The organism is Hyphomonas sp., from assembly GCF_022844445.1.
Lineage (GTDB): Bacteria > Pseudomonadota > Alphaproteobacteria > Caulobacterales > Hyphomonadaceae > Hyphomonas.
On record NZ_JALHLS010000015.1, the window covers coordinates 1 to 57,671 of the forward strand.

Sequence of the window (57,671 nt, forward strand, 5' to 3'; positions counted from 1 at the left end):
GCCGCCACAGATCCTGCACCTGCCAGGACGATGCCCGCCGCCGCCGCCGCGGCGGTGCCGGCGGCAGAGCCGGCGCCGAGCTGCGGCGCGCCGGTCACGAGACCGGAGGCGATCCCGGGGCCGAACACACCCATCCAGAGGAAGACCGTGGCGGCGAGGACCGTACCCATCACGTCCGCGAGCGTGATGTCCTCATCGCCCGTGAAGGCGTCCGTGACGGCCGAGAACAGGGTCGATCCGATGCCGATGATGATGGCCAGCACCATGAGCTTTATGCCGGACGTGATGACATTGCCGAGCACGCGCTCTGCCAGGAACGCCGTCCTGTTCCAGAGCGCGAAGGGCACCAGCACAAAGCCGGCCAGCGTCGTCAGCTTGAACTCGAGGATGGCGATGAAGAGCTGGACAGCGAGGATGAAAAAGGCGGCGAGAATGATGGCCCAGGCGACCAGCAGGACCGCGATCAGGATGAAGTTGTGAAAGAAGGCGACGGGGCCGAGCAGTCCGCCGGCCTCGTCGAGGAGGGGGAGCGCGGCCTCGAACCCGACGCCGGCAATGTAGCCCGGCCGCATCAGGTCGTCCGGCGTCAGGGTCCCGGAGCCGGCCTTGATCCCGAGCGCCGCGAAACTCTCGAACAGGATGGCGGACAGGAGCTGGAAATTGCCGATGAGCCAGGCGAAGAAGCCGACATAGAGTACCTTGCGGATGAGGCCGGCGATGACATCGCTGTTTTCTGAAAGGGCCCAGAAGAGCCCGGCGAGCGTGATGTCGATGGCGATCAGCGTGGTCGTGAGGTAGGCGACATCGCCTGCGAGGAGGCCGAAGCCGGAATCGATATAGGCGATGAAGGTTTCGAGGAACCGGTCGATGACATCCATCTCTTCCATGACATTCAGTCCCTGAGAAAAGCGTCCAGGCGGGCCCGCCCGCGCTCGGCTTCGGAGAGTTCACGCGCCCGCTCGATGGCTTCGGCGCGGGCAGCGGCGCCAAGCAGCGCCTCAACCTGCATCAGCTGCTGGGTGGTCAGGGCGCTGATCTGGTTGCCGGCCTGCAGGGCCTGGAGGTTTCCGGCCGCGCCCTGGCTCTCGGTGATGATACCGGCCAGCGCGTCGGCGTCGGCGCTGTTGCCAGCGCGCGCCTCAGCCGCAATCAGGAGGACATGCTTGTGGGCCGCGCGGGAAGCCTCCCATCTCGCCCGCGCGTCCGCCAGGAGGGTTGCGGCGCCGGGCGGCGTTTCGCCATAGGCGTGCGGGAAGGCGGCTTCGAAAGCCGCGTCCTCGGCGTCAACGCTGACGCCGATACCTTCGGCGTCCCGGATGATCGCCTCGATACGGGTGATCCGGTCACGGATGACCGCGTGTGCGACATTGACGGGGAGCGCCTCGAGATCGCGGGCCATCTTTTCGATCATGTCGATCTCGTGGGTCAGCTGGCGGACCTGGTTGTCGAGTTCCTGCAGCGCGCGGACCGCTTGCAGGATGTTCTGCGCGTGGTTGGCCGGGTCATAGACAGAGACCTGCGCCGCGGCCGGCGGCGGGAACGCGAGCTGCGGCGCCGAGACGAGGAGTGGAGAAAAGAGGATCGTCAGGCAGGTTTCAAGGCGCTTCATCGACTGTCTCCATCCGGCAGGTGTCCTGGCTTGCCGCTTCCGCGCCCGGCCAGGCCGGCAGCAGGTCTGCGGCCCAGCTGAGGTCCTGTAACCGCAGCCAGGCATCGGCAAAGCCGCCGGGGCCTTCTGCCTCGGCAGCCTGCGTGATCCGGGCCTGGTCTTCGGGCGTGGAGGCTGCGCAGAAGGCGCGTGCGACAGGGCCGAGCCCGAGTTCGAACAGGCGGTTGCCAAGCGGCGAGGTAAAATAATAGTCGCGCTTGGGTACCGCTTCCGAGATCAGGTCCACCTGGCGTGCATTCAGCCCGAACCGGCGATAGGTGGCGGCCTGCACGGGCTCGCGCGCGCGCTCACTCGGAAGGAAGATACGCACCGGGCAGGCATCGATGACGGCCGGCGCGATCGCGGCGCGCTCGATATCGGCGAGGGACTGGGTTGCAAAAACCACGGCGACATTCCGTTTACGGAGCGTCTTCAGCCAGTCACGGATCTGGGGCGCGAACACCGGATGATCGAGGTAGAGCCAGGCTTCGTCGAGCAGGAGGAGGGTCGGCCGCCCGTCGAACCGGTCGGCCAGCCTGTGAAAGAGGTAGGTGAGCACCGGTCCCGCGGCGGCGGGATACTGCATCAGGGCTTCCAGTTCGAAACAGGCTAGCCGGCTGAACGCGAGCTCGTCCGCGTCGCCGTCCAGCAGGCGGCCGTAAGGGCCTTCGAGGGTGAACGGAGCGAGCGCCGATTTCAGCTCGGGCAACTGGACGAGGAGGCTGAGGCCGGTGAGCGTCCGCTCGGCTTCGGGCGCGCCGGCAAGCGCCATGACCGCTTCCCAGATCGCCGACTTTTGGCGCGGCTCGAGGTCGAGGCCTTCGGCGCGGCAGAGGCCGGCGAGCCAGTCGGCGGCAAAGGCCGCGCCGCGCGGCGTGTTGACGTCGCGGAGGGGCTGAAGGGCGGCGCGCCCGCCGGCTGCGAGCGCCATCCAGGTTCCGCCCATCGCCAGCATGGCCGCTTTGGCAGAGCCGCCCTTGTCAAACATGAACACCTGGGCGCCGCGGTAACGTGTCCATTGCAGGGCAAGGAGCGACAGAAGCACGGACTTGCCGGCCCCGGTCGGCCCCACAATGAGCGTATGGCCGACATCACCGGCATGCAGGTTGAGCCGGAACGGCGTCGTGCCGTCCGTACGTGCCTCGATGAGGGCCGGCGCGCACAGGTGCGCGTTGCGCGCCTCGCCGGCCCAGACCGCAGACAGGGGAACAAGGTGGGCAAGGTTCAGTGTACTGATCACCGGGCGGCGGACATTGGCATAGGCGTGGCCGGGCAGGCTGCCAAGCCAGGCTTCGGCCGCATTGAGCGTTTCGCGGATGACGGTGAACCCGCGCGTGTTGAGAACCCGCTCGGCGGCGCGCAGGCTTGCGGCCGCGCGCGCCGGATCCGGGTCGGCGACGGTGAGGGTCGTCGTGACATAGCCGTAGGCCACAAAATCGCTGCCGAGTTCCTGGAGAGCGGCGTCGGCGTCGGCGGCCTTGTTGGCGGCGTCATTGTCGACGAGGACGGTTTCTTCATGGAAGAGCGTCTCGCGCACCAGCGCGCTGACGGACTTGCGCTTGGCAAACCAGTGCCGGCGTTTGCGCGTCAGGAGCTTCAGCGCGTCGGTTTTGTCGAGGGCGATGAAGCGCGTCACCCACCGGTAGGCAAAGCCCTGGCGGTTCAGTTCGTCGAGCAGGCCCGGGAGCGTCGTACCGGGGAATCCGAGAACGCTGAGCGTGCGCAGGTGCGCCTCGCCGATCGCCGGCTCGAGGCCGCCCGTGAACGGCTCGTCGGCGAGGAGCGCGTCCAGGAAGACCGGGAGTTCGGGCGTCGCCACGCTGTGCGGGCGCGATGACACGGTCGTGTGGAGGTAGGTGAGCGTCTCGTCGTCGCTGAGCGGCGTGATCTCGGCCAGCGTTCCGTCAAGCAGGTCAAGCACCTGGCCGGCACGGGTCTCGAACTGTTCGAGCGCCTGGCGCCAGCCTGCGCCTTCCGGGCGCGGCGGGCGTTCGACCAGCATCTGCTCGGCCCGGCCTTCGGCATCCGGCGGGGGCAGCCAGAGGAGGGTCAGGTAATACTCGCTCTCGAACCGGGCCCCCGCTTCGTCAGCCGCTGCAGCGCGTTCCTGGTCGACGAGCCAGGCGGCAGCGTTTGCGAACCTGTCCTCGCCATAGCGCCCGGCGCTGCGCCGGACCGCTTCGAAGAACAGCGCCCAGCCCGAGCCGAACCGGCGCAATACATTGTTGACGCGCGCGGAGACAGCGACGAGCTCTTCCTCGGTGGAGCTTTCCAGGTCCGGGCCACGGTACCGGAAGCTTGTCTGGAAGCTCCCGTCCTTGTTGAGCACGATGCCCGGCGCGACAAGGCAGGCCCAGGGCAGGTAGTCGGCAAGCAGGCGCGGCTTGCGGGCGTACTCGGCAAGGTTCAGCATGCAAGATGCTCCCTGTGGCGGGCCGCTCTCAGCGCAACGGACAGGAATTCCGGATCGATCCTGGCGAGGAAGACGGCCGCCGAATGCAGGAGTACCCAGGTCACAAGGCCCGGGATCCAGAGGCGCAGCCCGAGCGCCAGCACGGCGGCGAGCGTGCCGATCGTGATTGCGGCCGCGCGCGGCGCGCCGGCGATCAGGATCGGCTCGGCAAGCGAGCGGTGGAGGGGGATCTCATAGCCCTCGGTCATGGCAGCAGCGCGCCGCCGCCGAAGGCGAAGAAGGTCAGGAAGAAGGATGTCGCCGCGAAGGCGATCGAGAGGCCGAACACGATCTGGATCAGTTTGCGGAAGCCTCCCGAGGTCTCGCCGAAAGCAAGCGTCAGGCCCGTCAGTGTAATGATGATCACGGCGACGATCCGGGCGACCGGGCCTTCGATGGACTGCAGGATCTGGTCAAGCGGGCCTTCCCAGGGCATGCCGGAACCGGCGGCGTGGGCGGCGGGCGGCAGGGCGGCTACGCAGGTGAGGATGAGGGCGCACTGGAGGCTTCGGTTCAGGGCGTCAGCGGTACGGTAGAGCATGGGACCTGCCTTTCAGTGGATAAGCGCCAGGTCCGGCGCAGCGAGTGGCTCGGTGCGGTAACCCGTTTCGTCGAAGCCAGTGACCCGGAGCGCCTCTTCGACGCGGCGCACGCCGCCGGCCCGCGACAGGAAAACGATGACATCGATCGCCTCGCCGATGAGGCCAATCGGCAGGCTGGTCGTCACTTCGGCAACGAGCTGCTCGAGGCGCGAGAAGACGCCTTGCGCGGAATTGGCGTGCAGCGTGGCAAGCCCGCCGGGGTGCCCGGTATTCCAGGCCTTGAGGAGGTCGAGCGCTTCGCCGCCGCGCACTTCGCCGACGATGATGCGGTCCGGGCGAAGGCGGAGCGTCGAGCGCACGAGGTCGCGCAGGGAAACGCTGCCGGGCTGCGCGCGCAGCTGGGTGACGTCCGGCGCCGTGCAGGCGAGTTCGCGCGTGTCCTCGAGGATAACGATCCGGTTTGCAGCGAGCGCCGGCTCGGTGAGGAGCGCGTTCGCAAAGGTTGTCTTGCCCGACGAGGTGCCGCCCGCGATCAGGATGTTCAGGCGGTCGGTGAGCGCCTTGCGCAGGGCGAGCGAGACCGCCGGTGCCAGGACGCCGGACTGGACATAGTCATCAAGGCTGAACGGCGCGGGCGCGGGTTTGCGGATGGCGAAACAGGGCGCTTCAGAGATGGGCGGTAGGATGCCTTCGAAGCGTTCTCCCGTGCCCGGAAGCTCGGCAGAGACGATCGGGCGCAGCCGGTCGCAGGGCGCGCCCGCGGCGGAGGCCACAAGGCGGATGATGCGTTCGCGCTCCGGCGCGCCGAGGCGGCCGGCGGCCTGTACCAGGCCGCTACCGGCGCGCTCGATCCAGACCGATCCGTCCGGGTTGGCGATGATCTCCTGGGTGTCGGCCGCCTCCAGCGCCTCGCGGACGGGGCCTTCGAAGGCTGTGCGCAGCATTGCCTGCTGGCGGGCGCCGGTCTCGGGTGATCTCGAATGCGCCAGCATCTCCAGCGGCCTCCCTGTTGGCAGGGAGTGTCAGGCAGGCAGCCTGCGCCCGGAAGCCGGAGCCCAGGGATGGCGGGGGCAGCCGAGGGAAAGACTGGGAAGCCAGGGGCAGGGGCGCGTGGCACAGGAGCGGGCCGTCAGTCCCCGGATGAATACGGGGCCGGCTATCGCCAGCCCGACCGGTGCGTGTGCGCGCCCGGTCCTGGCGCCCTCATTTGCGTTCCAGCCAGTCGTGTTCGAGGAGGCGGAGGCGGGAATTGACACCGAGCAGGAACGTCGTCGACCAGGCGAACAGGATGACGCCGTTGGCGGCCTCGATGGCGCTCAGCAGTCGCCAGCGCGGGGAGAGGACAATGTCGCCGAAACCGAGGGAGGCGAAGGTAACGGTCGAGAAATAGAGGGCTTCCTCGAGAAGGTGCATCTCCCCAAGGACGAGGTAGAGCGAGGCATAAAGCCAGATCTCCACAGTGTGGAGCCCGAAGATGCCGAACACGACGAGCAGGATCAGGGCCGCCTGGCCCATCCGGTTCTCATGCGGCCTCAGGCGCTTGCCGCTGCGCTGCATGAGATAGGTCAGGAGGATGAACCCCCAGAAATGGACGAGCACGGTAACCGCGACCATGCCGCTGGCGACGAGGAGGTTTTCGGCGAGGTGGATCAGTTCCTGAGACATCACATTCCGGGTACACCGGATCGTTGGGCTTCGAAAGCGGCCGCCGGCGAAGAATTGCAGAAGAGCCGGCTCGGCGGCACGGGGTATCTGCCGGAGCACGCAGATAAGGCAGCCTCAGTCGAGACAAGAAATGTCCCTCGCCGTGACCTTCGGCCGTTTCAGTCCGCACAATATCCCGCGGCTCAGTGTCTTGAATCACACTGGTCGAGGCGGCGACGTCGTGTGCATCACGGGTAACGCAGATTTCGCCTGGTCACTGGGGCAGCAACTTGCCCATGCCTCAAGCCCAGTGCACGCCAAGCGCCTGCGCTGCGCGTTCAAGCGCCCAGTAGGTTCCGGCAATCCCGACGGTATAGGCTCCGGCATGTCGCAGCAAAGAAAGCTGGCCTGGCCGAACCTGTTTCACCAGCCAGCCTGTCAGGAGCAGAACGCCGATCACGGCGATCTGGCCCAGTTCGACGCCGAGATTGAAGAGCACAAGTGCGAGGACCTCAGTGCCTTTCGGGAGTCCGATTTCGGCGAGGGCGCCCGCAAAGCCGAAGCCGTGAATGAGACCGAAGCCGAAGGCAATCGCCCAGGGAAAGCGGGCACTCAGCCCTTCATCCCCGCGCATGCGGCGGATCGATTCAAGTCCGATCAGCGCAATCGACAGGGCAATCACGATCTCGACCGGTGTTCCGGGCAGCTGGACGCCCGCGAGCGCCGCCAGCGACAGCGTTACCGAGTGCGCAAGCGTAAACGCGGTTGCCGTCGCAATCAGTTGGCGCTGCTGTACGAGCAGGACAAGTCCGGCAACGAACAAGAGGTGGTCCCATCCGAAGAGAATATGTTCGACACCAATCTGCAGATAGGCAAGCACGCCGGGATTGCGTTCGCTGGCAATCGCGACTGACGCCGATCCAGGACGCAGCACCGCCGAGAATGTCTTTCCGTCCGTGGTCTGGAGACGGAGGAAGACGTCGGTCATCGTGCGTTCCAGGCCCGCAATCTCGATCAGCCTGTTCTCAAGTGAGCACGACACCGTGAAGCGGCGCACCAGAGCGCCGCCGACATTTTCGGCTGCCTCTGCGCTGCGTACGCAGTCCTCGGGAAAAACCGGCTCGAGTCTCAGGATCCGCTCGCCCAGGATTGGCTGCTTCCAGATCACGGCGTAAACCTGATCACTCGTTTGTGCGATGTCGAGATAGGCCGGCCTGACCTCATGTGCCCGTGCTGCCCCGGCCGCCAGGCAGCCCGCCAGCAGCAGAATGACGATCCGCAAGCAGGCGATCACGGTGCGGCGCCCTCAAGCTCGACCTTGTAGCGGGCGACAATGTCCGACACCGCTTTGGCGTTTGCGCGAAGGCGCGCCTCGGCCCGCCACTGTTCAAGAACGTCGTCGCGCACCGCTTCGAAATCCGGAGACTCTGCCGGAGAGACTTTTGTCACGCGGACAAGATGTGTGCCGAGCGCCGAGTTCAACGGTCCATGCCAGGCGGTGCCGGGCGGCAGTGTGGCCAATGCCTCAGCAAACTCAGTCCCGAAAAGTCGGGCGACTTCCCGGACCGGGAGTGCGCCGTACTGGCGTTGCAGCATGAAGGCATCGCCCTGGCCAAGCCAGTCGGTCGATGGCCTGGTTTCAAGCGTGGTCAGCGCCTGCGCGGCGCGCGGATCAGAGGCCTGGCGAAAGTAGACATGGTCAAAGCTGAACGTCGCGGGCAGGTCAAAACGTGCATGATTTTCGTCGAACCAGCGCCGCAGCTCGGCCGGGCCGGGGTCGGCCGGGTTCGCCAGATCATCCACCATGAAACGCATCTTCTGCGCCAGGCGTCGCTCGACGACGACGTCGCCGTCTTCAAGGCCGAGACGCCTGGCTTCGCGCGCCAGAGCCAGTGTTTCGACCTGGTCGATAACCAGCGCCCGCAGGTCGTCCGGGCCCGGCGGTGCGCCGGTTTCCGCGGCATAAAGAGAAGCGAGCCGTTCGATATCGGCCCGGCTGAGCCGGATGGTGTCCTCGCCGCCATTGGACGGAATGACGAACGGGGCGGCGCCGAAAACCAGCAACGCTGCTCCAACGAAGTGAACGAGCGGATCGCGAAGGAGTTTCTGAAACACGGATCAGTTCGCCGGGATATACCAGATGGGCGACGTATAGGCCCGCTCCTGGATTGTGGCTGCGACATCCGGCCTTGGCGGCGTGCCGTTGCGCATCGCTTCCCAGGTTGACCATCGACATGTCGGATTTTCCAGTACACGGACATAATAAGCCGCGTGTTCCGATGCCTTGAATTCAGGGTCGCGCCAGAGCGTCCGCAGGTCAGCCGCCCCTTCACCGGTCGGCGTACACGTCGTCAATTCAACGCCCGCGCCATTGTCGGCGCAGCGATGGGTCGATGCATCAGGCGCGCCCGACGCACAGGCGACATCGAAGACCGTCTCTGTCTGGCGCGTGACCTTCACGATCTGAACACGCTGCAGCGGCGCGGACCCGGGGTCGCGTTGCGCCCAGACCAGGAATTCGGGTGAAGCTTTCGACTGTCCCATCAGGTCGCTGCCCATGGACACGCCGGCCTTGTAGGCACGCGCGACAAGGTCGGGCGCTTTCAGGATATCCTTGCCAAACGCATCAGCTGCGAAGAACCGGATCTTGATTCTGGGGCCGGTGGTGCTGAAGGTTTCCTTGCGCCGAAAGGCATCGAAGATTGAATCCCGCGTATTCTCTTCCGCCCAGACACCGGTCAGGCCAGACGCGCTCCAGCGGGAAAACCATTCCCGGGCATTGTTCACCTGAAGGGAATCGGGCTGGTCCGACCAGTCGGGGGCGCCGCTGGCAGGAATAGAGCCGCGCGTGACAGGCGTCCCGTCGACAATCCCGATCTTCGACCAATAGTCGCTTTCGGCAAATGAACCGCCTGCGACGTGGGAGTCCGATGCTCCGACAAGGCCGAAATGGAAGGGATTGAAGCCTCTTTCCTCAGCCAGTTCCAGGCCGCGCTGATAGGCCTGCCGGACGTAACTGCCCTCTGTGCGCGAGACCGTGTAGACGCCGAGCAGCCGGTCATAGATCTCGAAATCCGCCCATTCATCGTTTGGGGAAAGTTCCGGATGGGTTTCGGATGTTCCTTTGACCTGCGTCACTTCCACGAGCGGTTCGTTGCGCATGCGCTGGGCAGCATAGTCTGCAGACAGCGGTGCGCCGTCGAACGTCTCGAGACGGAACATCTGTCCGTCCGATACGTTCGAGTTATGCGGGATCGCGATCGATTCGATTCCCGCCTTGCGCAGGCCGTCCATCCAGTCCCAAAGATCTTCCGGGTTCGTCGAATCCAGGGTCGAGAAGACCCGCACTGGCGCCTCGCCCCGGAAAAAGACGTTGCGATGCAGGTTTGCCCCTCCAAACGTTCCGTCGTCGGCAAGCGTTCCGACAGATGTGAACTCGAACGCGGCAAAGGTCGTGAACTTCCCTGGTTCGTTATGCTGGTTGGCGGCTGCGACCGTGTCCGCCCAGACCGAGTTGATCAGTGACTCGTCGTATATGTCTTCGATGCGTTCGCCGGTGCGCACGGATGTGCCCACGCCCTGGAACGCCGCCTGGATCTTCTCGGGCTCGCTTGAGAACATGTCCTTGGCGCGCGCCACCTCGGACAAGGGGTTACCAGGTGTATTCATCGCGGGCAGGACACCGAGGTATTCGGCGTGGTCGGTCACGGTATAGAAATCGAGCGGGCCGCCCGCGATCGTCATGTCGAACTCGGCCGGATGCCGGATGGTTTCGCCCTTGGCAAACCTGTAGGCGTCGTCGGGTGTCCGGCGCACATTGAAGATGTAGGCGTCAAAGCTGTTTCGGGTATGGATGTGCATATCGCCGAAATAGGCGTTCCGGTCGCTGTTGTAGCCGGGCGTTTGAGCCGGCGCGATGGAATTGTCCGCGCTGGCCGTTGGGTTCAATCCAGCCTCGTCGATTTGCGGCGCGGTGCACCCCGTCAATCCAAGCGCAATCGCCAGAGCGAGTAGTCTTCGCATTTTGTATCCTCCCCAGGATCTGGACTTTCGTCTCTTTGCGCGCACCGTAAGGCCGGACCGCCCGGCCCGGCAACGAAAAGCTTTGCTCCCTGAGCGATTGGGCTAAAGTGGGCAAAACAAGGCGTACGCGGGGAGCGAAAAAAGCCATGAAAATCAGAGCAGCTTCATTGACTCTGGCGGCGTTGCTCGCCGCTTGCGCTGCGCCGGATGATACGCGGACCGATATTGCACAGGACCCCGTCGCAAACGCCGCCTCACCAGACGTTGCCTTCAGTGCAACCCGCAATGCCTATTTCGGCGACCTGCACGTCCACACATCGAACTCTTTCGACGCCTATGTCTTTGGCGTTCGCAGTTCACCGGACGACGCCTACAGGTTTGCCAAGGGCGAGAAAATCCGCGCGGATGCAGGATATGACATCCAGCTTCAGGGACCGCCGCTCGACTTTCTCGCGGTGACCGATCACGGAGAATACCTCGGCATCGTCCCGGCGATGAATACCGAAGGCAATCCGCTGTCCCAGACCGAGACGGCAAAGATTGCCTTTGGCAAGAACGCGCAGGACGCCGCAAGGGTCTTTCAGCAGATCGGCATTTCGTTCGTACTCGGACAGCCGATCGAGGAGATCAACGACCAGGGCGAGATGGACTCGGTCTGGGCCAAGACAGTGGACGCGGCCGAGCGTTTCAACGATCCGGGAAAGTTCACCACTTTTGCCGGGTATGAGTTCACCGCGATGAAGGTGATCAGCGCCGATGCCGGCGCCGCCGGGAACCTGCACCGCAATGTCATCTTCAAGGGATCCGCGCCCGCCCAGATCTTTTCGACACTGCAGTCCACCAATCCCGAAGACCTCTGGGCCTGGATGCAGCAGCAGCGCGATGCAGGCCACGATGCCTTGGCGATCCCGCACAATTCCAATGCCTCCAATGGCGGCATGTTCGCGCTTGAAACCTATGCCGGCCAACCGGTTGACGAGACCTGGGCGCGAACACGGCTTGCCAACGAACCGCTCGTCGAAATCACCCAGATCAAGGGCACGTCCGAGACGCATCCGGACTACTCTCCGAATGACGAATGGGCCAACTTTGAGCTCTACGACCAGTTTATCGGGAGCGAGATGCGGGCGACGGTCAATGAAGGCGACTATGTCCGCCGCGCGCTGTCCAGGGGGATCTCCCTGGAAGCCGAAATTGGCTTCAACCCCTACGCTGTCGGGTTCATCGGCTCGAGCGATACACACATCGCCGCAGGAAATTTTTCAGAGGAAGTCTATTGGGGCAAGTTCCCTCAGGACGGCGCCGGCCCCGTCGCGCGCCAGTCGGTCCTTTCTGAAGCCTATGCCAGCTGGGCCGATGTGCCGGCAGCAGACTCGCGGCGCCTCCTGGCCGCACCCAAGTACAGCGCGAGCGGCCTGGCCGGCGTCTGGGCAGAGTCGAACACACGCGATTCCCTGTTCGACGCCATGCGCCGCCGGGAAACCTTCGGCACCAGTGGGCCAAGGATCAGTGTCCGCCTGTTTGCGGGCGATTATGATGCGGATCTGCTGAATGCGCCGGACCTTCTCGAGCAGGCCTATGCCCGCGGTGTCCCGATCGGAGGCAACCTGACGCGCGGTCCGGGCGATGCGGCGCCCGCCTTCATTGCCTGGGCCATGCGCGATCCGCTGTCCGCGCCGCTTCAGAGGCTTCAGATCGTGAAAGTCTGGGAAGAGGGCGGGGCTGCCCGCGAAGCGATCTACGACGTCGCCTGCTCCGGCGGCGCCGAACCTGATGGCCGCACACACCGCTGTCCCGACAATGGTTCCGCTGTCGATGTCACGACGTGCAAGACCAAGCCGGGCAGCGGCGCCAATGACCTCAAGGCGCATTGGCGCGACCCGGATTGGGTGAAGGGTAAGCAGGTGGCCTACTACGTCCGCGTTCTCGAAAACCCGACCTGCCGCTGGAGCACGTGGGACGCCGTGCGGGCAGGCACGCCGCCAAATCCGGCACTTCCGGAAACCTTGCAGGAGCGGGCCTGGACATCGCCGATCTGGGTCGACTGAATTCCTGGTTCAAACAGGTGCCGCCGATCCGGGACAACAGCGCGTTGCGCGGGGTCTCTGGCGGCTCCGGCTGATAAGGGTTTGCCTGAAGGGTCGGATGTCAACTCAAGCCGGTCGCTGGAAAGGCCCGGATCCTGCGCGGCGGCCGATCCCGAACGTTTCAAGCACTGGAACGACGCTGTGAGGCTGGATGCGATTGTTGTTGCCGGCCGGTGGCCGTCGCACTTCAGTTCAGCCGCCGGCTTGCCAGACCCGATCCCGTCGAGAGTTCGCCGAAGACCGCCGCCAAGGCATCAAACTCAATCCGGCGCATAGGCTAGCCCGCGCTCGCTGCCGCAATCTGGCGCTCCAGGGCCTGGATATCTCGTTTCAGGAAGGGGAGGTCGCGCGCAGCGGCCTGGAGGTTCGCCAAGGCTGCGGCCTCATTGCCTGAGGCAAGCAGGGCGCGCGCCAGTGCGTACTTGAAATCTGCCGCAAACGGGTAGGCCTCGACCAGTGAACCCGCTTCTGCAACAGCGTGCGCCGCAAGCTGCTCGTCATGGTCATGACGCAGGACCAGATCGGCCACGACCCGAACACGCAGCGCCCGGGCGAGAACAAATGAAGGGTGCTTGCCGACCAATATGTCGAGGCGGCGCTTCGCCACCAGCAGATCCTGTTCGCCTGCGCCGCGCGTCAATCCAAGGATCAATTCGTACTCTTCCCGGGCAGCGCGCGGTTGCGGGTCCTGGCCGTTTCGCCCGAGCCTCAGGCTAAGCGTGTTGGCATTGGTATGCACATTGCTGGCGAAGTGAGCCAGCGAGCGTTCGTAGTCCAGCGGATTAAACGGGTAGTCCTCGGCCCACAGGATCAGGTCGCTATGCGCATCGATCAGCCGCAGCGACAGGCGAGACTCCGGACTTTGTCCAGTTATGGCCAGATCCACGATCAGGTCGCTTGCCCGCCCGGCCGGTGACGCGCCTGCCAGCACATCAACGCCTTCCAGGCCCGCAAGATAGCTCGAAAGATCCCGGGCCACATGGCCCGTTGCTGCGGCGTCAACGCCGCGCGTTGGCGGCGCCTCGACAACCGCGACCTGCAGCGTGCCGGCTGGCTCCTGCCACAGGATGCCGGTCGCCGCAGTCGCAAGGGCGAACGCTGCCAGCAGCACCCCCACAGCGGCGAACGACCGCACGCGGCCGAACCGCCCGCCGGCCGTCTTTTGGAGGGACGCGCTGTAGGCCCCGACCGGGACAGTCAGGCGGTATCCGACAGAGCGCGCAGAGGCGATCACCTCCTCCGGCACGCCCAGTCCGACCAGGGCTTCGCGCAGCAGTTTTGCCCGCTGCTTGATGGTCTCGCGTGTGACCTGCGCGCCCCAGACAGCCCGTTCGATCTGCTCGAAGCTGACGTCCTCGGGCGCCTGCTCGCCGAGCACCTGAAGCAGGCGGAACGAAAGGTCAGGCAATCTTGCTTCGCGGCCGGCGAAGCGAACACTCCGGGTGCGGACACAAAGGTCGAGGCGTCCGTGCGCGGGGCTGTCACTCGAAGTCATTGATAAATCTCACCCTTTTCCGAGCTTCACCAAGATTTTCTTGCAGGCGCAAGTCTCAGGGCCCCACCTTCCGGTGTCAAACCGGCGCCGTCACCGCCGCCCTTACAGGAGAAAACATATGCCTGCCTACCTGCACTGGAAGATCGTTCTCGGCGCCGCCAGCGCTTTCGCTCTGCACAACAGCGCCGTTGCAGAAACCGGTGGGGAGAGCGACGCTGCCCGAATTTCAGATACGATCCTTGAGGCGCTTGTGGAAGCCAACGGGGTTCCGGGCATGTCAGCGGCGCTTGTTCGCGAGGGCGAGGTTGTCTGGATCGGATCTGCCGGACTGCGCGATGTCGAACGCGCCTTGCCTGTCGATGCCGATACGACCTTCCGTCTGGCCAGCGTCTCAAAGCTGATCACTGCCACTGCGGCTGCGCGGCTGGCCGAAGACGGCGACCTTGACCTGGATGCGCCCGTGCAATCCATCGTGCGCTATCTGCCGGGTGCCTGGCCGCCCATCAGTTCCCGCCAGCTGGCGGCTCACACGTCCGGGATTCCGCACTACCAGGACGTGGATGCAGGGCGCGGCGGCGTGCACTTTGACACAACTGAAGATGCAGTTGGCGTTTTCTCGGGCCGGACCCTGCTCGCCAGACCCGGCCTTGCCTACCACTACAGCTCTTACGGCTACACCCTGCTCAGCGCGGTCGTGGAAGAAAGCGCCGGCGAACCGTTTCTCCGATATGTTTCGCGCGTCCTCCTCTATGGCCTCGACATCCGACCTGAACTGGGCAGCGGCCCAAACACGGCGACCGGATACAAATTCGGTGCGACCGGCAGCCTGGCGCCCATTGCGCCGCACGATTTCAGTTACTCCTGGGGCGGCGCCGGATTTCTTGGCTCATCGCGCGATCTGGCACTGTTTGGTGCCCGCGTTTTATCAGGGCCAGTCATTTCGCCGGCAACGCGCGACATGATGTGGACGCCGGTGATGCTGGATGACGGATCGGTCGTAAGCCACAGCCAGGATGCCGAGGTGGGCTTTGGTTGGCGGATCAGCCGGGATCAGGACAACGCTGCCTTCACGCATCATGCGGGCGTTACCGACGGCGCGCGCAGCGCACTTATCCTCTATCCGGGGAGCGGCGACAGCGTGAGCATCCTGTCCAACGCGAGCTGGACCTCCTCGATCGAGCAGACAGCCCTGATGCTGGTCGCACCCTTCCGCGCCGCGGCCAATCCAGAACCGGGCGTGCCCTGTCCGCTCGCTGCGACGGGATTTGAAGGCAGCTTCAAAGGCGAAGCGTTCAAGGGTAGGGCAAGGTTCGAGCTGGACCGAGGGGTTTGCCGCGGCCGGATTTCCGCGACCAACGCTTTTGGCGTCTGGCTCAATTCGTTCCCGCAGCAGGATGCAGACGAGCTGCAAGTCATCGCGGTTTCATCGGATAGTTCCCTCGACCGCGCCGCTTTGGTCACGCCGGCGGGCGTCTATGATCTGCGCGCAAAAGGCAACAATGCCTTTGAGGCCCGCATCGGATCCAACAGCGAAATCAGTATCTGGTTCAACTGAGCTGCATGGTCATCGCGCCAGCCGGGACAAAAACTGACCGACGGCCTGAAACTCTTCAAGCTCCCGCCGGCTTCGCCAGCGGTTTCACGGTTCAGCGCCCCGAAGCCTGTCGAACTCGTCCCGGCACGTCCTGCCGAACCGGAGGCGGCTGCGATCCAATCAAGCGGGTCGTCAAACGCGACATGGGCGTCGCTCGGTCACGAAGCCCCCCGAACAGACACTATGTTCGCCAGATCCAGCGTGTATAAGGCGCACCATTGCCTCGATGACAACGCGGTGGTCTAAGCCCTGTCGCGGCGTTTGGCAGCAAGGCATTCGCACGATCCGTATCTCAGGTGGTCAGTCATGCAATCAAAATTGCAATCAGGTTCATCGAAGCTTGGCAGTGCCAGCGCCCCAAACCGTCTCGTCATACGCCGACCTGACGATTGGCACGTACATCTGCGCGATGGGGCCATGCTTGCCGCTGTTGCCGATTTTACCGCGCGGCAGTTTGCGCGGGCGATTGTCATGCCCAATCTGGATCCGCCGATCACAACGGTCGCGGCGGCTGAAGCCTACAGGTCGCGCATCATTGCGGCGGTCAGGCCGGAACATTCCTTTACACCGCTGATGACCTGCTATCTGACCGATGACATAGATCCGGCCGAGGTCAGGACTGGCTTCGCCAAGGGCGTGTTCACGGCGTGCAAGCTTTATCCGGCGCATGCCACAACCAATTCCCGCCATGGGGTGACGGATATTCGCAATATCTACCCCGTGCTGGAGGTCATGCAGACCATTGGCATGCCGCTATTGCTGCATGGAGAGGTGACGGACCGGCATATCGATATCTTCGACCGGGAAGCCGTGTTCATTGAGCGGATACTGTCGCGAGTGATCCAGGACTTTCCGGCGTTGAAGATCGTCTTTGAGCACATTACCACGCAGGAAGCAGCGCACTTTGTCGCGGAGGGGCCGGCGACTCTGGCGGCGACCATCACGCCCCACCACCTCGACTTCAATCGCAACGCCATGTTTGACGGCGGCATTCGTCCGCACTTCTATTGTTTGCCCGTCGCCAAACGCGAACATCATCGCCTGGCGCTGCGCAAGGCAGCAACGTCGGGATCCTCAAAGTTCTTCCTGGGCACCGATTCTGCCCCGCACGCGGTTCATGACAAAGAGTCAGCCTGCGGCTGCGCAGGAATTTTTAGCGCGGCTCATGCGCTCGAAAGCTATGCTCAGGTATTCGAGGAGGAAGGGGCCCTGGATCGCCTTGAAAGCTTTGCCTCTGAAAACGGTCCCCGATTCTATGGGCTTCCGCTCAACCAGGATCAAATAGTTCTGGAGCGCGCCGCCCAGTCGGTCCCAAGCCGCCTGAGTTTGGCCGCAACTGAAATTGTCCCGTTTCATGCGGGCTCTACTCTGGCTTGGCGTTTCTCCGGGTAAGAGGCGTATGCGCCAAAGTCCGGCTTAGCTGCGGCTCCGGCATTGACCACGAAGAGCCGGAACTTGCGCGCCGCGGTGAGCGCTCACCTTCGTCAGCGACAGGCAGGGTCAATCCGGCCGTCTCATCCGGTTGCCTGGACGCGGCAGATATCGGCGGCAAGAAACTAAGGGTTACAGTACGGGCAATGGGCCGGATCTGCTTCAGACAATCCGTCTGAGCGCAGCTCCGGCCGCTCGTTATCGCAGACGAAACAGCCCATGACTTCATTCAGTACCCATTCTGTCGGAGCGCCACACCAGCTGCAGGGCAATCCTCGCTCGGTTCGCTTCACACCCCAGCCGGGTGCTTCGCAAGACGGACAGGCCCGACTGAGGCGGTCTGCAAACTTCCTGGCCAGCGACTCGATGGACTTCATTCGTCTGGGATTGAAATGCGCGCGCATGTCGGTCTGAACGAGGGCCAACCCGTCGCTGGAGGCAAGCGCCGCTTGCGCGATCGACGCCTCCAGGTGCTCAAAGTCTTGGATGCCCTTTTGGACCCGGGCCGGCGAGCCGGCGTTTGGCCGCACGATCATCGCCTGCCGCGGAAAGCCGGCAGCATGAACCCGGTCTGCGATATCGCTCAGGGATCTGGCCTCCCAGCTGGCATAGCAGGGCGACATATCGAGACTGTGCTCAATCGCGACAAGGCCCGCTTTCGCGTCAATCAGTACCAGTTTCTCGAGGCCGGCCGGAATGAACGGCATTTGCGGGTGCGGCCCGAAACTCCCTTCGCTCGCAACTGCAAGATCGAGACCGGAGATTTTCAGGCCATGCCTGGCTTTGGCGACAAGCGCTTCATCCATTGTCCCTGGTCGCTCGACCTCACCTGAGAAAGTTCCGAACTGATCTGTGTCAAGATCACCAAGAACTTCGATATCGACGCCCAGAATCTCTTTGAACACCGGACCGATCGCGCGTTCTTTTCCGTGCATGCTAGCCAGGATCGCGCGACGACCAGCCAGGGGGGATTTACGGCTTTCCATCAGAAATATTCCTCGCGCGGTTGATGCTCGAGGCCGCCTGCGTGTCACTCGGCGAGGGGGCTGCCCTCCGAACGGCAAGCTACCCGATTGATTTCGCCAGAGCCAGAGGGGCGAGCTGCTGACGCAGGTTCAGATTCTATTTCTCGCGCAGGTGTCCGCCCTCAGCGCTGGGCGCCTGTTCAGGGCCGGTGAGGCGCCGATCATCCGGCTCAGCGCCCGGCAGGGTGACTTCGGTCCGTCGGTCCCTTAACGCGCCGGTCAGGACAGTTTCCGCTTGTCAGTCATCTGTAGGCGCACCACCGCGCAACAGCCCGGCGCCGGGATGTCCGTGCCCACGGACCAGGTATCGCGACACTTTCGCCGGGTCCTTCGCAAGGCCCTTGCAGCAATGCCCAACGGTATCCAAGTGCTGCTGCAGACCAAAAACAAATGACCCATCAAGCCTCGTCACGGCGTCCGGCTGATCAGGGTCTTTGACAAGCACAGAAAGCGAAAGGGAAAACATGATACGTACTGTTCTGGTTGCCGGGCTTGCACTGGTACTTTCGGCCTGCGGTGATGCGGCAGACCTGCAGAACGTGAAGCAGGGCGCGCTCGATCTCGGCGGGCAGGCTCTCGAAGCGGCAAGCGGCGCCGTGGATACCAAGACGGCCTGCGTGCTGGCCGGGCAATCCGAGGTGTTCTGCGGCTGCGTGAGCGACAGTCTGGGGGCTGAGCTCACCGGTGAACATCTCGAGACGCTGAAGAATGTCGTCAGCGAAAGCCTGAACGGCCAGGGCCTGCAGTCGGCCGTGGAGACAGCCGGCGGAGTTGACGCGGAGACCCGCGACGCACTCGTGCAATGTGCAACAAAAGCCGCTGTTCAGGGCGCGATCAGCGAGGCTGGGAACTAGCTCGCCTCTTACGCTGCCGGGCCGACTGGACAACAGTCAGCCTGCAGCTGCCCGGAGCAGGCGCTGGCATTGAGCGCCCTGAGGCCTGCTGCCCATGTCTTGCGCGATGTTTTCTGAGGCAGGCCCGTGCCTCCCAACTCTGCAAAGTTGAGTTGGAAGGCACGGCGCACACAGCCGAAGGCAGGCAGTATCGTCCACCCTGTCGCAAGGCGGCAGGCGCCGCCTGGTTCTGAGCCCGTCTGCAGGCGGGTGCCGGAACCAAGGCTTCAGCGAAAGGCAGACAGCGCAGGCCCGGCAAAAAGGCAGTGACGGGACCTGCGGGCCAGATGCCGCAAAATCGCGATGTTCCCTGAACGGAGGGTTCACCGCAGTGCGATCGGTGGATTGCTTGGAAGGCGCCCGGCGGAAAACGCCGGAGGTCGTCATGCGCTGCCCTTCAGGCGTTCAGACCCCGGCCATGGCGAACACCTGCCTCAATCAGCTGCGGCCAAACTCCTTCCGGTACCGGGGAATAAAAAGGTCTTTGCCTTTGATGGCTGAAGTTAAGCCGTCACCGACGACCAGGCCTTGCCCGACCGGAAGTACACTGGCCCCTTTCTTCGGTCCTAGCGGAAGCAGGATCGGTGCTGTCTTCCACGGCGCGTAGGCAGGAAGCGATTCAATGTCTTTGCCGCCTGCCATCTTGCGAAGCGTTTTTGCCAGCCAGGGCGTCTGACGCAGGGTGGCGACCACGGTCATGCCTTCACCGGTGGCGGCCAGATCGCCAATGGCGAAGACATTGGGCAGGCTCGATGGACGCAGCCAGCGATCAACGCCAATCTGTCCATTGGGCTTTCGGTCGATGTGCGGCAAGTCGTGCGCCGGACTGTCGGCGATCCGTGCGCCAATTGCCGGAATGATCAGACCGGCGAGCCGGGTTCCATCAGCCAGCGTTGTCTCGCCGACATGCGGCATGTCTGTTCGGGCAAGTCCGCTCGCCTTCTGGCCGAGGTGAAGGGCGACTTTGAGGGCCGACAGGCGCTTCAGCAGCTTGGCGTGGAGATTTGCGGGATACATTGGAAACAACCGCGCCTGCTCGGACACAAGCGCGACCGACTTGTCCGGATACTTCGCCTTGATCTCGCCTGCCAGCTCGACGCCAACCGCCCCGGCACCCACAATGATGATCTGACTGGCCGCCGCAACTTGCCGGGCAGTATCGCGCAAGGTCTGGGCCTGTTCGATGGCATTGTCGCCTTGCGGTTTGAAAGGCGCCGCATACCGAGACCCGGTTGCGATGATCATTTCGTCTGCCTCGATCCCGGACCCATCCGCCAGATTGACACGATCGCGATCGATCGACACCGCGCGGCCACGGATCACACGGCCTCGCTTCAGCAGCTGATCATAGGGAATGACGATTTTTTCCAGCAGTCCGGGTTCAACAATCGCCCGGATCGCGGCGACGTTGTGCACGAACGCCTCGCGCGCCTCGATCAGCGTCACATCGACATGTGGGTCCAGGAGATGCGCCAGATTAAATCCGGCATAGCCTCCTCCAATGATGGCAACTTTCATTCAGCCCTCCGGTTCTGTTGACGGTGCGCCGCACCGAAAAATGAGTGATCCTCTGCCGCGGTGGCCACGATCCAGGCGCCCATCTGGCTCTTGTCATCAACTTATCTGCCGCCAGGACTGTGCGAGATCGCCCTGTCCCAGGCCTGCACCAAAGTCTCAGGACGTCCGGTTCCAAACACATAGTGGTCTGGACGGACCAGGACGGCTTCTGCTCCGGCCTTGTCGAACCAAACGGCGAGTTGGGCAGCGAAGGGCGCGATGCTTTCCTCGGCCAGATCGGCGCGTGACACAAGCCAATGGCCGCGGCCTGTACATGCGTCGAGGCGCGCGCCGTCAGCTGCGATTGCCTGCGGGAAATAGCTTCCCGCACCGGCGCTACCCAAGGCGATCAGCCCTTCGGAGATCGGCGGATAGTCTGGCGGCGAGGCGGGCAACTTGCCGAGCAGGCGCCCGAATTTGAACTTCAGGTCGCGCAGAAAGGCGGACCATTTGCTGGTCGTGCAGACCATACGGCCCATCATGATGGCCATGGCGATGGTCGCGCGAACATTCGGTTCGCGCTCGGGCTGATAGGTGTCGAGCAGTTTGCCGTCTGCGTTGCCTGCGATCACGGCGGCCAGTTTCCAGCCAAGATTTGCGGCATCGCGCAAACCCGAACACATGCCTTGTCCGGCAAACGGCGGCGTTTGATGTGCCGCGTCGCCCGCAAGCAGAACGCGCCCCTTTCGCCATTCCCGGGCGATCCGTGCACGGAATGTATAGACCGCTTTCCTTTCGATCCGAACAGCGCCTTTGACCTTCCAGGGCTCGAGCAGCTTTTCAACGAAGGCGTCATCGCTCACCTGATCGGCGGTCTCGCCCGGCAGGATCATGAACTCCCAGCGATGGCGTCCTGCGCCCATGAGCACACAGGTTGTCGGGCGCTCGGGATTGCAGATCTGGAGGTTTGCCGTTGGCAGTCTGGAATAATCATCGACGAAGACATCGACCACGAGCCACGGTTCCTCGAAACTCAGATCTTCAAAGGTAATGGCCGATGCCTTGCGAACCGGCGAGCGCGCACCATCCGCGCCGACAAGGTAGCGGGCACGCACAAGGCGTTCGCCGCCCGGCGAAGCGAGACGTGCCGTGATGCCTTCATCATCCTCGTCGAAGGATTTCAGTCCCGATTGTGTATGGAGCGCGGCTTTCTCCTGAGACTCCAACGACCGTCTCAGCGCGGCCTCGACACTGGGCTGGTGGATCATGTTTGCAGCCGGCCACCCGCCTTGGCCGATACGGTCTGCCCCTTCGAACTGCATGAGAACCTCGCCCCGGGCGTTGAGGAAATCATAGCGCGAAACCTGGCGACTGGTTTTCATCACCTCGTCGGCAACACCCGCCTCCTGTAGGATGCGCATGCATTCATGGTCGATGTGCGCGGCGCGCGGAAGCGGGTAGATGTCCGGCTCTTTCTCCGCCACCATGACCTTCACGCCGCGCTGCGCGAGCAGGATCGCCAAGGTCACACCGGTTGGGCCGCCGCCGATGACGAGGACATCGCAATCGAATGCCATGGGTCAGCCTTCTGCGACCATGGCGCCTTCAATATGCCCGAGCCCGTCGACTTCGCAGCGCACGACATCGCCGGGCTTCAGGAACTGGCGGGGGTCCATGGCGGCGCCGATCCCGCCGGGCGTGCCGGTGAACACGAGGTCACCGGGCTCGAGCGTCATGCCGAGCGACAAGTGTTCGATCTGTTGCCAGATATTGAACACGAGGTGGCGGGTGTTGGAATCCTGGCGCTTCTCGCCATTGACGAAACAACGCAGGCCCAGCGTGTGCGGGTCGCCAACTTCGTCGGCCGTGACGATCCATGGCCCAAAGGGCGCATGGGTATCGAAACTCTTGCCCAGCGACCATTGAGGCGTCGCGTGCTGCCACATTCTTTCGGTGACATCATTGCCGACGCAGTAGCCAAATACTGCTGCCGGGGCCTGCGCGGCGCTGATGTGCTTGCCGCCTTTGCCGATGATCGCAACGAGTTCGACTTCATAGTCGTTGGTCATGGTGCCCCGAGCGATCTCTATATCGTCATACGGCCCGTTCACGCTGGTCTGCGCCTTGGTGAACCAGACCTGCCGCTGCGGGGTTTCCATCTTCGATTCCTCGATGTGGTCGGCATAGTTGAGGCCGATGGCGAAGATCTTTCCCGGGCGCAGCACCGGCGCCTCCAGCCTGACCGAAGACAGAGGCACGCCGCCGCCGGCAGCTGCCCGGGCCTCTAGAGCGGGACGCAGTCCTTCCCAATCGCGGATGATATCGAGCATGGTGGCGCCCAGGCCGCAGTCGATGATGCGGTCGCCGACGACGATGCCGCAGCGGGTCTGGCCATTGGCGGTATAGGTGGCGAGTTTCATGTGAGGGTCCCTTTTGGCTGGCGGCGGAACAGCCGTTTCATTCGGATCATGAGGGCCATGACGAACGCAACGAAGGCCGGTGGCGGCGGCATCTTGCCTGCGAACATCGGATGCGGGCTGCCCCACTGAACCGCAAGCAGGGCGGACATCGGCATCTTCTGCGGCGGGTCGGCCGCCGTGAACAGATCGCCGTCGGTCCAGTGTTCAAGCTCGTTTCCGAATGGATCTTTCCAGTAATCGAAAATCTGACTGCCCATGATGTGGCGGCCGACGCCCCATGCCGCGATGCGTTTCTTGGATTTCAGAAACTGATGGCCGAGCATCAGGTCATCGAGATTGGCCACTTCGAACGCTGCGTGGAGCAGGCCGAGTTCGCCCGGCAGCTGCGCCAGAAACAGGGTGTGGTGGTCGGCGGGCCTGTCACCGCGGTCGCAGCGCATGAAGGCGCCCAGCGGGACATCGGTGGCTGCCTCGACTTCGTCCGAGGTAAGGAAGCCGAAGCGGTCCTTGTACCATGCTTCAGATGCCCGGAAGTCACTGACTTTAAGCACGGCGTGGCCGATGCGAATGACATGCGCCGGAGACGCGCCAAACCGAACGCTCTGGCGCAGGCGAGACTTCTCGGCGGCGGTGTTGCGCGGCAGGTCTGCAACAGGGCGGGCGTCTTCCTGCTTTGCCTGTCCGGCGATGACTTCAACGCGGTAGCCGTCAGGATCGGTCAGCCGAACAATCTTGCCGCCGCCCGGTTCGTCCAGATCTTCGACCTGCTTTCCTTGCGACGCCGCAAGCAATTCCAGATCTTCAACGGATGCAGCGCGCAGCCCGACAGCCACAAATTTCGCCGCGCCGGGCTCAGTGACATGCAGGAAGGGGCGCCCGTCGCGTCCCTTGCCGAAAAGCTTTTCGTTCTCCTCAAAGCAGATCATGCCGAAATCCTCGAGGAAGGATCGCATGGCGCCAAGATCCGGCGCCGAAAACCGGACATGGGCAATATCCTCAATCTTGATCACCGGCATTGTGCGCTCCAGGAGGGACCGATACTTTGACTATTTAGTCAAATATCTTGAATTTGACCAGGCAGTCAACTAGGTATCGGGTATGTCTGATCGATCCCCGCGCACCGCCCGCACCCGTGCTGCCCTTTTGGCTGCGGGTTTCGACCTGCTTGTCGAACGGCCGATCGACGCCATCCCGATTGATGACCTGGTCGCCAAAGCCGGCGTGGCGAAGGGCAGTTTCTTCAATCACTTCAAAGATAAAAACGACTTCGCCGCGGCTATTGCCAAGGAAGTCAGGCTTGAGCTTGAAGCTTTGGTCGCCAAGGCGAATGAAACAGTCAGCGATCCGGTTGAGCGCATTGCCGGCGGAATGCGTGTGGGCCTCGAGTTTGCGATCAGGCAGCCGAAGCGAAGCATGGCGCTTTTGCGCAGCATGGGCACACCGACAATGCGCGAGCATCCGTTGAACGACGGCCTTCGTGCAGACATCGAAGCGGCTGCATCGCGCAATCTGCTCCGACCGGAAGCCGAGCGACTTGGCGTGCTCTTCTGGCTGGGACTGTGTCAGGTTCTCATGCAGGATGCCCTGGTTGGCCGCATCCCTCTCAGCGAAGCAGACCGCCGTCTGTCAGACATGCTCGTACTCGGCCTCACCGGTCTCGGTGTGCCAGCAAAGCGCGCCGCAGCGATCGCAAACAAGCAAAGCGTCAGCAGCAATAACGCGGTCTGACCTGGCTCACATCGCCGCTTCCGGCGACCGGCAAGCTCCTCTCCCGCTCGTCTTCGGGAGCCTGGGCTGAAATCCGGCGAAATCTTGCCAACGCCGAGAATTGCTCACGCGGCCGCGGCGCGGCCGCTCAGCAACGCACCGTGAACGGTGCCGGGGTAGGCGGGACTGCAGGCCTCGCCCGCAAAGCGCAGCACGCCGCCGGCTTCAGTGCGTCCGAGCTCGTCTCTGTCAGCCTGACCGCTGCCGACGGCACTAAATGAGTAAGATCCCCGCGCAAACTGATCCGCGCTCCACCGCGTCAGCTGCCACCCGACCGGCTCGGGCGACCGGGTTCCGAACATCGCGCGCACCGCGTCCATGGCTTCGGCCACAATGGCCTGATCGTCATGCGGCTCGATTGCGCGCGCGGCATCCGCGCCGGTGAACCCCAGCAGGACCGGCGCTCCTGTCTTCGCCAGGCCCACCCACTGCGACCATCGGCCCGGCGTCTCCTTCACAAGTTCATGCCAGTCATAGTCTGCTGGCCAGAAGACGTGATCAAACCGCAGGAAATGCTTGTTGAGCAAACCCATACCCAGACGCGCAATGGCCTCGCGCTTTTTTGGCGGCAAGTCCGGCGTGAAGCCAATAGCGCCGCTCTTCAACACGCCCAGCGGCACCGTGACAATGACCTGGTCGGCGCGAAGCGCCTCTCCTGTGCTGAGGACAAGCTCGACCCCACGCTCACTCCAGCGCACCTGTGACACAACCGAGTTCAGTCGAATGTCGAGACCGCGCGCGAGGAAGCGCGGGATCTGATCGAAACCGCCGGGAAAAAGCAGATCATCGCCGCCGAACTGCTCGCCGTCATCGTGGTTCCAGGCGGAGAGTTGCGCGGCGGCGCCAGCAAATTCCTGCTCGTAGTTTCCGGCGAGATGGAACTCGAGTTGCGCATGTTGAATGGCGGACCGGCGCGCGGGAGGACTGACGTGGTCAATCGCGCCGCGCAGCGACTGGTCGTGGTCAGCGCGCCTGGCAGCCTCTATAGCGCGATCGACAACACCGCTGACCCAGGCGTCACCACGGCCACGCACGCCGATAGCCCGTAGCGAATCTGCGACATGAAGCTGTGCGCTCTCATAGCTTGTCTTCACTGTCGGCGCGCCGGCCAGTGCCGCCAGCCTGGCCAGCGGATTGCCTTCAGCGCCGTGGATCCATGAAGCTCCGAGATCAGCGGGGATATCCGGCCAAAGCCGGCTCGTATGAATGCGGCCCCCGATGCGATCCCGGGCTTCAACAACCGTCACACTGCGCCCGGCATCTTTCAGCGCCCGCGCAGCCGAAAGCCCCGCAATACCGGCGCCGATCACGAGCGTTGCGCCCTGCGGCCCGGCGCACGACGCCTGCACATGGGTCAGCATGGCGGCGCTCAAGCCTCCAATCACTTTTCGCCGGCTCAGCATCCAGCCCGGATAGCAAATCCAATACCCGTTCAACAGGGCTTAAGGCGTGCGCCCGGCTATCAGGATCAGGCGGGAAACCTGAAAGGTTCAGCCAATGACAGCCAGGGGCCAAATTGGCTTCCGGCGTAACACTCCAGAACCGGCAGCGTCACTGCAGTCCGGCCGCCCGGCTCGATTTCTTCCGAAGGGGAAATGCCTACGGATCGCGGCGTTGCCGGAGCGGCGCCGTGATCGGGCAACTGAGAACAGCCTCGGACCACGCCGCACTGTTTTGTGGTCCGGCCAAACTGGCAGGGCGGCGCTTGCCTGGGCCTTCCAGCCCGGCCCGGGTAAATGCCGTGCAAGGCCTGAGGGGGCTTGTTCGACCCCGGGCTCGTGTTCCGCGTAGGTCTAGCCGCCTGACGTTTGGGAGATTGCCGGCGCGCCCTTAGCTGACGGAGATCCTGTTTCTCTCGGCTGGAAAGTATCCCGGCGCCACTTCCGGAAACGGCGAGCAGCATGCCGAAAATAGCCCCCCCCCAATACGTGGGCCGCAACCGAGTCCGCCCGGTAGCTGGCGGCAAGCCGTGCGGCCCGGGCCGGGTCCTGAATGATGATGGACCCGGGCGAGAGATCCGCGTCTTTGCGGAACACTGCCGTGGTTGTCATGAGCGGTCCTGCGCAGACGGCAACCATGCCATTCAGCCGAAGAGCGACGTCGAGCGTTTCTGGCGTAAACCCGTAGATATGCGCGAAGTGAAACCTCTCGAAGCTCGGTTTGTCATTCGCACGCATATCGGGGACAGAGATGTAAAGCCGACCGTCCGGCTTTAGCCATTGCGCCATGGCTGCAAGGGCGGCCATCGGATCACGCAGATGCTCGACGACCTGTTGGCAGGTCACAACGTCAAATCCGCCCAGTGGCAGGTCGGCCTGCTGCCAGGGCGCATTGATGACATCGATCCCATACTCAGAACGGGCAAACTCCGCATAGGTGCGCCCTGGTTCTATGCCGATGACTTCACAGCCTTTGTCCTTTGCAAGCTTGAGAAACTCCCCGGTCCCGCAGCCGAGGTCCAGGACCCGGGCGCCCGGTTTCAGTGCGTCCGCCAGAAGTGCCGCACGGTTTCGTGCTTCCCGCATTGATCTGACGAGATGGAATTTGGGCGGGCGACTGCCGGCCATCTGATAATCGAGCCGGTACTCATTTCGGTAGTAGTGATCGAGCTCCGCGTCTGTCGGCATCGGGTCGGTCCGCATCAGTCCGCAGTCAGAACAGGCGACAGTTCTGAGCTTCTTCCAGCGCCGGTCGGTCTCGCAGATCACTGTTCTTGCGTGGCTGCCGCAGAGGTTGCAGATGATCGCCTCGCCTGCGTAGGGATATGCTGTGAAAGGGATGACGCTTTGGAAGAAATTGCTCATCAGTATCTGCTCGCACAAGGGTCCTGGGCCCAGGCTGCAATACTTTTCTGATGAGAAGCTGACGGACTGAGATATGCGCGTACTTCTGGTCGAGGACCATCTCAGGCTCGGACAAAGCCTTCATGACGCGATGTCCAGGGAGGCCTACAGTCCGGACTGGGTCGTCAGCCTCGCCGATGCCCGCGCTGCCCTTGCCTGCGCCGATTACAGCCTGGTGCTTCTTGATCTGGGTTTGCCGGATGGCAGCGGTCTTGAATTGCTCAAGAGCCTCAGGGCGTCGGGTAATCATATGCCGGTCCTTGTTATGACAGCCCGGGGCGGGTTGAATGATCGGATCGATGGCCTGGATCGCGGCGCAGATGATTACCTCGTCAAACCTTTCGCGATTGCCGAACTCCTCTCGAGGTGCCGCGCTCTGCTGCGGCGTCCCGCGTCGCTGGACGCCGCGGAGGAGGCCTTCGGAAACATCGAACTTTTCATGGCTAAGGGCGAAGTCCGGATACAGGGTCACCCCATCATGATTGCCCGCCGGGAACTGCAACTGCTCCATTCCCTGCTCAAACGCCGGCAAAGACTTTGTTCCAGAGCCTTCCTCGAAAACGAGCTCTACAATTTCAATACGGCAGCGGGCCCGAACGCATTGGAAGCATCGGTCTCCCGCCTGCGTGCCATCTTGAAAAGTGGCGGGGCAACAGCGACTGTTCGTACCGTGCGTGGGGTCGGCTACATTCTGGAACTTGGCGATGTCAGTTAATGCCCGGCTATGGTCCCTGGCGGCGCGCATGCGCGGGCGGCTTGTCTGGGTGACCTGCGCGGTCACTGTTATGACGTCTCTGGTCGTTGCAGTTCACTATGGCGGCGACCCTTCAGATCTTCGTCAGAGAAAGGTTCTCGAACGCGCAGAAAGCATATCGAGACAGATCAGTACTCTGGATTCAAACAGCATCGCCGCTCTGGATGAAGGGGCGATAGGCGAAAAGATTTTTGACGAGCATCCGGAGGCCTATGGTTGGCGCGTTACCGACGATCAGTCACGGGTTCTGGCAAGCTCGCGGTTTGACTGGAGTGCAGTATCGGGTGTGCCCAAATCCGAAGCGGATGAGTGGACCCATGCACTTGACGCGGGCGGCTGGGTTGCTGGCAAGCGCTTCAATTGCAACAGCCGGTCCTGTGCCGTCGAGGTTATCGCACTGAGTGATCCTGCCAATCGGCTGCTCTGGCTGATACTCGGTGAGATCTTCGTCCACATCGTTTTGCCCATCCTGCCCTTTGCGCTTCTCATGCTTCTGGCGTCGCGGCGAATTATCGATGCAACGCTAAAGCCGCTCATCCAGATTCAGAAGCGGGCAAGATCCATAAGAGCGTTTCGTGATGTTGAGCCTATCGAACTCGAGGATGCTCCCCGTGAAGTCCGTGAGCTGACAACGGCGCTGAACGCGACTCTGTACCGGTTGAGAGAGGTAATGGAGCGAGAGCGCGAGTTCATGCTCGATGCCGCACACACGCTGCGAACGCCGCTCGCGGCGATAAAGGCGAATCTCGAAGTCAATCAGGAGAAGGTTGATCTGTCAGCCTTGCGAGCTGACATCGACGCCCTGATAAGGCTGTGCGAACAGATGCTGACCTCGGCACTGGCAGACCGTCTTCGTGTCAGCCCGCTGCAACGCGTAGACGCAGAGCAGCTGATCGTGAACGTCATCACGCGTCTTGATCCTCTGGCCCGTCAGGCCGGGGTTGAGCTCGCGTTCGAACGCCTGTCCGACAGGACGCTTGTGCAGGCCGAGGCCGATGCGTTGGCGATTGCACTGGGAAACCTGGTGGAGAATGCGGTTCAGCATGCGCCGAGGGGGTCGGAAGTTGTCATCGCCCTAAGCCAGGATCCTCTGCTGATTTCGGTAAGGGATTGCGGGCCAGGCTTGTCCGGCCTGTGTCTGGACGACGTAAGAAAGCCTTTTGTCCGCGGGCCTGGCGAGAAAGCAGGTGGAGCGGGACTGGGATTGTCGATCGCCAATCGGATCATGGCGGCGCATGGAGGCCGGTTGGAGCTTCTGCCCGCAACCCCGTCCGGCCTGATTGCAAACCTGGTTTTTGAAAGCCAGGGACACTGCTGACATCCAACTCTCAAGCGCATCACTGCAGTGCACAGAAGGGCTTATCCGAGCCGCATGATCCGGCTCAGCATCAACATTCTGGCCTTAAGCTTCTGCTGCTCAAATACTTCCGCAGAATACCACAAGGTCTCAGTTTTTGGGGTCTGGCCGACCGCAACAATTTCGCCGTTGCAGTGATAAGTCACGCCTGCCTTCAGCGGACCGTCGGTCATTTGTAGCTCGATGCCACCATAGAGGCCGACACTGCCTTCCGGCAGGCAAACGAGATGCGTCTCTACCGCGCGTAGTACATCTACGGCGAGATTCGTAGGAAGTGCCCCAGAGGTATAGGCTTCGATGGGCGCAGTGATGCCGGGAAGGTCCTGCCGCAGTCTCTCCTCCGGGATCCGCGACGGTATACCTGCGACCCTCGAACCGATCTTGACACCTGCAAGCAAGGGCCCCGGACCGGTGTCCTGTCTGGCCGCGAGCCGCTCGCCCAGGAGTGTCTGGCTTTTGGGGGCTCCAAGGCAAGCTGATCCTTCGCAGACAATCCGGCCCGCTTCATCCTCCATCTCGAGACGGGCAGACCCTGTGATCCTGTCGAAAGGCATCAGACGCGCCCTGACACTTTGTCCAGAGAGCGTCGCATTGCGGAAGTACACGGACATTGTGCCAGCGCTCAGCCAGGCTTCCCCGAAGCGCTCAATAAGCAGGGGAGCAAACTGCTCCATGTGGATAGAACCTGCGATCCAGCCTCCCTCGAGCCCCAGTTGCTGCGCGGTGCCGTCATTATGGATCGAGCCTTCCGCTTCTGCGGCAATGTTGACCGGTGTCTTCCAGGGGCTGAAAAGCGTGCCGTTACCGTCGGTTTCGAATGCAGTCCTGGTCATTTCAGCCTCAGCACATGCTTCGTGATGATTTCTCTCTGGATCTCGTCGGTGCCGCCCGCGATGCTGGCGGCGCGCCCGGAAAAGTACCGGCTGACTTCGCGCGCTGCCCATTCAGGTCCTGGCATGGAGAGCGCGTTCCAGGCCTGTGCTTCCCGGGTGAACGGCATGGTCCAGAAGCCGGCGGCATCCAGAAAGAGTGTTGTAGCACGCTGCACAAGCTGACTTCCCTTGAGCTTAAGGATCGAAGTGTATGGTCCTGGAACTTCGCCGGCCTCGAGTTCCGACAGGGCGCGAAGCTCTGTTGCTTCCAAGGCGGAAAGCTCCGTTTCGAGTTCAGACAGCCGGCTCAGGATACTCTCTTCTGAGCCTGCCTCTTCGCCCGCGGTATCCTGCTTCGCCAGCTCGGTTCGCAGGCGGCGCGTGAGAAATATGGAAAGTGAAATGTTTGCCAGCCCTGTCCGTTCATGGGTGAGGAGACCTTTGGCGTAGGTCCATCCTAAACCTTCTTCACCGATCCGGTTTTCTATCGGGACACGAACATTCTCGAAGATGACCTGGTTGAGGTGGTGCATTCCGTCAATCGTCGGAATCGGCCGGATGGTGATGCCGGGAGTAGACAGGTCAATCAGCAGGAACGAGATGCCCTCTTGCCGGCGCTCCGTTTCCTGCGTCCGTACAAGGCAGAACATCCAATGTGCTATGTGCGCCCAACTCGTCCAGATCTTCTCGCCATTCACAACATAGTCATTTCCATCTCGGTCCGCACGCGTTCGCAACGCGGCAAGGTCCGAACCGGCACCTGGCTCTGAGTATCCCTGGCACCATTCGACCTCGTTCCCCAGAATGCCTGGCAGGTGACGCGCGCACTGCTCGGGGCTGCCGTATCCCTGCAGTATCGGCGAGAGCATCATCATGCCCATACCGCCGAGCTGCGCGGGCACGCCGTTGGAGGCTGTCTCCCGCTCCCAGATATAGCGTTGGGTTGCGCTCCAGCCCGGACCGCCGAACTCGGTTGACCATTTGTAGGCGGCCCAACCTCTTGCGAGCAGTGAATTGACCCATTCCTGCCTGTGTGCAGGTGAATCATTGTAGGGCCGGGACGGGGGGAAATGACCCGCAACAAGTGAGCGCACTTCCTTGCGAAAGTCCTCTTCGGCCTTTGTGAACCTGTATTCCATAGCGCCCTCAGATTCTCTTCTCTCGGCCTGCCCAGTAGGGAGCTCGAACGCGCTCTCGTGAAATTTTCCCGCTGGGCAGCCTCGGAAGTTCTTCCACGAACTCAACGGAGCGGGGCTGCTTAAACCTGGAGAGCGTTCGGGACGCAGTTTCCAGTATCTCCGATGCAAGACCTTCGCTCGCGACATAGCCAGGCTTCAGCTGGACGACGGCGCGCACTTCTTCGCCCCATTCGTCGTTTGGTGCGCCGATTGTGCAAACATCGGCGACGGCCGGATGCCGTGCGAGAGCGTCATCAATCTCCTGAGGGTATATGTTTACGCCGCCAGAGATGATGCAGTCGGCGGAGCGGCCGGTGAGGAAGAGAAAGTCATCCTCGTCAACATGACCGATATCGCCTAATGTGAAGTAGCCGTCGCGGCTCTGCGCCGCCGTCTTATCGGGAGCCTTGAAGTACTCGAAGGGATTGATCGGGTCTGCCCGGTGATAAATTGTGCCATCCGTTCCGGAAGATGCAGGCGTGCCGTTTTCATCAAGGATACGGACGGATCCGTCGCCCGGTACGCGGCCCACGCTGCCTGGCTTCCTAAGCCATTCCTCCGCAGTTATATGGATACCCGCCCCGCCTTCGGAGCCGGCATAGTACTCGTGCAGGACAGGTCCGAACCAGTCGATCATGGCACGCTTGACTTCCGGCGGGCAGGGCGCTGCGCCATGGAAAATCTTCCGGACCGATCGGATATCAAACTGCTCTCGCTCTGCTGCAGGCAAGGCCAGAAGACGCTGGAACATGATCGGGACCATGTGCGCGTGAGTGATACTCTCGCGTGCGATGATCTCGAGGACCTGCCGGCTATCCCAGCCGTCAAGCAGTACAATTCTGACGCCTGAGGCAAGAGGCCAGCGAATATCGAACAGGAGCGGCGCAGCATGATAAGCCGGGCCGCAGCAGAGCTGGACGTCCGTCCCCGGATCAAAAGCCGCAAATGTCCCCGTAAGCTGCGGGGAAACTGGTTCAGGGAGCCTGCGCAGGACCCCTTTGGGGCGTCCAGTCGTTCCGGAGGTGTAGAGCATGATCGTACCATGCACCGGGCTTTCGAGTTCCGCTCCGCTGTGGGAGGCAATGACTTCATCAAAATCTTCGCAGCCGGGTGTTCTGCCGCCGACTGTGAGTTTCAGGACTGTCGAACCAAGGCGCGCGGTGAAGTCAGCGGTCATGAAGCGTGCCTCTGCGACGATTGCACGTGCTTCACAGTCCTCGACGATGTAGGAAGCTTCGGCGTCCGAAAGATGCCAGTTCACCGGTGTCAGTCTGAGACCCGTGCGCTGGCTCGCAAGGAAGGTTTCGACGAATTCGCACCGATTGCTGCACATGAGCGCAATTCCGTCTCCCGGGCGCAGGCCGCTGTCCCGGAACACCCGCGCCAACCGATTTGCGTTCTCATGCAGGGTTCTGAAGGTTCGGTGGGAACGGACATCCTGAACAGCCACCCTGTCTGGCCAGCGAGCAGCATGGATCGCACTCATCATGCCGTGTGAGACAGCCTCCTCCATCGTCATCTGTGTTTCTCCGTCCCTTTAATTGACGAGAAGTATAATAAACCCCGGGGGCGGCCGCAACCTTGGGCCCGGGGTTCGGTCCTGATTCTCTTCAATTTCCCTGTCGCGTTGCTGACGATCATTTTAATAACCCTTGACGAGGCCGTCCGCGACTCTTTATTGACTTAACGTATAATAAGGGCATCGACGCCTTAGGGAGGAAAATATGAACAACAGGAAATCCATTCTGAGCGGATCGCGTTTGGCCGCATCCGTGTCCGCTGTCGCACTTGCGGGCCTTCTTGCGCCGGTTGTGCACGCGCAAGAGGAGGCTGCCGAAGCGGGGGCTTCGGACAGGCGGCTCGAAACCGTCACCGTCGTTGCCCAGAAGAAGGAAGAGTCGATCCAGGATGTCCCGATTGCGATCAGCGCCTTCGGCGACGAAGCGCTCGAGCGGGCGCAGATTGAGGATGCAACCGACCTGCAGCTATCGATCCCGAACGCCGTGCTCGTTGGCAACGAGAACCTGACAATTCGCGGGATCGGCGGCGGTGGTGTAGGCGCTTTCATCAACTTCGCCGGGATCGGGCAGGTGCCACAGAACGAGTTTTTCGATCTTGAACGGATCGAAGTCCTGCGAGGACCGCAAGGCACGCTGTATGGCCGCAACACGACGGGCGGCGCGGTGAACATCATTACCCGCAAGCCGGATGATACCTTCGGCGGCGATCTCAGCTTGCAGCTTGGGAACTTCGAGACGGTCCGGGTTGGTGGTGCTCTGAACATCCCGCTCGCAAACGGCATTGGTCAGCGCTTTGCGGGGTATAGCCAGAAGCGAGACGGGTTCACCGAGAACCTGTTTACCGGCAACAATATCGATGACCGGGACCAGTGGGCACTCCGCAGCACGACGAGCCTCGATTTCGGCAATACTCAGGCCGACCTCGTCCTCGGGTATTTTGAGGAGAACAGCTCGCGCGCGCGCGAGACCAAGCGCCTTTGCACCGCCGACCCCGTACTTGGTTGCAGCGCGACGTCACTCGGTGTGGACTCGCCCGCGTCGCAGACGACGATTCTCCAGAGCCTTATCGGGTTCACAGGGGTTGCCTCGGGCGGATTGATTTACGCTGGCGCCCCCAACCCAACCGACCTTCGGCAGGTCTCAGCCGACTATGATCCGACCTATGACGCGGAACAGTTCTATGGGACGCTGAACGTCGACCATGACTTTGGCTCCCTCGTCCTGACCTCAGTCACTGGCTTCAACTGGAACGAAAGTCTTGGCACGACAGACTGGGACAACTCGGCCCTGCCATACCGCTTTACAGCACCGCTGACCTATCGCCTGAACGCAGATACGGTAATTGCGACGAACCAGCTTCGGACTACGGACAGTTTTGCCGCTGATAACCAGACCTGGACGCAGGAGGTGCGACTCGGTTCTCAGCTCGAAGGGCCAATCAACTTTGTGGCAGGTGTGTTCTATTCAGATACCAAGGCATCGAACTCATTTCGAACCTGGCATCCGGCAATCGAATACCTGCAGCGTGCGCTTGGGCGTCCCCCTGAGACTTGGTTCGTGAACACTGAAACGCCTGAGTCACGCCAGGAAGCCTGGGCCTTGTTTGGAGAAGGCTATGTGGACCTGGGTCCGGACACCAAGCTGACCGTCGGTGCCCGCTATACCGAAGAAGAAAGATCCATCCGGACCCGTGCAATCGTCCTTTCACCGCTGCGGCCTTTCACAGTCGCAGATCTTGAAGGTGACAAGTGGACGGGCAAGGTTGCGATTGATCACAAGGCTGACCTGCCGTTGACGGACGAGACCTTGCTCTTCGCTTCTCTTTCAACAGGCTTCAAGAGCGGCGGCCTCAATCCTGGAAGCAATGTCAAGCCGAGCTTCGACGAGGAAACGGTCACAGCGTTCGAACTGGGTGCAAAGAATACCCTTCTCGATGGCTCGATGCGCGCGAACCTTTCCGGCTTCTACTACGACTATGCAGGCCTTCAGCTTGCGCAGCGGATCAATGCTGCCTTTCTGACGTCAAATGCGGATGCGACCGTCTGGGGGCTTGAGGGTGAGTTTACCTGGGCTCCTGCCGATGGATGGCTGCTTGATTCTAACGTTTCGTATCTCAATACTGAGATTGGAGACTTCGCGACGGTGGACGCCGCCAACCCGGCACAAAGTGCCACGGCCACCACCCCGGAAGTGTTCATCAACCTGAAAGGCAATGAGCTGCCGCACTCTCCGGAGTTCAAGATCAAGGTTGGCGGTCAGTACAGTTGGGATGTCGGGCGCGATGACTGGCAGGCAACCCTTCGGGCGGATGCGGCCTGGCAAAGCGAATACTTCGCGCGGGAGTTCAACATCCCAACGGACCAGATCGATGCGTGGGGTTTCCTTGACTTCCAGGCAAAACTCGCCAGCGCAGACAAGGGTTGGTCGGTGAGCGCTTACGTCAAGAACGTGACGGATGAGGATAACATCACCAATATCATCATCGAAGACGCCCTGATCGGAAGATACCGGAATGCAAGGATCCTCGAGCCGCGAACCTATGGCGTGATCCTGACGAAGGACTTCTGAACCTCGTTCCAGACCGGGCCGCGCAGAAGATTTCCTCCCGTCCATTGCGGCTCTCACCTAAGGCACCCGGCCGATCTGCCGGGTGCCTTTCTTTTTTAGAAATTGGCGGTCCGCACCGCGCCGCCATCAATCCGAAGATTGACACCTGTGGTGTAGGAGGACGCGGGGCTTGCAAGGAAAACGGCCGACTTTGCAACTTCTTCCGGCGTGCCGTGCCGGCCGAGCTGGGGCAGGCGGGCGGCGGCTTCGAAGAGTTTGGGATTGGCCCTGCGTATCGCGTCCCAGGTCCCGCCTTCGAAGTGGATCGGACCCGGCGAGATGACATTTGTGCGGATCCCGTCGCGCGAGAGACGCGCTGACAGCTGTCCGGCGTAGTTCACAAGCCCCGCCTTCATAACCCCGTAGGCGAGTTCGTCCGGCGGAAGATTGGTGAGAACCGAAGCGATCGAGGATATGAAGATAATGCTCGGTGATCGCCCTGACTTGAGGTGGGGCAACGCCTGTTCGACGGCGCGCGCGTGCTGGAGAAAATCTGTTTCGAACGATTCGCGCCACCAGGCTTCGTCGCTGCCCTGAAGCCGGGTCGAGACATTGCTTACGAGGATGTCTATCCCGCCCATGTCAGCCGCAGCCTGGTCGATCCAGGCGCGAAAGGCTGCAGAATCCCGAACGTCGAGTGCCGCGCCGTGCACTGTGCCTCCGGCGCCGCGCCAGGCGCGGAGCGCTTCTGAAAGGCCGGTCTCTCCGCGGGCACAAGTGCTCACTTCGGCGCCTTCTGCGACAAACTGATCTACAATTGCGCGGCCAAGCCCGCGGCTGCCGCCGGTGACGACGACCTTCTTTCCTTCGAGGTTCAAATCCACTGCTGTCTCCTGTTCAGTCTGCGAGGCAGCCGCCATCTACCGGGACCAGCGCGCCAGTCATGAACGCGGCCTGGTCGCTTGCAAGGAAGGCGACAAGGTTGATGATTTCGTGGGGCTCGCCATAGCGTTTCATCGGTATGCCGGCGGCGAGACCGGGCCGGGCTGAGGCGGGATTTTCAGGAGAGACCTGACGTTCGAGCTCATAGATCATGTCCGTGCGCGTCGGGCATGGACAAACGGCGAGTACGCGAACGCCGTGCCGGGCCAGCGACACCGCAGCGGATTGGGTCATTCCGTTCACGGCATACTTGCTTGCGGTATAACCAAAGATGTTTCCGCCGCCACGCGAGCCCGAGATCGAGGAGACATTTATGATGACGCCCCGCCCAAGCGGTTTCATGTGCCGGGCGGCGTGCTGCATACCCAGAAAAACGCCGCGCACATTGACATCCATGACCCGGTCGAAGGCATCTACAGGATAGCGCGTCAGATCCAGCGTCGGACCGGAGATCCCTGCATTGTTGAAGAGGATGTCTAACCGCCCCCAGGTCTTCAGGGCAGTGTCCATGGCGCGACTCCAGTCCGCCTCGCGAGAGACGTCGCCCTCAAGTGTGATCACTTCGGCGCCCGCGCGCCGTGTGATTTCCCGGACACCTGTAAAGTCGCTACCTGAAAGATCAAAACCGAGAATCTTACAGCGCTCGTCAGCGAATCGTTCGACGGCGGAAAGACCAATGCCGCGCGCCGCGCCCGTGATGATGATCGTGCGCCCTTCGAGGCCCAGTGTTCCAGGTGCCGACAATGCAATTCCTCCTCGACCAATATATTATATTAATCGTCAATAAATTGGTGTCAAAGGAATCTCTCCGCAAAGCTCCTGATCAGATCGGCACAGGTATCCGGTGCATCCCTTTGGGGAACATGTCCCGCATCAGGCAGGCAATGGACATCGAGGCAGGGCGCATACCGGTTCAGATCGTCGACGAGGACTGAGCTGAACACAGTATCCTTCGCGCCCCAGATCACCTGGACGGGTACCTTGATGAGATAGTCGCGCCCATGCGTCCAGCGGTTCTCCGGCGCCGGGGCATCGATAGGCGGAATGATGAAAGGCGCGGCTCTATACCAGTTCAGCATGGCTTCCCACGCGCCGGGGCTCCGCCAGGCCTTTAGATAGCCGTCATAGTCCTGCCGGCTCATCCGGCCGGACGCGAGTTCAGGACCGAACCATTCGGCTGCAATACTTTCGCCAGCATCCGGCTTGACCAGATTCTCAAAGGCTTCTGAGCGTAGCGTCTCAAAATACTGAGACGCAGCGCGCTGTCGGGGATCATCCCAGATGGCGTCCTGCAGAAGGTAGGGGTGCGCACCGTTTAGGATTGTCACGCATTTCAGGCGATCAGGCTGCTGCATGGCCAGCCAGAACGCGAGAGTAGCGCCCCAGTCGTGCGCGACCAGGCAGACCGGTTCGTCGCTGATCGAGGCGATTAGTGCGGCTATGTCGGCCACGAGGTGCTCGGTTCCGTATGCAGAAACATCTGCTGGGCGCGAAGTCAGATTGTAACCGCGCTGATCGGCATGCAGAGTGAAATCGTCAGCGAGGCGCTCCATCAATGGCCGCCAGACACGCCAGTGATCTGGAAATCCGTGCAGGAGGACCATGGCGGGTCCTTCGCCACAGGATGCGACGTTCATTGCGAGGCGGTTCACCGGACGGACCACTTCCCGGATCTCTGCTGCTTTGCTGGACCGGGTAGACTGCGGCATGGCGATGTTTCGCAACAATTAGAAATGACGTCAATAACGCATTGCCAATCCCTGCGCCGGTGTTATTGGAATATACATTCCTCTATTCTAACAGGCGATCATGTCAAAATCACTTCGACCCGTTCGTACACGCCTTGCGCCGGAAGTCCGGCGCGAACTCATTCTGGATCATGCTGCTGCGCTGATCCGGGAGCAGGGCGTCTCGGCTCTGAACATGGATAAGCTCGGCCGGGAAGCCGGTGTGAGCAAGCCGCTGGTCTACAATTACTTTCCAAACCGGATTGAGCTCCTGAAAGCGCTTCTTCTTCGGGAAGTCGAGCGTAACCGCCAGAACAATCTTGAACTCGCCGGATCACATAAGTCGATGGATGCCATGGTGCGGGCAACGTCCCGCGCGATGCTGGAATATGTCCGGGAGAAGGGGATCATCATCCAGCAGCTGATGCTGGAGCCGGATGTGGCAGAAGTCCTACGGGACATAGATGCTCAACATCATCAGATGTATGTAGACTACCTGTCGAAGCGCCTCGTCAGAGAGTACGGGATTCCTCGTCAGATCGCCGAGCCCGCAATCGATATCGGCCTCGGGCTCAGTAGCGCTGCTGGTGCCTACTTCGATCAGCACCCTGACGACATAGACTTTGTCGAGGATCTACTCGTCACTATGATCATGGGAAGCCTGCAGGCTGTGTCGAAAGCTTGCTCATCCGGTAAGCTCAGGAAGCGCAGCGCCCGAAAGTCAGCGCCCGTTTAGTCTGTGTTATCTGGCTGATCGATAGTGCGCCGCGATCGCCTTTTCGAGGCGGACAATGAACTCACGGCCCTGTAACTGGTCAACTGACAAGGCGCGGTGACGCTGCGAAACCTCCAGACATTCGAAGATGTTGCCGTCCGGATCGCGGCCGTAGAAAAGTATTCCAAAGGCGTTTGAAACGGGAGGCGCATGAAGCCTGATACTGGCTTCCGCGAGCCGGGCATATGTCTCGTGGGCGTTGCTTACCTCGAAACAGATATGGTTCCAGCCGGGTTGCGCTACATTCTTGCGTGGGCTGGCGGTCGTCAGCGGCGTTTCGTACTGCCAGAACTCAAGCGTCGCATTTGCAAGCCGGATCCAGGCGCCTTTGAACACAATACCTTCGAGACCGGCTACCCGGTCAAAGGAGCGGTGCGGACCAAACGCGCCGCGGTCATGAACCGGTGTATCCGTCAGGAATTCGTAAAATGCCGTGAGCCGGTCAATATCCGGGGTAACGAAAGCTGTATGAGCATACCACGGGGCCGCCTGCTCCTGCGGCCCCCACGGGACACCTTCCAGTTCGACGATGTTGCCTTCGCAGTCCCGGACATAGGCATAGAGCGCTCCGGTGCCGAGACCTGCCGGTCGTGCGTGCCAGCGCGTACCATTCGCTGCGCACCGATCAAACAACTCATTGGCGTCGATCGCCTGGAGGCAGATATGCCGGATGCCGGCTTCGTGAACGCTGCGGTCCTCTGCCTGAGCTCCTCTGTTTGCCTCAAATTCAAACAGCTCAAGATGACCGGTCGGCCCGGTCAGAAAGGCCGCCCTTGAAGCAGGATTGTCTGTCTGCATCAGGGCGCGGGTCTCGGCCCGGTCTTCGACGTCAAACCGGGCGGCGACTTCGAACCCGAAGCATCCGGTCCAGTAGTCGATCGCCTGGTCAAGGCTGAGGACAGAAAGACCGGTATGGTGGATCCCCTTGATCATGGACGTATCGCCTACTCTCAGACCGGCTTTTCGAGAGGCGGTCCGTCTGCGTCGATCTGCTTGCGGATCTCCAGGTGACGGGCCTCAGTCAGAGAATAGCCGATCGTCAGCCAGGCCGCCGCAAGGACCAGGACGCCCGGAACGATGCTGTAGCAGAGCGTGAGGACGCTCAGAGCTGCCGGAGAGGTCTCGCCGTTCGAGTTATAGTCCACCATGCCCAGGATAATGAGGGGAAGGGAAGCGCCAAGCGCGTAACCGATTTTCTGGATCATCCCCGCGAGGGCGTAGAACAGACCCTGCTGGCGATCTTTTGTCTTTGCAGTATCAATATCGACCGTGTCGGCAATCATCGCTGGAGGAAGCATCAGGACCGGTCCGTAGCAGGCTCCTTTGATGACGAAGAGCGCTATGAAGGCAAGCTCCTGACCTTCACCCAGAAAGAACATCGAGCCGTTCGTGATGGCAATGATTATAAAGGCCAGTGTCAATGCGCGGTGCTTCTCGATACGCTGCGCAAGCCAGAGCCAGAATGGAACCATGATAAGGGCGGTGACGAAGTAGTAGAAATAGACGGCGCCGATATTGGTTACACCAATGACGTCCCTCGCAAAGAAGAGCGTGATCGTCTGACGGAAGACTTCACCGATTGTTCCGATGAGCAGCACAAGAACAATTCGGGCAAATGGGCCATTGCTTGTCAAAAGCGCCAGGCTCTTTCTGAAGTTAAAGGGAGTCTTGACAACCGGCGCCTGTGGCTCAGGCACCAGGAAAAAAACGATCGTCGCTGCGATCGGCAAGGCAATCAGGATAAACACGCTGAGTTGATGCATTACATCAGCGCTCGTTGCACCGGCCTGTGCCAGAACCGCAGCGGGGATCAGGGTCGAGATGATCAGGCCGCCAATATCGAAGAATCTGGCGCTCGATGTTATCCGGGTCCGGGTATGATAACTTGACGAAAGCTCTGCGCCCCAGGCGGCATAAGGAATTCCGAGCAAGGTATAGCCGAAGTAGACGAGCGAGACCGCTCCAAAGAAGTACCAGATGCCGATCCCTTCGGCTGGCCGGAAGAGAAGGAAGACGCCTGCCATCATGACGAGCGTCCCGAGAACGAGCCAGACCCGGCGGCGCCCGATTGCCGGGCGCCAGCGATCGCTGAGTACCCCTACGAGGGGGTCGGTAATGAAGTCGACAAGCCTCGCCAATAGAAAAGCGACGCCGATCATCTGCAGGCTGAGGCTGAGCTGACCAGCATAAAGCGGCGCGAGATAGATCGCGATCGGAAGCCCAATTGTGCCGATCGGAAGTGACAGGCACCCGTACGCCAGGATGGTCCTCAGAGACACATTCTGCTGAGCCATTCCGGCCATTCCTCCCATTTCCGATCTGCGCCGGATATTATTATAATATTAGTCAATAGATCTCCATGGCACCGAGACGTCAAGGAGATTCAGACTCGCGATACCAGGCATCGATCATCCCGAGGTACGCCGCGCGGAAGTCGCCGCCAAAGACTTGGGTAAGAATTACCCCCGACATCTGATTGCCGGGATCGACCCAGAAGATTGTGGAAGCGGCGCCGCCCCAGAATGCAGTACCAGAAGGGATGCTCAGTCCGGAGATGCTCGGATCCTCAAGGATCGCGAAGCCGAGCCCGAAGTCGAGTCCTCTGCCGGCAAGGCCTGGTGTCTGGCGGGCCTTTTCAGGAAGGCTTCCTGTCAGCATCTGAGCGACGCTCTCTTCGCTCAGAACTCGCGCGCCGTCCAGCACGCCGCCATTCGCGATCATCTGCGCAAATCTCAGATAGTCGTCGGCTGTGCTGACGAGCCCCGCTCCGCCGAAATCGATGGGGTAGGGTCTGGAGAATGGGCTTGTGGCGGCTTCATCGACACGCGCGAGTTCACCTGCAGGCAGGCTGTCGATGTCCGCGAGATCAAGTATGGCATCTTGGGTGCGCGCCTGGGTGATTGCGCGATAGGCCGATGTCAGCCGGTCATGCCGGTCGTCGGGAACGCTGAAGAATGTATCCTTCATGCCGAGGGGCTCGAAGAGGCGCTCGGCCATTACAGTGCTCAAACGCTGTCCGGTTGCCGCCTCGATGACCCGGCCAAGCACGTCCGTTGCATTGCCATAAGTGAAGGCTTCGCCCGGCTGCGTTCGCAGCGGAATCGTGGCAAGGCGGTCGACCATCTCACCGAGCGTGGCGGGTGGCGCGCTGCCATCGGCCGGGGGCGAATCTGCCCGGCTACCGGTCTCGATGCCGCGATAGACGAAGAGCGCACTTACTGGATCGCTCTGGCTGAACGGATAACCCAGACCGGCCGTATGTTGCATGAGATCGCGAATGAGAACGGGGCGGTCAAGCGGCCTTGTCTTGAAGTTCTCTAGGGTGGTTCCGCTTTCGTATACGGTCGCACCAGAAAAGCTTGGAATCCATTTCGAAACGGGATCGTCGAGGGAAAGCGTGCCGTCATCAACCAGTATCATGGCGACGCTGGTGGCGACGGGCTTCGTCATCGAGTACATCCGAAACAGATCGTCGGGCCGCAAAGGACGCGCGGTCTCCATGTCGCTAAGACCTCGAGCATCGAAAAAAACCATACCTTCCGCATCACGGATCATGGTCAGTACGCCGGGCGCGAGGCGTTTTTCGATTGCCTCCTCGGCGATTTCAGAGACCCTTTGTTCTCGGGCAGAATCGCTTGTGGCAGCGACAGTCTGCGCCGTTACGCCGGTCGCGCATGCGCTGAGAATGACGGTGGCGAGTGCAGCCGACAGAGATCTGCGGAGTATGCTGAGGCAAAAAGCTGTCAAGATATTCTCCCTGAACAATATTATAATAATCGTCAATAATGGCTGGAGCCGGAAATTTCAAGACTGCGTGCGGAGCTGATGAATCGCAGCCAGAGCCTTTTGCGGCGAAATATGTCTGCCCCAGTCGCTGAGTTAGGCGCCGACAAATAGCGGACCTTCAAGTGCCTCTCCTGGCTCAATGCAGTCCAGCGCCTGCGCTGCGCTGATTCCAGGCAGGTAGGCGGCGTCATTCTCGCTCGAGTTAGGCTCAAGACAAAAGACGCCTTCGCTTGGCCGGCAATAGATCACGAAACGAGATAAATCGGCGTTCGCCATGAGATCGATCCTGAACGCTTCGACCGGCCAATTGAGGTAGGCAGTTTTGCCCAAGCCGGCAAAGGCGTTTTGCCGAATCAGAGTGCAGGGCGATGCCTTACGAAAAGATCAGTCTCAGGATGAAGCGGCATCCATAGCGCCGGGATGCCGAGGGCGGCCCTTTGCGTCTGCCAGAAGCCTCTGACCAACAGGGAAGATTGAAGCGATGCTCTGCCGAACAGCGCTTCTTCTTCACTGCGAACCTCCGCCTTCAGGAAATCCGCCGGAAATCTAACACAAAGCCCGGACCACTTTCACCCGGTCACGTCAGCTCCAATGCGGGCGTCAGGATGTTGAGCCGAAACCCGGCGGCAGTTCGCCGAAAACAGCCGTAAGAATGAGGCTGGGCGAATGTCCGGCTTTGGGTCTGACAGATTGAGCGACGCCCGCGCGGCCATCGCTCAAAGCTGGGGAAGTTCGGACGTGCCTGCCGGCGCGACACAGAGAACACTAAGGCGTCGTGCGCCCGCGCGAAAACGTCCAGTCGACATAGAGCATGCCGCCCTGAACGACGACCTCCTGCTTGCCATCGCCAATGGGACCCTCAAGCGTGAAATCCATCACCGCCATCGGCGCGGCGGAGGCTGCGACGCGCTTGGCAGGATAGCCAGGAGCCTCATCTTGCTGGAAACCGTCGGCGCTGGGTGAGAGGAACATGTAGCGCGTACGCGCCTTGTTCAGGTCGGTCTCAACCGTCAGGGGTGTATCGCCGGTGCTGAGCGGCCGCGTGCCGGCTGTCCGGACAATGGGTTCAGGACCGGCAAGGGTCGGATCGTCGGCATGGTAGCTGTCTTCGATTGTCAGGCTGCCGGTGCAGTCCTCGTTCCACCAGGGCTGGTAGGCGCCGGTGGCGGCGAACGGTTCAGCGTTCGGATCATCCATGACCGCGAAGTACGAATAGGGAGCTTCGGCGCTGGACGTGACGGGGCAGAGCAATTGGGCCGTGCGCTTGTAGACTGACGTGGTCAGGCCTTCGGCGGGGATTCCCGTCACAATCTCGGCCGACCACCGGATCGTTATGGCAAGGTTGCCCTCAACGCCTGAGGCCTCGGCAAGCAGGCCGCCGCCCGGTTTTGCAGCTGGTCCGGCAGCAGATGCAGCCGGCGCCGGATCCGGCATTGTGGCAGGCGTCTCGTCCGATGGGGCGCCGCCCTTTGCCGAGGCGGGAGCCGGGTCGCTCGTGGCGGCGGGCTTTTCGCAGGCGGTCAGTGTGGCGAAGAGCGCGGTCAGCGCGAACATAGCCGCAGTTTTGGGCACTTGCATTCCCTCCAGGCGTGATGCGCCATCTTTGCCCTTGCGTGCCGCCGCAGGCAAGCGGCGGTCTTTCAGTGCACAAACGAAAGTCCGGTGGAGCTTGCCCCGGCTACAGGCTCGACATTTGGTCATTGCAAGGGGCTTTCCCGGTTGCGGCCGCCGGCCTTTGCGCCGGCCTGCGTCCGGCACCTCGCCGGAAACTGTTACAGGGATAGCCTCCCGCGGCGGCTGGACGGCCGTCGATTTGCGCCCGTGCGGGACGCGCACTCGCGGGACATTTCCGAATTTGCCGCCGGTTCTCTTGACTTTGGTTGGCCCAGCTTGGACTCAAACTCTGTGAATGGGCGGGCAGTTCAAAGCATGAAAAAGGGCACCGAAACGGCGACTGGGAGGAACGGACGCTCAAGCAGCCGCCGCACCTTGGATCGTCTCCGGGCATTCTGCAGGTCAGGCTTGTCTGCACACCAGATCATTGGCGAGCAGATTCGCGTCATCGCCGAGACTCTAAACACCAATTCGGTGCCCGCGTTCTACGTACTTGAAAATCAGGACGTTCCGCAGAGCGACTTTCAAGTGTGGCGCGGCACCGAAACCATGACTGACGAGATCCGCGCGGCGCTTTCGTCGAACTTCTGGCCGGGTCCCCCGGAGACACCCTCGCCGCAGGACCTTCTGTCAGGTCAGCGCACCGAACGGTTCGTTGCCGTAACTTTGTGGGGTGCCAGGACGCCGCCAATGCCCTGGGAGTCGCTCTGGCGCGAGCGCAATGTTCGCCACGGGCTGTACGGTGCATTTTTCTCGCGCAAAGGGCGCATCGGGATAATGCTTGCGTCACGCGGCAACGACGACGCCGCGTTTGAAGCCTCGCACGTCACGTTCGTGCAAGACTGCGCGCCGTATCTGGAGGCTGCACTGGACCAGCCGATCCCAGCCTCCGACGAAGGCTTCAGTCCGGCAGAGAGCGTGCAGATCCGTTTCGGGACAGATGGGCGCATCGCGGCGATGAGTTTTGGAGGCCCCGAGATTCTGCGCGACTTAGCGGGCGGCGGGCCCCGCGCCGCAGAATTGGGTCGGCAGATGGTGGAGCAGGCCAACCAAGCGCAAATTGGCGCACAGCAGCTTGATGGTGGCGCAAGGACCGCGCTGACCTTGGCCGGTTCGGTCGATGAACGAGCTTTTCGCAGCACCATGTTCGACCTGTCGCTGCGCCCGATGCAGGACCCGGACCGGCGGGGCGTGAGCTTGCTGCTTCAGGATAACGGGTACGGCCGGTTTCAGTTGCGCATCTCCACGATGATTGGATTGAACGGCGAACTGGAGCGCATTGGAATGCTGACGCGGTTCGTGCCGCCTTTGCTGCTCCGGCTTCGCGGCGCGCTCGCGGTTCAGGCATCGGGGCGAGAAATCCAGCTGCTGTGCGCGCTCGATGCGAATGCGACGTTGAAGACTGCAGCCAGGGAGTTGAACATTGCGGTTTCAACCGCGCGTACGCTCGCAGAGCGTTTGGCGGCACGCGTGGGCGCAAACGGCATGGTGCAAGCCGCCGACCGGCTGATGGAGATCGGCCGCTCAGCGGAGTGGTGAGGCGGCAAGCCGCCCCAGCGCCAACTGTCCCGCTGCGGGGGGACAAACGCGGTGCGCAGCCTATCGCTGCCTTGACCCTGCACAGACCGGTCGGCAGTGCTTTGCTTGGGGCGCACGCGGTACTCGTTTTGGAAACAGGTGACATCATGTTGAACAAAGGTTTGGCGGCCGCGGCCGTACTTCTCTGTTTGGGCGGCGCGCCGGCCTTCGCCGACTGCATCGATTACTCTCCGGCCCGAGGTAAAGCCCAGGCGGATGCGCTCGCCGCGCGCCCACCGGCATTCGACTCGATCGGTTTGCCGCCCATCAGCGGGCTCACGCTCGACGCCGTCAAGACCGTCGGCGACCCCAAATGCGATGGTCCGGTCGATGACTACTGGTACGTGGGAAGGGTCCCATTCCGCACCTTCGTCGAAGAGATCCATCCTTTCATCGCGCCGCGCATCACGGTCGATGGCATGAATCGGCAGTGGTACAATAATCCCTATCATTCCGACGACATCATCCTTTCCTCCGGCACGGTCCTCGGGCTTTTCCTCGACCGCGAGCAGAACCTCGTCCAGATCAGCGTGAAGCCCGCGAGTCCTTCGGGTGCGCCGTCCCAAGTCTACCAACCTTATTCGGTGAATGACATTGTGAGCGGCACCCCGTGGGTCGGCGGCCAGAACGGGAACTTCATTCAGGTGGGCACGGAAGCCGAGAACGGCGCGGCCTCGTCCGGCCAAGGGGCAGCGACAGCCGAGACGACGCCCGCAGCCTGTCCCGGCAGCAGCTCGTCTGACAGCGCCGAAACTGTCGGGAAGGAAGTTGGCGGCCGCGTGCTCGGCGGCGGCTGGGGGCGCTCCTTGGGCGGAACAGTTGGCGGGCTGCTCGGCAGCCGAAAGAAAACTGAACCGTCAGGCTGCTGAAACGCAACCTCGTCATGCGGGGCTCCGGTCCCCAGGTCCTCCACTATGGCTGCGACGAGCCGGGTTGCTTCATCAGCATCGATCTCCGGCGTAGCGGCACTCTCCAGAAGCGCGGTAGCTAGAGGGTCTTCGATAACTAACGGTTTGTCATCGGCGTGCGCTGGTTGGCATACAAGCAGCGCCAGGCAAGCCATTTTCAACAAGCGCACAGCACAGCGTCCTGACGGCCGATTTGCATTTTCTGCCAATTTTCGCCAGGGCGCACAACGTGCGATCTTGTTGCCGCAGAAGGCTTGAAGGGCTTGGATTATGCCGGTTCGCAGACGTCGATGCTCAACGTCCCTGTCAGGCAGTCACCAGGCTCGAGACTGTCCATTTGCTGCCAGGCGTCTAGGCCGGGAAGGTTGGCGGCATCGTTCACGTGTGAAACAGGTTCAAGACAGAGGGATTCTCCGCCGGCCGGGCAATAGATCACGAGATTGGAGAACGCAGCGCTGGCTGAAAGGTCAATCCGGAACTTTGGATCAGCATATTCGAGCCGGGCCGTTCGGCTCCAGCCTGTGAAACAATTGTCGAGGTCGAGCGTGTCTGGAGATACGTTCCGCAAACCATCTGTGGGCGGATGAAGCGCAGACCAGTATGTCGGAATGCCCGGATCGGCGCCGTCGGTCTGCCAGCAGCCTTCCGCCTCAAGGGACAGGGCAAGACCGGGCCGGCGCGGAAAATAGGGATGCAGGCCAATGCCGGCCGGCATGGTTTGCGTCCCCGTATTCTTAAGGGAAAGCGCCAGGGTCAGACGGTTTGCCTGGACTGTTAGATGCTGGCTTGCGGCATAGGGCCAAGGCCAGGCCCCGCCGGCGTTGTTCTGGACCATGACCAGCTCATCGGGGCCGGACACTTGCAGCGACCAGGCGCACCGCCAGCCAAGTCCATGCAGCGCGTGCGGCATCGCAAATTCGGGCGCGGGCAGGCAGGTCCTTTGCCCGAGATAGCTGAACGCGGCCTGCCGGATCCGGTTTGAAAACGGGACCAGAGGGAAACATCCGGCACCCGCAGTCTCGGGCCAGGCGCCGCGCCTGGCCGGCGAAAAGACGTCGTGGCCGCGCCACTGGCAGACCCGAACCTGTCCGCCCCGCGCCGCGTCGATCTCCACGTGCCATTCGCCCGATTGCAGCGTGCAGACATCAGCGGTCTCCATTCAGGCGATCCGCGCGGCGCCTGGATGACGTGCCTTCAACGCGTTCCACCAGGTCTCGGCGCGCTCGGCTGGGACCAGGCAAACAAAACACCCGCCGAAGCCTGCACCAGTGAGACGCGCGCCGTCCGCGCCGAGCGCGGCTGCGTCGTGCACGATCGCGTCCATCTCCGGGACCGAGACGTCGAGATCATCGCGCAGGGACGCGTGACTGGCGTTCATCAGCGCCCCGAAGGCCTGCCGGTCGCCAGACCGGAGCGCCGCGGCGGCGTTCAGCGCGCGGTGACCCTCGGTGATGACATGACGGGCCCGGCGGGCGAGGACCGGCGAAAGCGCCGCAGCAGAGGTAAGCTCGCCGTCGCAAAGATACGCGACACCGAGCGCTTCGGCTGCCGCAAGGCATTCCTCCCGCCGGATCTTGTAGCGTCCGTCCGCCAGGGCGCGGCCGATGCCGGAATGGATCACGGCGATGGTCCAGTCCGCGGGAACCGGGATGATCTCATACGAACAATCCCGCGTGTCGAGCGCCAGAACGCTGCCCGGCGCGCCGACGGCGACGGCCATCTGATCCATGATCCCGCAGGGCACGCCTATGAAGTCGTTCTCGATGGCCTTTGCGGCACGGGCGATCTGCACCGGATCGATGCCTTCCAGATGACAGCTCGCGGCTTTGAGCGCTGCCACGATGGTGGCCGCCGAAGATGACAGGCCGGCGCCGACCGGAATGCTGCTCGTCAAGGTCACATCCTGGCCGCCCGTCAGCCAGCCCTGACGGCGCGCATATTGCAGGCCGCCGCGGACATAATCAGACCAGTGCCCGGCAGCAGGCGCGTCGAGCCCGAACCCGGTGCAACCTGCAAACTGCTGCGACTGGACCCGGTCAACGGCTTGCGCGTTGCCGCGCAGTTCCAGTTCGACCGACTGCGACAGCGCCATGGGCAGCACGGTGCCGCCGTTGAAGTCGATCCATTCGCCGATCAGGTTTACGCGCCCGGGTGTCCTCGCAAAGCTCATAGTGATCTCAGCCTTTCTGCGGCCGCCTCGGGCACGACATCGACCGTGAAGACGCCGGTGAACTGCTCGACGCTGGCAAGGAACTTGAGCCGTCCGGCCGATCTCAGGACAGGGCAGAACTGCACCGTGAACTGGAAGGCCGGGCCAGCGCCGGCCGGCGCAGCCTGGAAACTCATCATGTAGGGCATGGGCTCACCGAAAAGCGCGTCCAGCCTGCGGGGCACTTCCGCAAGAAGCCGGGCAAGCGAGTGGATGCTGCCTGCGTCCATATCCCAGGGGCCGGCGCAGCGCTGGCGCGGCATGATCCAGGTCTCGTAGGGAAAGCGGGCGAAGGGGGGGCAGAAGACCGAAAGGTCGCCGTCCGCCGTTACGTCGAACTTGCCGTCCCAGGATGCGTGCTCGGCGATGAGGTCGAAGCCGTTGTCGAAAGCTCTGGCCGCCGACGCCTGCGGCGCCGGAACGCTTGGGAAGGCGTAGATCTGGCCGTGCGGGTGAGGCAGCGTGACCCCGACCTGTTCGCCGCGGTTCTCGAACGCCATGACATAGGCAAATCCGGCCTCATGCAGGCACCTGTAGCGATCGATCAGCGCCTCGATGAGCAGCACCCGGCGCGCCTGGCTGAGCGTGGCGAGGCTCCCGGTCGATTCCTTGGAGAACACGACCACCTCGCATTGGCCATGTGCGGGGCCCGAAGCCCAGTCGCTGAGCCTGTCCGATCCGGTGACCGGGGCAAGGCTCGGAAACCTGTTCTCGAAAACCGCCAGTTCAAAATCCTCGAACGGGATTTCGGTGTCGGGCGCGCCGGGCCGGCCCGGCGCGAGCGGATCGTCGGCCGCAGAGGGCAGGAAGGTCCGCGATTGCCGGTGGGGAGCATAGATGGCCCAGGTGCCCCGCAGCGGGTCCTGTCGCAGCTCGCCGGGCGCTGTCTCGGGGCGCAGGAGCTCACCGAGGACCGGACCGTCATGCGGCGCATAACTGTAAAGGGCGAGGCACCGGCCATCCGCCTTGAGATGATCCCGCCGGAACACCGGTCCGGTTGCCCCATCGAGTCTGGTTATTGACGGTTTGTATAACATAGGGCCTAAAAAGCTGCTCTGCCCGGTGAAGGCAAGTGGATATTAGATAGCTACCGCATCAGCGTGTTTGATCCTAGAAACAACGCAGCGGCAACAAGGGGCGGGAACGAGCAGATGACAGACAGCCTGCGCCTTTCCGAGGGCGGTCTTGCCCTGAAAGTCGTTCGCACGGAAGCGTCGGGGTTCAGGCTTGTCTACCTTGGCCCGGCATCCGCCGAGCAGGGCATGGGGCCGGCGCCGGTCCTGCCGGCCGGGCCGGACCACCCACCTGGCCCGCGTCTCCTGGCGCAGCGAGGGGATGGATATGACGGATCATCCCTTCTCGAAGCTGTCGGCATGGCCGACGGGCGCGCCGCCGCGCTGAGACCGGTGTCGATGGAGCAGACATCCGGCGCCGGCATGCGCCTGCATTCGGCCGATCAGGCGCTCGGGCTGAGCGCTGCGGTCGAGATCCGCCTCGCGCACGGGCTGGTGCACATGCGCACCCGGGTGCACAATCGCGGCTCGCAGTCGGTCCTCCTCGTGCGCTGCGCCGCGCTGCTCCTGCCGCTGATGGACTGGGCTGATGAGATCGTCTCCGGATATGGTTCATGGGCGCGAGAGGGGCACCAATCGCGCCGCCCGCTGGAGGCCGGCTTTATCGGCAAGGCCGCGCGGCTGGGGCGTTCCGGATTTGACGGACCGCCCGGCCTCATCATCTGCGAGGCCGGCGCGGGCCAGACCGCCGGGCGCGTCCTCAGTGTCCAGCTCGCCTGGAGCGGCAGCCATCGCATCCAGGCCGAGCGGCTTCGGGACGGCGCCGGTGAACTGCTGGCAGAAGCGCTGTATGAGCCGGGCGAAATCCTGCTTGCGCCGGGCGAGACGTTCGAAACACCCGAGGCGCTCCTGGCGATCTCGGCGCAGGGTTTCGGCGGACTGACGCGGGCCTGGCACGGCCATGCACGCCGTCTCGTGCGATCTTTGGCCCGCCCGGTGCATTTCAATACCTGGGAAGCGCGTTACTTCGACTTTGATCAGGCGAGCCTTATAGACCTCGCGGGCCAGGCGGCGCAGCTCGGCGCCGAACGTTTCGTGCTCGACGATGGCTGGTTTTCCGGGCGCCGGAATGACAGGACGTCCCTCGGCGACTGGACCCCTGACCGTGACCGTTTCCCGGACGGGCTCGGGCCCCTGATGGGCGCTGTCCGGAAACTCGGCATGTCCTTCGGTCTGTGGGTCGAGCCAGAGATGGTCAGCCGCGAGAGCCAGTTGTACAGGGCGCATCCTGACTGGGCGCTGGGATATCCCGATGACATGGCGCCGACCGGGCGCAACCAGCTGGTTCTCGATCTCTCCAATCCCGAAGTTCGAGATTTCCTGTTTGGCGCCTTGTCGACGCTGCTCCGGCCCGGCGGGATCGACTACCTGAAATGGGATTGTAACCGGGAACTCTACCCCGCCACACACAAGGGCAGGCTGACCGCGACGGCGCAGGTGAGCGGGCTGTATGACCTTCTCGATCGTCTGCAGGCGGAGTTTCCGGATCTGGAGATCGAAAGCTGCGCCAGCGGCGGCGGGCGGATTGATTTCGGCATTCTGCCGCGTGTCATGCGCTTCTGGGCGAGTGATGCCACCGACGCGCTGGACCGGATCCGCATCCAGGACAGCCTGTCCCGGTATATCCCGGCGGAAATGATGGGCAGCCATGTCGGGCCGTCTCCCAACCCGATCACCGGACGTGTCTTTCCGATGGCTTTCAGGGGCCTCGTGTCGCTGTTCGGGCACCTCGGGGTAGAGCTTGATCCGGCAAAGCTGACTGCGGATGAGCGCGCCACGCTGGCCGCTGTGATCGCGCTCCACAAGCAGCTGCGTACGTTCGTGCACGCAGGTACCTACAAGGTTCTCGGTACCGCGGACCCTGCGCTGCACGTCTCGGCGGTCATCCATCCGGAGGGCGGTGATTTCCTGCTGCGGGTCCTCAGGACCGGCATGTCCGCCTATCCCCTGCAGGCGCGGATCGCGGTTCCGGGCTTGCCGGAGGGCGCGCGCTATTCGGTCCAGGAACTCATCCTTGGCGAGGCGGGCGGCCGGGACCTCGGGGTTGAGACCGCCGAGGCGCTCGCCTGGGGCGGATTGCAAGGCGATCCGCGCATGCCTCACCACGGGCGCCTGTTCCAGTTCCATCAAATTCGTTGAGTGCCTGCATGAAACTCGGTGTCTGCTACTATCCCGAACACTGGCCCAGATCCGATTGGCCGGAGGACGCGCGCCTGATGCGCGCGGCCGGGCTGACCCATGTCCGGATCGGCGAGTTTGCCTGGTCCAGGCTGGAGCCCAGACCGGGGGCCTATGACTGGGCCTGGCTCGATACGGCGATCGAGGTGCTCAGCGCGGCCGGGCTTGAAGTCACGCTCGGCACGCCGACCGCGACCCCGCCGAAATGGCTCATTGATGCGTACCCGGACATCCTGCCTCTCGATGCGCATGGGAATCCCCGCAAGTTCGGGTCGCGGCGGCACTATTGCTTTTCGTCCAAGACCTACCGTGCCGAGACGGCCCGCATCGTGGAGGCTCTGGCGCGCCGATACGGAGCCCATCCCGGTGTGACGATGTGGCAGACCGACAACGAATATGGTCATCACGGCTCGGACGAAAGCTTCTCCGCAGATGCGGTCGCTGCGTTCAGGGTCTGGCTTGAAAATCGGTATACGGACATTCACGCGCTGAACGAGGCCTGGGGAACCGTATTCTGGTCACAGGAATATAACGCTTTCGGCGAGATCGATCCCCCGGCGGCGACGGTAACAGAGGCCAATCCGTCACACCGGCTGGACTGGCGGCGCTTCTGCTCTGACCAGATGTGCAGCTACAACCAGCTCCAGGTCGACATCATCCGCCGCCACAGCCCCGGGCGTCCGGTCACGCACAATTTTATCGGGGACTTCTACCGGCTCGACCACCGCGACATTTCGCGGTCACTGGATATCGCGACCTGGGACAGCTACCCGATCGGATTGCTCAGTGAAAGCCAGGCCCCCCGGGACCTCAAAGCGCGCTGGCTGAGGGCGGGGGACCCGGATTTTGCCGCGTTCAATCATGACGTCTTCCGCGCCTGCGCGCCGCGCTGGGCCGTCATGGAACAGCAGCCCGGCCCGGTAAACTGGGCGACCTATAACGCGGCGCCGGCGCCGGGCATGGTGCGGGTATGGACCTGGGAGGCATTCGCGCACGGCGCGGATTTCGTGAGCTATTTCCGGTGGCGGCAGGCGCCGTTTGCGCAGGAGCAGATGCATGCGGGACTTCTTGCGCCGGACCGCGCCCCGCAGCCCGTGCTTGAAGAGATAAGGCAGGTCGGACGCGAGATGGAACGCGTCGCGGGCATGGCGCAAGACCGCGCAGAGATCGCGATCCTGATTGACTATCCCAGCCTGTGGCAACACGAGATCCAGCCGCAGGGCAATCGCCGCGGTCCGCTCGAGCCCAGCCGGGCAGCCTATGCGGCCTGCCGGCGCCTCGGGCGGAATGTCGACATCGTTTTCAGCGATACCAAGCTGGACGGCTACAAGGTCGTGATCGTGCCGAGCGTGCCTGTCATTACCCAAGAGATGGAGGCCCACTTGACGTCATCGGGCGCGCTCGTCCTTGCGACGGCGCTCACGGGGTCGCGGACACCGGAAGGCCGGATCCCTGAAACTCTTGCGCCGGGGCGATTGCGACGAGCCTTTGACGTACGCGTTGAACAGCTCGAGACCCTGCCGGACTTTGTACCGGTGGATGTGCAGGTCGGTGAGGAGGTGCTGCGCGCCGAGCGCTGGCGCGAGACGATCACAACAGGATCCGAGGTTCTTGGCCGCTTTGCCGATGGTAAACCTGCCTGGGTGCGCAATGGGAGGCTCTACTATGCCGCGTTCTGGCCAGGCGAAAGCCTCATGACCGAACTGGTCGGCCGGCTGTGTGACGCGGCCGGCCTTGCCCGCCGCGATGTCGGACCCGACCTTCGGCTTCGGCGCGCCGGAGGCATCCAGTTTGCCTTCAATTACGGGCCGGGCCGGCAGGACCTTTGCCGGATCGGCGCACCGCGCAGCGCGGACGCCTATCTCATCGGCAGCGCAGACCTTGCGCCTTTTGACATCGCCGCCTGGCCTTGCAAGGCGGGCACCGGGTGAGGGCGCGCTCCGGCGCGTGTCCGGCAGACCGGGCGCTGGCGGCTGCCTGAACGGGTCAATCCGCCGTCAGGCCAGCCTGGGACACGGGCCAGACCTGACGGCGGACCGGCATCAGTCGGGCAAGCCCGCTGGGCCCTTGGCGAGTGCGGCCTCCATCGCCTGCTGGCAGGATCCCGCACCCCTCAAGTCGACAAAGCCAACCACGTGCGGCACGGCAAAGAAGTCGTTCGACTCCATGAGCGCGTTCGCGACGGAATAGGCGGAGGAGGCTTTCACGAGTGAGTCATAGTCGGCGCTGGTTGCCGAGCCACCCGCCACTTCGCTCAAGGTTGAAGAAGAGGCCATTCCGATGATCTCGCTTTTAAGGGCCCCTTCGAGCTTGCCGCTGCTGGCCGACAGCGCCAGCTTGGGAAGGCCGAGTCCGATGCCGCTTTCCTTGGCTTTGATGGTTGCTTCGACCCTGAGGCCGACGCCGACCAGGAGACGCCCGGCGCCCGGATCTGCCGCCGAACAGGGCGCGTCCATGTACCGGAAGTTGTTGTACACGAGGATATAGGTTTTCCGTTTGAGGCTTCCGGTTACCGGTATGATCGAGAGTGAACCGTCGGACTTGATCTCGATGATCTGGGTCGTCGTGTAAGAATTGGAAAGCAAGTTTCGCCGGGCGCCCGGCTCCAGTTCGGACCAGTACCTCGTCACCGACTGGCCGTCTTCGATCACGTCGACCTTGTCCACCTTTTCCCCTCTCCAGGGGATCACGTCCGGCGACCAGGCCAGGGGCGCGATCCGCGTCTCGCCCTTGAGCGACAAGGCCCTGATCCCGACCGTCGCCTCATCTGGAAAGCGCTTGTTTCTTTGCGCTGCCGGGGCCTGAGCCATGACTTGCGGCATCCCGGCCGACACGGCGCGAAGGCTGTCTTCCGGCAGCGAGACGTCGAAGGTCTGGGCGGACATTGCCGGATGCAAAAGCGCAAGCGCCGCACTGATGACAAGCGCGCGCAGGGCGTTTGGTGATGGAGGATTGCCGCGCGCGCCGGCCGCGCCGCCTGAACGGCTGGCCTGCATTTCTCCAAGCTGTTTCGCGGTCCTGGTACCCATGATTGCCCCTGTCTGTGCTGGAGCCTGCCCCTCTTGCCGACCGGCAAGTCTGGAATGGCCCTCCGGGAGCTTCGTACACGGCAGATCAGCGCCCGCGCATTCGTAATGGCCCTTAGTTTGCCGGGGCCCTTCAATGCGCCGCCTTGAGCGCAGTCTGCGCGGCGATCCCTCGCGGTTGCGTCGGCAGCCGCCAGGCAGACCGTCAGCCGGGGCAGGGAGGGCAGCAGTGCGGTCCTGTCGCCCTGCGGGTCAGGCGGGCGCCTCGTCCGGTCTTGCCGGCTTTTTGGGTTCACCAACCGCCGCCGCCGCCGCCGCCTCCACCGCCGCCGGATGAGCCTCCGCCTCCGGACCCTGACGAACCCGAGCTCTGCGGCAGCGCGCTTGATACGCCGGAACTCAGGCTCGAGATCAGCGCGTCGTTCAGCCCTGAAAGCGATCGGCCGCTGCTGCTGGAGAAGCCCGCCCATGCGGGATGGTAGTCTTCAGCTTCCGTCGGCAGAAGCTTTTCGAAGTGCCGGGTCCATGGCTTCTCGACGCCGAGCGCCACCGCGTAGGGAAGGAAGGTCTCGTAGCGCGCCTTCGACATGGGAGGCGGTGACGCGCTGCCCACCTCGACCGCATTGAGCTGCAGTTTCTCAGCGGTTTCCATGTACAGCCGGAAGCCCTCGATCTCGGTACGGACCTTCTGGCCTTTCGGCGTCGGCGCGGGCATCAGGTAAAGGAAAAGGATGTTCAGGGCCGCAAGCGCCAGAACGGTCGCTGTGTGCCACATCGTCCACACGGATGCCTGAGTGATCGCAAACGCGAGGCCGCCCGCTGTGACGATGAGGCCTGCAATCGTGTAGCCGGCATTCCACCTGAAATAAGCCGCGCCGTATTTCCGGGAGAGCGCCGAAGAAAACGACGTGTAGGCGCTGGTCAAGCCCGCGTCATACTGCCGGTCGAGAACCTTGCGGCTGGCCGTGCTGAACAGCTGCTTGACGAGCGCTGCGTCCTCGGCCGAAAGGCCTGCCGGAGCATCTTTCCCCGGCATCCTCTCAAGGACAATGACATTCTTCTGCGACGCGTCGATCCTGATCCGCCCCTTGACCGCGAGGTTCAGCAGCGCCGAGATCATCGCCCCGTTGCCGCGAAGTCCGCGGTAGTAGATGTGATGCGCCGCGGCCGGCGAATACCCTTTCGGCGGCTCGTAGAGCGGAAATACCGGCCCTTTCGGCGGATCGCGGCCAACGCGGTCAAAACTGCGGATATGAAACCAGGAGAGCGCCGCCAATGACGCCAGCAGGACCGCGAGCGCGCCATTGTGCTGCCACCAAAGCCAGCCTTCGTCGATGGGCGAGGGCGGGTCGATCAATCCCTTGTCAAACCCGATCGCGATCGTCAGTCCCTCGCCTGCAGCAAGCCGGCGCGTAGTCTCGAACGTGTGCAGGCCATCTGTCTCGGCGTAGGTATAGTCGGCGCCGGCAAGACCCAGAGCGCCGGTATAGGCCTTCGTCGCCGAGACCCGTGCGCCCGGCGGAAGCTCTACGCTTACCCGGGACGCCAGGATCGGGAAGGACCAGTAGTTGCCGGTCACGTTCCAGTAGACTTCGTCATAACCTGGAAAATAGCGGACTTGGTTCCTGACGCGGTAGCGGACCTCGTAGGTTTGCGCTCCAGGCTCCAGGAACACGTCCGAGTCGCCGATCCGGATCCTGTAGGCGCCCCCGTCGGTTTCGGTGGCGAAGGGCTCGTCCCGGCCGTTACGCTGCACGCCGAGCACGCTGTAGCCGTAGGTAAGCCGGGCGCCGTTGTTTTCGAAGTATCTCGGAAGGTCGCGGAATATGCCCCGGCGGATCTGCCCGCCTTCGGCCGTCACGGCGATGCGTTCGGTTACAATCAGGTCGCCGTCGGTCTGCACGACGAGCGTCACGTCGAACCTGTCAATCTGCTCATCTGCGCCCGCTGCCATGGCAAACAGCACCGACAGGAGCCCGGCGAGCAGCGCGAAGACCAGAGACCGACGTGCGATCATGTCGGGCCCAGCCTGACTTGCGGCGCTTCCCGGTCGGCGCTCCGGATCTCGAAATAGTCTCGCGGCGAAAAGCCGATCACCGGCGCCACTAGGTTTGCCGGGAAACTTTGCACGGCCGTGTTCAGTTCGCGCACGGCGCCGTTATAGAAGCGGCGCGCCATCTCGATCTGGTTCTCCGTATCGACGAGTTCGCTCTGGAGATCTGCGAAGTTCAGGCTCGCCTTGAGATCGGGATAGGCTTCCGCGAGC

At 62.5% G+C, this 57,671-nt stretch carries 48 protein-coding genes (1 of these 48 running past the window's edge); 13 read left to right on the forward strand and 35 right to left on the reverse strand.

Features of this window, described 5'->3' with window-relative positions; all coding sequences use genetic code 11:
- The 10 genes from trbL to Q0C17_RS14835 form a co-directional block, all read right to left on the reverse strand.
- Positions 1-887 (reverse strand): P-type conjugative transfer protein TrbL (gene trbL / locus Q0C17_RS14790; protein WP_291207912.1); only part of this gene is annotated, 887 nt, incomplete at its 3' end.
- Positions 888-892: 5 nt separating this feature from the next.
- On the reverse strand, positions 893-1,609 hold the full coding sequence (gene trbJ, locus Q0C17_RS14795) for a P-type conjugative transfer protein TrbJ (protein WP_291207914.1): 717 nt from the start codon (positions 1,607-1,609) through the stop codon (positions 893-895).
- Complete coding sequence (gene trbE, locus Q0C17_RS14800) at positions 1,596-4,061, reverse strand: conjugal transfer protein TrbE (RefSeq protein ID WP_291207916.1); 2,466 nt, start codon at positions 4,059-4,061, stop codon at positions 1,596-1,598. The genes trbJ and trbE overlap by 14 nt, the downstream gene beginning before the upstream one ends.
- Complete coding sequence (locus tag Q0C17_RS14805; RefSeq protein ID WP_291207918.1) at positions 4,055-4,309, reverse strand: VirB3 family type IV secretion system protein; 255 nt, start codon at positions 4,307-4,309, stop codon at positions 4,055-4,057. Before Q0C17_RS14805 ends, trbE begins: the two co-directional genes overlap by 7 nt.
- The gene (locus Q0C17_RS14810; RefSeq protein ID WP_291207920.1) at positions 4,306-4,641 is read right to left on the reverse strand and encodes a TrbC/VirB2 family protein; all 336 of its coding nucleotides are present in this window, start codon (positions 4,639-4,641) and stop codon (positions 4,306-4,308) included. The genes Q0C17_RS14805 and Q0C17_RS14810 overlap by 4 nt, the downstream gene beginning before the upstream one ends.
- 12 nt (positions 4,642-4,653) lie before the next feature.
- Complete coding sequence (gene trbB / locus Q0C17_RS14815) at positions 4,654-5,634, reverse strand: P-type conjugative transfer ATPase TrbB (RefSeq protein ID WP_291207922.1); 981 nt, start codon at positions 5,632-5,634, stop codon at positions 4,654-4,656.
- A 211-nt stretch (positions 5,635-5,845) separates the two neighbouring features.
- A complete protein-coding gene (locus Q0C17_RS14820) occupies positions 5,846-6,307 on the reverse strand; it encodes a potassium channel family protein (protein WP_291207924.1) in 462 nt (153 codons plus the stop codon).
- A gap of 280 nt (positions 6,308-6,587) precedes the next feature.
- Complete coding sequence (locus Q0C17_RS14825; RefSeq protein ID WP_291207926.1) at positions 6,588-7,580, reverse strand: HupE/UreJ family protein; 993 nt, start codon at positions 7,578-7,580, stop codon at positions 6,588-6,590.
- Positions 7,577-8,401, reverse strand: coding sequence for a peptidyl-prolyl cis-trans isomerase (locus Q0C17_RS14830; protein WP_291207928.1), 825 nt, complete (start codon positions 8,399-8,401; stop codon positions 7,577-7,579). Before Q0C17_RS14830 ends, Q0C17_RS14825 begins: the two co-directional genes overlap by 4 nt.
- A gap of 3 nt (positions 8,402-8,404) precedes the next feature.
- Positions 8,405-10,309 (reverse strand): DUF3604 domain-containing protein, encoded by a 1,905-nt coding sequence (locus Q0C17_RS14835; RefSeq protein WP_291207930.1) that lies wholly within the window; start codon positions 10,307-10,309, stop codon positions 8,405-8,407.
- A 146-nt stretch (positions 10,310-10,455) separates the two neighbouring features.
- Between Q0C17_RS14835 and Q0C17_RS14840 the strand changes: the two genes are divergently transcribed.
- Positions 10,456-12,357 (forward strand): DUF3604 domain-containing protein, encoded by a 1,902-nt coding sequence (locus Q0C17_RS14840; RefSeq protein WP_291207932.1) that lies wholly within the window; start codon positions 10,456-10,458, stop codon positions 12,355-12,357.
- A 316-nt stretch (positions 12,358-12,673) separates the two neighbouring features.
- Here the strand turns inward: Q0C17_RS14840 and Q0C17_RS14845 are convergent, their stop codons facing one another.
- Positions 12,674-13,891, reverse strand: coding sequence for a winged helix-turn-helix domain-containing protein (locus Q0C17_RS14845; RefSeq protein ID WP_291207934.1), 1,218 nt, complete (start codon positions 13,889-13,891; stop codon positions 12,674-12,676).
- A 118-nt stretch (positions 13,892-14,009) separates the two neighbouring features.
- Between Q0C17_RS14845 and Q0C17_RS14850 the strand changes: the two genes are divergently transcribed.
- Together Q0C17_RS14850 and pyrC are read left to right on the forward strand one after the other, a co-directional pair.
- Entirely contained in the window at positions 14,010-15,446 is a 1,437-nt protein-coding gene (locus tag Q0C17_RS14850) for a serine hydrolase domain-containing protein (RefSeq protein WP_291207935.1), read from the forward strand.
- A 345-nt stretch (positions 15,447-15,791) separates the two neighbouring features.
- Positions 15,792-16,877, forward strand: a complete 1,086-nt coding sequence (pyrC, locus tag Q0C17_RS14855) for a dihydroorotase (protein ID WP_291207937.1) — start codon at positions 15,792-15,794, stop codon at positions 16,875-16,877.
- Between the two features lie 164 nt (positions 16,878-17,041).
- Here pyrC and Q0C17_RS14860 read toward each other — a convergent pair whose 3' ends face one another.
- Positions 17,042-17,902: a DUF6671 family protein gene (locus tag Q0C17_RS14860; protein WP_291207939.1), complete on the reverse strand. Its 861-nt coding sequence runs from the start codon at positions 17,900-17,902 to the stop codon at positions 17,042-17,044.
- A gap of 503 nt (positions 17,903-18,405) precedes the next feature.
- Here Q0C17_RS14860 and Q0C17_RS14865 point away from each other — a divergent pair.
- Positions 18,406-18,795, forward strand: coding sequence for a hypothetical protein (locus Q0C17_RS14865; protein ID WP_291207941.1), 390 nt, complete (start codon positions 18,406-18,408; stop codon positions 18,793-18,795).
- 477 nt (positions 18,796-19,272) lie between these two features.
- Here Q0C17_RS14865 and Q0C17_RS14870 read toward each other — a convergent pair whose 3' ends face one another.
- From Q0C17_RS14870 to Q0C17_RS14885, 4 genes are all read right to left on the reverse strand, one after another.
- Positions 19,273-20,352, reverse strand: coding sequence for an FAD-dependent oxidoreductase (locus Q0C17_RS14870; protein WP_291207944.1), 1,080 nt, complete (start codon positions 20,350-20,352; stop codon positions 19,273-19,275).
- Positions 20,353-20,453: 101 nt separating this feature from the next.
- Entirely contained in the window at positions 20,454-21,908 is a 1,455-nt protein-coding gene (locus Q0C17_RS14875; protein ID WP_291207946.1) for a bifunctional 3-(3-hydroxy-phenyl)propionate/3-hydroxycinnamic acid hydroxylase, read from the reverse strand.
- Between the two features lie 3 nt (positions 21,909-21,911).
- Positions 21,912-22,751, reverse strand: a complete 840-nt coding sequence (locus tag Q0C17_RS14880) for a fumarylacetoacetate hydrolase family protein (RefSeq protein ID WP_291207947.1) — start codon at positions 22,749-22,751, stop codon at positions 21,912-21,914.
- Positions 22,748-23,767 (reverse strand): VOC family protein, encoded by a 1,020-nt coding sequence (locus Q0C17_RS14885; RefSeq protein ID WP_291207949.1) that lies wholly within the window; start codon positions 23,765-23,767, stop codon positions 22,748-22,750. The genes Q0C17_RS14880 and Q0C17_RS14885 overlap by 4 nt, the downstream gene beginning before the upstream one ends.
- An 82-nt stretch (positions 23,768-23,849) precedes the next feature.
- Between Q0C17_RS14885 and Q0C17_RS14890 the strand changes: the two genes are divergently transcribed.
- Entirely contained in the window at positions 23,850-24,479 is a 630-nt protein-coding gene (locus Q0C17_RS14890) for a TetR/AcrR family transcriptional regulator (protein ID WP_291207952.1), read from the forward strand.
- Positions 24,480-24,583: 104 nt separating this feature from the next.
- Here Q0C17_RS14890 and Q0C17_RS14895 read toward each other — a convergent pair whose 3' ends face one another.
- Both Q0C17_RS14895 and Q0C17_RS14900 read right to left on the reverse strand, forming a co-directional pair.
- The gene (locus Q0C17_RS14895; protein ID WP_291207954.1) at positions 24,584-25,879 is read right to left on the reverse strand and encodes an FAD-dependent oxidoreductase; all 1,296 of its coding nucleotides are present in this window, start codon (positions 25,877-25,879) and stop codon (positions 24,584-24,586) included.
- A gap of 432 nt (positions 25,880-26,311) precedes the next feature.
- Positions 26,312-27,160: a class I SAM-dependent methyltransferase gene (locus Q0C17_RS14900; RefSeq protein WP_291207956.1), complete on the reverse strand. Its 849-nt coding sequence runs from the start codon at positions 27,158-27,160 to the stop codon at positions 26,312-26,314.
- Between the two features lie 235 nt (positions 27,161-27,395).
- Here Q0C17_RS14900 and Q0C17_RS14905 point away from each other — a divergent pair, with 235 nt between their 5' ends.
- Both Q0C17_RS14905 and Q0C17_RS14910 read left to right on the forward strand, forming a co-directional pair.
- Entirely contained in the window at positions 27,396-28,076 is a 681-nt protein-coding gene (locus Q0C17_RS14905; protein ID WP_291207958.1) for a response regulator transcription factor, read from the forward strand.
- The gene (locus Q0C17_RS14910) at positions 28,066-29,433 is read left to right on the forward strand and encodes an ATP-binding protein (RefSeq protein WP_291207960.1); all 1,368 of its coding nucleotides are present in this window, start codon (positions 28,066-28,068) and stop codon (positions 29,431-29,433) included. Before Q0C17_RS14905 ends, Q0C17_RS14910 begins: the two co-directional genes overlap by 11 nt.
- 41 nt (positions 29,434-29,474) lie before the next feature.
- On the opposite strand, the gene Q0C17_RS14915 is transcribed toward Q0C17_RS14910, so the two are convergent.
- From Q0C17_RS14915 to Q0C17_RS14925, 3 genes are read right to left on the reverse strand one after another with little or no spacing between them, the layout of a single operon-like run.
- A complete protein-coding gene (locus Q0C17_RS14915; protein WP_291207962.1) occupies positions 29,475-30,305 on the reverse strand; it encodes a hypothetical protein in 831 nt (276 codons plus the stop codon).
- On the reverse strand, positions 30,302-31,483 hold the full coding sequence (locus Q0C17_RS14920; protein ID WP_291207964.1) for an acyl-CoA dehydrogenase family protein: 1,182 nt from the start codon (positions 31,481-31,483) through the stop codon (positions 30,302-30,304). Before Q0C17_RS14920 ends, Q0C17_RS14915 begins: the two co-directional genes overlap by 4 nt.
- A gap of 7 nt (positions 31,484-31,490) precedes the next feature.
- Positions 31,491-33,041, reverse strand: a complete 1,551-nt coding sequence (locus Q0C17_RS14925) for an AMP-binding protein (protein ID WP_366914835.1) — start codon at positions 33,039-33,041, stop codon at positions 31,491-31,493.
- 205 nt (positions 33,042-33,246) lie between these two features.
- Here Q0C17_RS14925 and Q0C17_RS14930 point away from each other — a divergent pair, with 205 nt between their 5' ends.
- Positions 33,247-35,610 carry a TonB-dependent receptor plug domain-containing protein gene (locus tag Q0C17_RS14930; protein WP_291207966.1) on the forward strand — a complete coding sequence of 788 codons (2,364 nt, stop codon included), beginning with the start codon at positions 33,247-33,249 and terminating at the stop codon, positions 35,608-35,610.
- 95 nt (positions 35,611-35,705) lie between these two features.
- On the opposite strand, the gene Q0C17_RS14935 is transcribed toward Q0C17_RS14930, so the two are convergent.
- Genes Q0C17_RS14935 through Q0C17_RS14945 form a run of 3 tightly spaced genes read right to left on the reverse strand, consistent with a single transcriptional unit; the run spans position 35,706 to position 38,240 of the window.
- Entirely contained in the window at positions 35,706-36,473 is a 768-nt protein-coding gene (locus tag Q0C17_RS14935; protein ID WP_291207968.1) for an SDR family oxidoreductase, read from the reverse strand.
- 13 nt (positions 36,474-36,486) lie between these two features.
- Positions 36,487-37,275, reverse strand: coding sequence for a glucose 1-dehydrogenase (locus Q0C17_RS14940; RefSeq protein ID WP_291207970.1), 789 nt, complete (start codon positions 37,273-37,275; stop codon positions 36,487-36,489).
- A 50-nt stretch (positions 37,276-37,325) separates the two neighbouring features.
- Entirely contained in the window at positions 37,326-38,240 is a 915-nt protein-coding gene (locus Q0C17_RS14945) for an alpha/beta hydrolase (RefSeq protein ID WP_291207972.1), read from the reverse strand.
- 100 nt (positions 38,241-38,340) lie between these two features.
- Between Q0C17_RS14945 and Q0C17_RS14950 the strand changes: the two genes are divergently transcribed.
- Entirely contained in the window at positions 38,341-38,994 is a 654-nt protein-coding gene (locus tag Q0C17_RS14950) for a TetR/AcrR family transcriptional regulator (RefSeq protein WP_291207974.1), read from the forward strand.
- A gap of 6 nt (positions 38,995-39,000) precedes the next feature.
- On the opposite strand, the gene Q0C17_RS14955 is transcribed toward Q0C17_RS14950, so the two are convergent.
- The 5 genes from Q0C17_RS14955 to Q0C17_RS14975 form a co-directional block, all read right to left on the reverse strand.
- The gene (locus tag Q0C17_RS14955) at positions 39,001-39,966 is read right to left on the reverse strand and encodes a VOC family protein (RefSeq protein ID WP_291207976.1); all 966 of its coding nucleotides are present in this window, start codon (positions 39,964-39,966) and stop codon (positions 39,001-39,003) included.
- Between the two features lie 17 nt (positions 39,967-39,983).
- Positions 39,984-41,345: an MFS transporter gene (locus tag Q0C17_RS14960; protein ID WP_366914836.1), complete on the reverse strand. Its 1,362-nt coding sequence runs from the start codon at positions 41,343-41,345 to the stop codon at positions 39,984-39,986.
- A 61-nt stretch (positions 41,346-41,406) separates the two neighbouring features.
- Positions 41,407-42,816 (reverse strand): serine hydrolase domain-containing protein, encoded by a 1,410-nt coding sequence (locus Q0C17_RS14965; protein WP_366914837.1) that lies wholly within the window; start codon positions 42,814-42,816, stop codon positions 41,407-41,409.
- A 96-nt stretch (positions 42,817-42,912) separates the two neighbouring features.
- Positions 42,913-43,095, reverse strand: coding sequence for a hypothetical protein (locus tag Q0C17_RS14970; RefSeq protein WP_291207980.1), 183 nt, complete (start codon positions 43,093-43,095; stop codon positions 42,913-42,915).
- A 489-nt stretch (positions 43,096-43,584) separates the two neighbouring features.
- Entirely contained in the window at positions 43,585-44,391 is an 807-nt protein-coding gene (locus tag Q0C17_RS14975) for a hypothetical protein (RefSeq protein WP_291207982.1), read from the reverse strand.
- A gap of 450 nt (positions 44,392-44,841) precedes the next feature.
- Here Q0C17_RS14975 and Q0C17_RS14980 point away from each other — a divergent pair, with 450 nt between their 5' ends.
- Together Q0C17_RS14980 and Q0C17_RS14985 are read left to right on the forward strand one after the other, a co-directional pair.
- The gene (locus tag Q0C17_RS14980; protein ID WP_291207984.1) at positions 44,842-45,972 is read left to right on the forward strand and encodes a hypothetical protein; all 1,131 of its coding nucleotides are present in this window, start codon (positions 44,842-44,844) and stop codon (positions 45,970-45,972) included.
- Between the two features lie 71 nt (positions 45,973-46,043).
- Positions 46,044-46,880 (forward strand): hypothetical protein, encoded by an 837-nt coding sequence (locus Q0C17_RS14985; RefSeq protein WP_291207986.1) that lies wholly within the window; start codon positions 46,044-46,046, stop codon positions 46,878-46,880.
- A 307-nt stretch (positions 46,881-47,187) separates the two neighbouring features.
- Here the strand turns inward: Q0C17_RS14985 and Q0C17_RS14990 are convergent, their stop codons facing one another.
- The 3 genes from Q0C17_RS14990 to Q0C17_RS15000 are packed head-to-tail and all read right to left on the reverse strand — an operon-like array spanning position 47,188 to position 50,117.
- Positions 47,188-48,078: an aldose 1-epimerase gene (locus Q0C17_RS14990; RefSeq protein WP_291207988.1), complete on the reverse strand. Its 891-nt coding sequence runs from the start codon at positions 48,076-48,078 to the stop codon at positions 47,188-47,190.
- Positions 48,079-49,089 (reverse strand): galactokinase, encoded by a 1,011-nt coding sequence (gene galK, locus Q0C17_RS14995; RefSeq protein ID WP_291207990.1) that lies wholly within the window; start codon positions 49,087-49,089, stop codon positions 48,079-48,081.
- On the reverse strand, positions 49,086-50,117 hold the full coding sequence (locus tag Q0C17_RS15000) for a hypothetical protein (RefSeq protein ID WP_291207992.1): 1,032 nt from the start codon (positions 50,115-50,117) through the stop codon (positions 49,086-49,088). Before Q0C17_RS15000 ends, galK begins: the two co-directional genes overlap by 4 nt.
- A 162-nt stretch (positions 50,118-50,279) precedes the next feature.
- On the opposite strand from Q0C17_RS15000, the gene Q0C17_RS15005 reads away from it, so the two are divergent.
- Together Q0C17_RS15005 and Q0C17_RS15010 are read left to right on the forward strand one after the other, a co-directional pair.
- Positions 50,280-52,340: an alpha-galactosidase gene (locus Q0C17_RS15005; protein WP_291207994.1), complete on the forward strand. Its 2,061-nt coding sequence runs from the start codon at positions 50,280-50,282 to the stop codon at positions 52,338-52,340.
- Between the two features lie 8 nt (positions 52,341-52,348).
- Positions 52,349-54,310: a beta-galactosidase gene (locus tag Q0C17_RS15010; protein ID WP_291207996.1), complete on the forward strand. Its 1,962-nt coding sequence runs from the start codon at positions 52,349-52,351 to the stop codon at positions 54,308-54,310.
- Between the two features lie 111 nt (positions 54,311-54,421).
- Here Q0C17_RS15010 and Q0C17_RS15015 read toward each other — a convergent pair whose 3' ends face one another.
- The 3 genes from Q0C17_RS15015 to Q0C17_RS15025 form a co-directional block, all read right to left on the reverse strand.
- A complete protein-coding gene (locus Q0C17_RS15015; protein ID WP_291207998.1) occupies positions 54,422-55,408 on the reverse strand; it encodes a hypothetical protein in 987 nt (328 codons plus the stop codon).
- A gap of 289 nt (positions 55,409-55,697) precedes the next feature.
- Positions 55,698-57,422, reverse strand: coding sequence for a DUF2207 domain-containing protein (locus Q0C17_RS15020; protein ID WP_291208000.1), 1,725 nt, complete (start codon positions 57,420-57,422; stop codon positions 55,698-55,700).
- Positions 57,419-57,671, reverse strand: the 3' end of a protein-coding gene (locus Q0C17_RS15025; protein WP_291208002.1) for a LemA family protein. Its footprint extends 308 nt past the window's final position; only the last 253 of its 561 coding nucleotides appear in the window; its start codon lies beyond the right edge, outside the window — the gene reads right to left on this strand; it ends in the stop codon at positions 57,419-57,421. The genes Q0C17_RS15020 and Q0C17_RS15025 overlap by 4 nt, the downstream gene beginning before the upstream one ends.

Bases quoted from the DNA above. Each gene is read 5' to 3' on its own strand.
- trbJ (WP_291207914.1), bottom strand. From the start codon at position 1,609: ATGAAGCGCCTTGAAACCTGCCTGACGATCCTCTTTTCTCCACTCCTC.
- trbE (WP_291207916.1), bottom strand. From the start codon at position 4,061: ATGCTGAACCTTGCCGAGTACGCCCGCAAGCCGCGCCTGCTTGCCGAC.
- Q0C17_RS14805 (WP_291207918.1), bottom strand. From the start codon at position 4,309: ATGACCGAGGGCTATGAGATCCCCCTCCACCGCTCGCTTGCCGAGCCG.
- Q0C17_RS14810 (WP_291207920.1), bottom strand. From the start codon at position 4,641: ATGCTCTACCGTACCGCTGACGCCCTGAACCGAAGCCTCCAGTGCGCC.
- trbB (WP_291207922.1), bottom strand. From the start codon at position 5,634: ATGCTGGCGCATTCGAGATCACCCGAGACCGGCGCCCGCCAGCAGGCA.
- Q0C17_RS14820 (WP_291207924.1), bottom strand. From the start codon at position 6,307: ATGTCTCAGGAACTGATCCACCTCGCCGAAAACCTCCTCGTCGCCAGC.
- Q0C17_RS14835 (WP_291207930.1), bottom strand. From the start codon at position 10,309: ATGCGAAGACTACTCGCTCTGGCGATTGCGCTTGGATTGACGGGGTGC.
- Q0C17_RS14840 (WP_291207932.1), top strand. From the start codon at position 10,456: ATGAAAATCAGAGCAGCTTCATTGACTCTGGCGGCGTTGCTCGCCGCT.
- Q0C17_RS14845 (WP_291207934.1), bottom strand. From the start codon at position 13,891: ATGACTTCGAGTGACAGCCCCGCGCACGGACGCCTCGACCTTTGTGTC.
- Q0C17_RS14850 (WP_291207935.1), top strand. From the start codon at position 14,010: ATGCCTGCCTACCTGCACTGGAAGATCGTTCTCGGCGCCGCCAGCGCT.
- pyrC (WP_291207937.1), top strand. From the start codon at position 15,792: ATGCAATCAAAATTGCAATCAGGTTCATCGAAGCTTGGCAGTGCCAGC.
- Q0C17_RS14860 (WP_291207939.1), bottom strand. From the start codon at position 17,902: ATGGAAAGCCGTAAATCCCCCCTGGCTGGTCGTCGCGCGATCCTGGCT.
- Q0C17_RS14865 (WP_291207941.1), top strand. From the start codon at position 18,406: ATGATACGTACTGTTCTGGTTGCCGGGCTTGCACTGGTACTTTCGGCC.
- Q0C17_RS14870 (WP_291207944.1), bottom strand. From the start codon at position 20,352: ATGAAAGTTGCCATCATTGGAGGAGGCTATGCCGGATTTAATCTGGCG.
- Q0C17_RS14875 (WP_291207946.1), bottom strand. From the start codon at position 21,908: ATGGCATTCGATTGCGATGTCCTCGTCATCGGCGGCGGCCCAACCGGT.
- Q0C17_RS14880 (WP_291207947.1), bottom strand. From the start codon at position 22,751: ATGAAACTCGCCACCTATACCGCCAATGGCCAGACCCGCTGCGGCATC.
- Q0C17_RS14885 (WP_291207949.1), bottom strand. From the start codon at position 23,767: ATGCCGGTGATCAAGATTGAGGATATTGCCCATGTCCGGTTTTCGGCG.
- Q0C17_RS14890 (WP_291207952.1), top strand. From the start codon at position 23,850: ATGTCTGATCGATCCCCGCGCACCGCCCGCACCCGTGCTGCCCTTTTG.
- Q0C17_RS14895 (WP_291207954.1), bottom strand. From the start codon at position 25,879: ATGCTGACCCATGTGCAGGCGTCGTGCGCCGGGCCGCAGGGCGCAACG.
- Q0C17_RS14900 (WP_291207956.1), bottom strand. From the start codon at position 27,160: ATGCGGACCGACCCGATGCCGACAGACGCGGAGCTCGATCACTACTAC.
- Q0C17_RS14905 (WP_291207958.1), top strand. From the start codon at position 27,396: ATGCGCGTACTTCTGGTCGAGGACCATCTCAGGCTCGGACAAAGCCTT.
- Q0C17_RS14910 (WP_291207960.1), top strand. From the start codon at position 28,066: ATGTCAGTTAATGCCCGGCTATGGTCCCTGGCGGCGCGCATGCGCGGG.
- Q0C17_RS14915 (WP_291207962.1), bottom strand. From the start codon at position 30,305: ATGACCAGGACTGCATTCGAAACCGACGGTAACGGCACGCTTTTCAGC.
- Q0C17_RS14920 (WP_291207964.1), bottom strand. From the start codon at position 31,483: ATGGAATACAGGTTCACAAAGGCCGAAGAGGACTTTCGCAAGGAAGTG.
- Q0C17_RS14925 (WP_366914835.1), bottom strand. From the start codon at position 33,041: ATGACGATGGAGGAGGCTGTCTCACACGGCATGATGAGTGCGATCCAT.
- Q0C17_RS14930 (WP_291207966.1), top strand. From the start codon at position 33,247: ATGAACAACAGGAAATCCATTCTGAGCGGATCGCGTTTGGCCGCATCC.
- Q0C17_RS14945 (WP_291207972.1), bottom strand. From the start codon at position 38,240: ATGCCGCAGTCTACCCGGTCCAGCAAAGCAGCAGAGATCCGGGAAGTG.
- Q0C17_RS14950 (WP_291207974.1), top strand. From the start codon at position 38,341: ATGTCAAAATCACTTCGACCCGTTCGTACACGCCTTGCGCCGGAAGTC.
- Q0C17_RS14955 (WP_291207976.1), bottom strand. From the start codon at position 39,966: ATGATCAAGGGGATCCACCATACCGGTCTTTCTGTCCTCAGCCTTGAC.
- Q0C17_RS14960 (WP_366914836.1), bottom strand. From the start codon at position 41,345: ATGGGAGGAATGGCCGGAATGGCTCAGCAGAATGTGTCTCTGAGGACC.
- Q0C17_RS14970 (WP_291207980.1), bottom strand. From the start codon at position 43,095: ATGGCGAACGCCGATTTATCTCGTTTCGTGATCTATTGCCGGCCAAGC.
- Q0C17_RS14990 (WP_291207988.1), bottom strand. From the start codon at position 48,078: ATGGAGACCGCTGATGTCTGCACGCTGCAATCGGGCGAATGGCACGTG.
- galK (WP_291207990.1), bottom strand. From the start codon at position 49,089: ATGAGCTTTGCGAGGACACCCGGGCGCGTAAACCTGATCGGCGAATGG.
- Q0C17_RS15005 (WP_291207994.1), top strand. From the start codon at position 50,280: ATGACAGACAGCCTGCGCCTTTCCGAGGGCGGTCTTGCCCTGAAAGTC.
- Q0C17_RS15010 (WP_291207996.1), top strand. From the start codon at position 52,349: ATGAAACTCGGTGTCTGCTACTATCCCGAACACTGGCCCAGATCCGAT.
- Q0C17_RS15015 (WP_291207998.1), bottom strand. From the start codon at position 55,408: ATGGGTACCAGGACCGCGAAACAGCTTGGAGAAATGCAGGCCAGCCGT.
- Q0C17_RS15020 (WP_291208000.1), bottom strand. From the start codon at position 57,422: ATGATCGCACGTCGGTCTCTGGTCTTCGCGCTGCTCGCCGGGCTCCTG.